The sequence below is a fragment of the Streptomyces sp. NRRL F-5650 genome (assembly GCF_000721365.1).
GTDB classification, from domain to species: Bacteria; Actinomycetota; Actinomycetes; order Streptomycetales; family Streptomycetaceae; genus Streptomyces; species Streptomyces ardesiacus.
This window is the reverse complement of record NZ_JOGV01000023.1, coordinates 1-57,671: the sequence shown is the minus strand read 5'-3', so window position 1 is coordinate 57,671 and position 57,671 is coordinate 1. Positions and strand designations below refer to the sequence as shown.

The window sequence follows — 57,671 nt, the reverse complement described above, 5'->3', positions numbered from 1 at the left end:
GGGACCGGCGATCGGCGTCTGCGGGGCAGCGGGCGTCGCCGTACGCGTCTTCGTACGGAAGGCCATTTTGCGCGCGCACCGGCCCGCCGGGCTACTCGGCCAGGTCCTCCAGCAGCCGCACGGTGGCCAGACCCGCCCGCAGGTAGGCCACGAACAGGTCGTTGTGCAGCGCCCACGGCGAGCGCCCGGCCCGGACCAGCCGTATCGCCTCCTCGGCACCGCGGCCCCGGCGCATCAGCGTGTGCGCGACGACGAGACCGGAGCGGTTGTAGCCGTGGTAGCAGCGGACGAGCACCGTCCGGCCCCCGTCCAGCGCCTCGTCCGCCGCCTCCGCCAGCCGGATCACCCCGGCGAGCTGCGTGCCGTCCAGGGGGCCGTCGGGGATGGGCCACACATGGTGCTCGACGCCCTCGCCGGGGCCGTGCCCGGGCAGCCGCAGCAGCGTCTGCACGAGGTCGAACTCGTCCCGCACTACGGCGGACTCCAGCCGTCCGGCCGCCCCACGGAACTGGTGCCCGCCCATCCACAGACCCGGCACGATCTCGTCCCACGGCCGGTCCGGAGCCGGCACGTCCGGACCTTCCCCACGGGTTCGCACAGGCACCTCCCGAGTCCTGCCCAGGGCTTGCCCGGTCCCACTCGAAGGTAACCGGGTCCTTGCCCCGGCAGCACCCCTCCTGGTCCCATGGACAGGGGTGTTGTGCGTGGACGGACTGCGCGTCGTACCGACCCGGCGGCACGGCCGGGAACGGCTCTACGTCTGCCTTCCCGGCGGCGGGAACGTCGCCTGGTACGACCGTGAGGCGGCCCGCGTCAACCTGCTGCGCGACGACCGCCGGGACGAGGTGCTGCGGGCCCTGGCCCCCTTCCTCACCGGCCCCGTGGCCGTCGGCCCGCCCCCGGTCCCGACCCCGGCCGAGCTGGCCCGGCTGGCCCTCCACCCGGACGACGACCTCGCCCCCAACCGGCCCGGCGAGGCTCTCCTGGTCGCCCTGGAGCGCGAGCCCGCACCGGCGCACCGGCTGCGTCCCGACCCGCGCCGCCGGGCGCTGGCCGCCGAGCGGGCGACGGGGGAGGCCCTCGACCTCCTCGACGGCGCCGGCTGGCACACCCTGCACTCCCTCCCGCTGCCCGGCGGCGACCGCGTCCACCACCTGCTGATCGGACCGGGCGGCCTCTTCGCCCTGCACGTGCTGCCCGCCCGCAGGCACCGGGTGCGGGTCGCCGACCCCATGGTGACGGTGGGCCGCGGCGCGCCGCTTCCCCTGCTGCGCCGGGTCCGTGCCGACGCCGACCGGGCCTCGTACGCCCTGACCGCCCAGGTGCGTCCCGTCCTCGTCCTCGTCGAACCCGCGCGCGTGAGCCTCACCGCCCCGCCGTGTTCCGTGCGCGTCCTCACGGACCGGGAGCTGCCGGAGCTGGGCCGGACGGGCGGCGTGCTGAAACCGGCGGAGGTGGAGTCGCTGCACGCCGTCGCCCGGGACCGCGCCACCTGGGCCCGCCTGTGACCGGCGTCCGCACTCAGGGCAGTGCCGCCGCCCGCCCCCGGTCGAAGAGCGGCGCCAGCAGGTCGCCGTAGTCCGCCACCCGGGGCCCCACGTCGCCGGTCCGGAAGACGAACTGCTCCGCCCGCCCGCACCCGGCGACCTCCTCCCACGTCACCGGGGTGGACACCGCCGGCACGTCGCGCGCCCGCACGGTGTAGGGGGCGGCCGTGGTCTTGCGGGCGGCGTTCTGGCTCCAGTCCACGAACACCTTCCCCGGCCGCAGGCTGCGCGTCATCCGGTGCACCACCAGCTTGGGCAGCGCCTTCTCCGCCTCCACCGCCAGCGCCTTCGCGTACTCCGACACCCGCTCCGACGAGGCCCCCCGCACGCCCGCCAGCAGGTGCAGGCCCTTGGCCCCCGACGTCTTGGCGTACGCCTCGACACCGTCGGCCGCCAGCCGCTCCCGCAGCCACAGCGCGACCTCGCAGCACTGCACCACGGTCGCGGGCGCCCCGGGGTCCAGGTCGAACACCAGCCGGTCGGCCTCGCCGGGGTCACCGGCGGTCCACTGGTGGGTGTGGAACTCGGTCACCAGGTTCGCCGCCCACATCAGGCTCGCCAGGTCCTGCACCAGGACCATCCGGGCCGGACCCGCCGAGCGCGGCACCTCGGCGGTGGTGACCCACTCGGGCGTACCCGGCGGCACGTTCTTGGTGAAGAACACCTGGCCGTCCGGGCCGTCCGGGTACCGCAGGAAGGAGACCGGACGGTCCCGCAGGTGCGGCAGCAGCACCCCGGCGGTCGTCGCGTAGTAGTGCAGCAGCTCGCCCTTGGTGAGGCCGGCCGCGGGATACAGCACCTTGTCCAGGTTGCTGAGGGCCACCCGCCGCCCCTCCACTTCCGTCATCGGCGCCATACCATGACAATCTCATGAAACAGTGACGAAACGCCCGAGAGGAACGGTGCTGCACGTGCGATCCATCTGGAACGGCGCCATCTCCTTCGGCCTGGTCAGCATCCCGATCAAGCTGGTGAACGCGACCGAGAGCCACGCGGTCTCCTTCCGCCAGATCCACACCGAGGACGGCGGCCGGATCCGCTACCGCAAGGTGTGCGAACTGGAGGACCGCGAGGTCACCCAGGCCGAGATCGGCAAGGCCTACGAGGACGCCGACGGCGCGATGATCCCGATCACCGACGAGGACCTCTCCCAACTGCCGATCCCGACGGCCCGCACGATCGAGATCGTGGCCTTCGTGCCCGAGGACCGCATCGACCCGCTCCAGATGGGCTCGGCCTACTACCTCGCGGCGAGCGGCGCCCCCGCCGCCAAGCCGTACACGCTGCTGCGCGAGGCGCTCAAGCGCAGCAACCGGGTCGCGATCGCCAAGTTCGCGCTGCGCGGCCGGGAACGCCTCGGCATGCTCCGGGTCGTCGGCGACGCCATCGCGATGCACGGCCTGCTGTGGCCGGACGAGGTCCGGGCCCCCGAGGGCGTCGCCCCGGAGGGCGGTGTCACCGTGCGCGACCAGGAACTGGATCTCGCGGACGCCCTCATGGACACCCTCGGCGAGATCGACCTGGACGACCTGCACGACGAGTACCGGGAGGCCGTCGAGGAGGTCGTCGCCGCCAAGGCCGCCGGGGAACGGCCCCCGGAGTCCCGCGAGGAGGCCGCCCCCGGCAAGGTGCTGGACCTGATGGCCGCCCTGGAGAACAGCGTGCGGGCGGCCCGGGAGTCCCGCGGGGGCGAGGGCGGCGGCCCCGACGAGGAGGCCGAGGTCAGGTCCCTGCCGCAGCGCGAGACCGCCTCCCGCCGGACGCCCAAGGAGACCGGCGGCAAGAAGTCCACCTCCACGGCCGCGAGGAAGACGGCGAAGAAGGCGGAGCCGAAGAAGTCGACGGCGAAGTCCGCCGCGTCCGCGCCCGCGAAGAAGACGGCGGCCAAGGGCACCGCCAAGAAGGCCGCGGGACGGAGCACGGCCAAGGAGAGTGCCAAGGGCACCGGCAGGAGCACCGCCAAGAAGACGGCGTCCCGCAGGCGCAGCGCCTGACGCGCGGACCCGCCGCCCCGGACGGCAGGTCGTCGAACGTCCCTTTCAGTTGACGGTCCACGACGGGGAGCCGGACGCCCCGGGTGCCGCGGACGGGGCGGGCCCGAAGACGGCGGGGCTCGCGTCGCCGGACGGCGTGGGCAGGGCGGCGTCCGGGGCCGGGCCCGCCGTGGGCAGGGCGGGACTCTCCTCCAGGCGCTGCCCGATCGTTTCGGCGGGTCCGCCGTCCGGGACGACCGGGCCGGCGGACAGGTGCGACCACGCGGTCAGGGCGAGGGCCGCCGCGGCGGCCGTGCCGAGCACCCGGCCGATCCGCCGCACCCGGGCCCGGCCGTCCAGTTCGCGCCAGGCAGGACCCGCCCACGTGTCCTCCGCCTGCCACGCCTCACCGACCGTGGGTGCGGGTGCGGGTGCGGGTGCGGGTGCGAGGGCCCGGCCCGGGTGACCCGCCGGGGGTTGCGGCGGGCGCCCGGGGAGCCGGTCCCGGGCGGCGGGCTCCCTGGGGGCGGAGGCGCGGATGGCACGCTCGTCGTCCTCCAGGAACAGCCGCCAGACGTACTCGGGCACGGACGGCGTGCCGCCCGGCCCCTGAGGGGCGTCGCCGCCCGGTCCGGAAGCTGTCATGGTCTGGCTCTTCCTGTGGTCGGCCCCGGGCGGGCGGGGGCGGGAAGCGAAGGGGAGGCCCGCCCACCACCGGTCCCGGCGCCGGATGGTCATGGCCAGGCGGACTCCGTCGGCCGCCAACCCCTAAGAACGCGCGGGGCCCGGGGCCCGTTCCGCCCGCCGCCGGTCGTGACGCGGTCGTAATGGTGCCCGCCCCCGGGCCGCCCCGGCTTCAGGGGGCCGCCGGCGACGGAGCGGGCGCCGGGGACGCCGTGTTCACGTCCAGGTCGGGCCGCGGCTTCAGCACCAGCACCCGCTCGCCCGGCTGCGGCGGGGGCGGGGTGACCTTCTCCCGGGGCAGCTTCGCCGGTCCGGTCTGCTGGAAGGTGACCCGGTCGTACTCGACCAGGCCGGTCTTCTCCAGCACCGTGATGTGGTCCAGGACGGTGTCGTTGGCCAGGTCCGCCAACTGCCGCACCAGCGTGTTCCTGGTGGCGGCCCGGACGTTGGCGATGGCGGGGAAGATCTGGCCGTGGGTCACCCGCATGATGTTGACCGCCGCCGAGTCGAACTCCTTGCCGCTCCTGGCGTCCACCGAGGCCACGAAGCCCTCCTGCTGCTCAGAGGCCCGGTTGGGCAGGGTGATGCCCAGCTCGGGGGCGATCTCGCGGCACTTCGCGTCGAGGCCCGCGTGCCCGACGACCAGGTGCTCCCCGGCCGTCTTCATCGCCTTCGTCGTCCCGCGCTCCATCACCATCTCGCCCAGCGGGTACTCCCACAGCCCGGCGGCACGGACCTTGACCACGAAATCGCGGTCCGCCTCGGTGAGCGGACCGAACCTCGTACTGGCCACCACCCGGCTCTGGTCGCCGGCGGGCTTGTCCAGACCGAGCACGGCCGGGAAGGCCAGCGCGGTGAGGGTCAGGATCATCGCACCGAACAGGACGAGGACTCCGACCCTGCTGCGGGACAGGCGCATGGTGCCTCCAGGCGACGCGGCGGACGCGGGGCGACGCGCACGGGTGCTCGCGCGCGTGCCGGTACACCAGGAGGTACGCAAACGCCGGACGGATCGATCACCGCCCGGCGCGGAACTTGCACGGAAACCGTGCGGACCCGGCAGCCGCCGGGCCGGTTCAGCCGAGGGAGGCGCCGTACACGCGCTCGACCGTGATGGTGAGCAGCACCCGGCGGTCGGACACCATCGCCGCCCGGTACTCGTCCCAGTCCGGGTGCTCCCCGGCTGCGGCGCGGTAGTACTCCACCAGCGCCTCGACCTCCGGTCCGTGCGGGTCGGTGCCCGGTCCGGTGAGGGTGGCGACGCCCTCGGCGGTGGCCCAGGACCTGCCGTCCGGGGCCGTCACCTCCAGCGTGGCGCGCGGGTCCCGGCGCAGGTTCGCCGTCTTGGCGAGCCCTTCGCGCGTCGACACCCGGACGACGCCGGCCTCCTCGTCGTAGGCGGGCATCACGGGGGAGAGCTGCGGGCGGCCGTCCGACTTGATCGTCGCCAGGACGCCGAGCCGGCTCGCCGCCAGCAGGGCTCGGGGATCGAAGCGCGGTGTGGTGGTCATGAGCCGATCATCGCCCCCGTGGCGCGTCCTGTCCTGCGAACCGCCCCCCGGACAGCGCCGCCGCGGTGGGCTCAGGGCACCGACGGGCCGCCCAGGTAGTCGCCGGACTCGTCGTAGGGCCAGGCGTTGGCCACGCACCCCTTGAGGCCCTTGATCTGCTGCATCATCGCCGGGGCGGGCCGCCCGGCGCCGGGGCAGGTCTCGTGGCCGTGGCCGATGCGGTGGCCGACCTCGTGGTTGACGATCAGCGCCCGGTACTCGTGGATGGGGCCGTCGAACTCCGGCGAACCCAGCACCCAGCGCTTGAGGTTCACCACGACGTCCGTGCCGACGCTGCAGTTGACCTCGCCCCCGGTGTCCAGGCCCGCGGCGCCGCAGATCCGGTCGACGGTGCCCGGCGTGGCGATCTTCACCACGAAGTCGTACGAACCGCTGCTGACCAGACGGAAGGAGTTGGTCCCGTCGCGGGTCCAGCCGCGCCGGTCGGCGAGCACCTCGGCTATCTCGTCGGCCGCCGCCCCGGGCCGGACGTCGAGGCCCTCCTCCACCAGGACCTTGTAGCGGCGTACGCGGCTGCCGGTGCCCACGGTCGTGCCGTCGGCCCGGGCGGTGACGAAGGTGCCGGGTCCGGTCGCCGGAATGGCGATGGTGGAGGGCGAGGCCGACGCCGAGGGGGAGGCCGAGGGCGACGGGGAGGTCTTCACGGACGGCGAGGGGGAGGGGGACGCGGAGGCCGAGGGGGTCCTGGTCGAGGCGTCCAGCGCGTCCGTGACGTCGGCCACCTGGTCGTCCGTCACCGGCGGCCTGGTCTCCCGCCAGTACGCCACGGCGGCACCCGCGGTGAGCAGGACGGCCCCGAGGGCGACGCAGGCCAGGACCGCGCGGGCGGGTCCGCGGCGTCTGCGTCTGCGGGAGCGGGATCTGTGCCCCGCACCGTCCGGTCCGGTTCTCCGGCTGGCCCGGCGGGCGGTGGATCGGCCCACGGCGTGCGTCCTCTCTGCTGGTCGTCGGGGCACGCACGGCGAATCGCTGTGCTGTTGTACCCCCAAGATCCAAGCGGACGGACGTACGAAAACATCACCGTTTCCGAAGTGTCCCTTCTCACGCGGACAATCGATTGCTGAAGGCAACCGATCGGCCTTCGTCAACGTCTTCGCCGGGGTCACCCGTTTCCGCGGGTGACCCCGGCGCGCGCGGGGAGGCGGTGCCGTCAGCCGACGGGGGTCCGCTCCCAGCGGTAGAAGCAGCGCGCCATCGCGTCCTTCGGACCGCGCCAGGTCGCCGGGTCGTACGCCGAGACGTACGGCTCCAGCCGCTCGCTGACCCGGCGGAACTCCGGGTGCCCGGTCAGCCTGCCGATGGTGGGTGCCGGGTCCTGGTCGCTCTCGATGAGGTGCAGGTACACGCCGTCGCCGAACTCGAAGAGGCTGCGACGGTTGACGCCGACCAGGTGCGGCAGTTCGCCGCTGTCGGACTCCGCGAACACCTTCGCGATGTCCGGTGCCGCGCCGGGTGCCATCCGGGCGACGATCAGTGTGTGGTGCATGGGGTGCTGCCCTTCGCGGGGTGGGTCGGTGCCGGGGCCGTTCTCAGTCGGCGAGCACCGACGCGGTGCGCCGCTCGCCCGCCGCCTGCTCGATCCGGTCCCGGATCAGTGCCATCTGCGTACGCGAGTTGCGGTTGATGTTGTCCGTCATCCAGGCGTCGTCCACGGGCGCGTCCGGCTTCATCGCGAAGTCCTGCGTCCAGCGCATGACGGTGCCCTCGGCGGTCTCGGCGTACTCCCAGACGATGTTCATGTACTGGAAGGGGCCGGTCTCGACCCGGTGGGCGCGGACGGTGCGGGTGACGGGGTCGGCGACCCGCTCGGAGACCCAGCTCCACACCTTGCCGTCGGCGTCCGGGTGCATGGTGAGCCGGAAGGTCACCTTGTCCTCGTCACGGCCGAGCACCTCCACGGAGGCGTACTCGCTGAACAGCCCGGGCCACTTCTCGATGTCGTTGGTCATGTTCCAGACCAGCTCCATCGGGGCGGCGATGGTGATCTCGTTGTCGGTGTGCCCTGCCATGTCACACTCCCGTCTTCAGGGCGCCGTTGACCAGCGCGAGGAAATCGGCGGGCGTCTTGCAGCGCTCGGCCTGCTCGGGCAGGCCCAGGCCGTACCGCTTCTCCAGCTCGGCCACGATGCCCAGCAGGCCGAGGGAGTCCAGGCCGAAGGTGTCGAAACCGTCGTCGGCCTGCTGCCGCAGGGTGACCGGGTCGACGTGCACGCCGGCGGTGCGCTTCATCAGCGCCGACAGCTCCTCGACGGTCACCTGGTAGTCCAGTTGGTCGGTCATGGTGTCCTCCTTGACTCGGATTGCCGGGCCACGGGCCTTTCTCCGCGGCCTTCGGCGGTCGGTGATCGGTGGGGGCCCGGGGGTCAGCGGCCCGCGGGCGGCACGGCGCCCCGGCGCAGGACGAGCGCCGAGTTGGACCCCATGAGGCCGCGCGCCAGGACCAGGGCCGTACGCGGCTCGGCGGGGCGGGCCCGGCCGGTCACCACGTCCAGGTCGTGGCACACGTCGGCCACGTGCGGGGTCGGCGGTACCAGCCCGTGCTCCATCGCGAGCACCGCCGTCGCCACGTCCAGCACCGGAGCCGCGCAGTACGCCCGCCCGGTCCCCGTCTTGGGCGCGGTCACCGGCACCCGCGCGGCGTGCGGGCCCAGCGCGTCGGCCAGGGCCAGGGCCTCCGCCCGGTCGGCCTCCGGGACCCCGAGGGCGTCCGCGAAGACCACGTCCACGTCCTCGGGCCGGCACCCCGCCTCGGCCAGCGCGCCCTCGATGGCGCGGGCCAGCCCCTGGCGGGAGAGCTCCCAGCGTCCGGGCCCGGTGAAGGTCGCCGCGTGCCCGGCCACCGTCGCCCGCACGTCCGCGCCGCGCCCGCGGGCCGCCGTCTCCTCCTCCACGAGCAGTACGGCCCCGCCCTCGGCCGGCGCGAACCCGCAGGCCGCGTCGGTGAACGGGCGGTAGGCGCGCTCGGGTTCGGCGGACCGGCTCAGCTCGGGGTAGCCGAGCTGGCAGACGATCGAGTACGGGGCCAACGGCGCCTCCGTCGCGCCGCAGACCACCGTGTCGGTGCCGCCCCGCACGGCCAGCGCCGCGTGCGCCAGGGCGTCCAGACCGCCCGCCTCGTCGGCGGCCACGACCCCGCAGGGCCCCTTGAAGTCGTTGCGTATCGAGACCTGGCCGGTGCTGGCCGCGTAGAACCAGGCGATCGACTGGTACGGGCCGACGTGCCGCGAGCCCTGGCCCCACAGGTTCTGCAGCTCCCGCTGCCCGAACTCGCCGCCGCCCGAACCGGCAGCGGTGACCACGCCGACCGAGAACGGCGAGTCGACGTCCGCCCGGCCGAACCGGGCGTCGGCCAGGGCGTGCTGGGTGGCGGCCAGCGCGAAGTGGGTGAACCGGTCGGTCTGCACGAGGAACCGGTCCTCGACCGTCTCGGCCGCGTCGAATCCGTGCACCTCGCCCGCGACCCGCAGCGGCAGGTGCGCGCAGCCCTCCCGGGTGACGGGCCCGAGGCTGCTGGTGCCGTCGGCGACCGCCTTCCAGTGCGCCTCGACGCCGGTGCCGTGCGGGGACACCACGCCCAGGCCGGTGACGACCGCCCGCCGGGGCCCGCCCTTGGTCTGTCCTGGTCCGCTCATCGCAGCCCTCCTTCACTGCCGCTCAGCACGACCGCGGACTGGAAGCCGCCGAAGCCGCTGCCCACCGACAGCACGTGCCGCAGCGTCCGCTCCCGTGCCTCGCGCGGCACGTAGTCCAGGTCGCACTCGGGGTCGGGGGTCGTGTAGTTGGCCGTGGGCGGCACCACCTGGTGGGCCATCGCCAGGACGCACGCGGCCAGTTCGATCGAGCCGATCGCGCCCAGCGAGTGGCCGACCATCGACTTGATGGAACTCATCGGCGTCGCGTAGGCGTGCTCGCCCAGCGAGCGCTTGACGGCCGCGGTCTCGTGCCGGTCGTTCTGCTGGGTGCCGGAGCCGTGCGCGTTGACGTAGTCGATCGCCGAGCCGTCGAGGCGGGCCATGTCCAGCGCCGTGTCGATGGCCCGCGCCATCTCCAGGCCCTCCTTGGTGAGCCCGGTCATGTGGTAGGCGTTGCCGAACGTGGCGTAGCCGGAGATCTCGCAGTACACGTCCGCACCCCGGGCCCGGGCGTGCTCCAGGTCCTCCAGGACCAGCACCGCCGCGCCCTCGCCCATCACGAAGCCGTTGCGGTCGGCGTCGAAGGGGCGGGAGGCGTGCGCCGGGTCGTCGTTGTTGGGCGAGGTCGCCTTGATGGCGTCGAAGCAGGCCATCGTGATCGGCGATATCGGCGAGTCCGACGCGCCCGCCAGGCACACGTCGACGCGCCCCTCGGCGACCGCGTGGAAGGCGTACCCGACCGCGTCGAGCCCGGACGTGCACCCGGTGGAGACGGTCTGCACCGGCCCGCGCACCCCGAACTCCTCGGCGACCGCGGAGGAGAGGGTGGCGGGCGTGAAAGCGCGCTCCAGGTGCGGCTCGGCCCGCCGGTCGTCGACGTCCCAGCGCGAGCCGCGCTCACTGACCAGCACGTAGTCGTGTTCCAGCCGGGTGGTGCCGCCGACCGCCGTGCCGAGGGTGGCACCGGTGCGCCAGGGGTCCTCGCGGTTCAGGTCGAGGTTCGCGTCCCGGACCGCCTCCGAGGCGGCCACCAGCGCGAACTGCACGTAACGGTCGCAGCGTTGGGCCGTGGCCAGGCCGAGCCCGTGGTCGGCGGGCTCGAAGTCGCACTCGGCGGCGATCTGCGAGCGCAGCCCCGCCGGGTCGAACAGGGAGATGCGGCGCGTCGCCGTACGGCCTTCGGACAGCAGCCCCCAGAACTGGGGCACGCCGATCCCGCCCGGGGCGACGACGCCTATGCCCGTGACGGCGACCCGTCGCCGGGTCATGACACCACCTCGGCCGCGGGGGCGGGCCGCTCGTGCGCGGCGTGGCCGTGGGCCCCGTCGCACGGGAGCGCGTTGCCCTCCGCGTCCTCCGTGTCGACGTGGCCCAGCTCCGGCCGCGGGGCCAGCGGCCCCAGGTGGAAGACGAGCCGCGCCTCGACGTCCCCCGTGTTGCGGAAACGGTGGCGCATGTCCTGCGGGATCAGCAGCCCCTGCCCGGTGGCGAGCGAGTGCGGCACCCCGTCCAGGTCCACTTCGAGGGCGCCCTCCGTGACGTACACGAACTCCTCGGAGTACGGGTGGTAGTGCTCGGCGATGCGGTCGCCGGGCTGCACGATGGCCACGCCCATGAAGCCGCTGGTCGAACCGGCGGTGGTCGGCGTGAGGAGAGCGCGGAGGTCTCCGCCGCGGCGGCGGTTCGGCGCGATGTCGCCGAGGGAGACGATGCGTACCTGCTGGTCTGTCATGTCGTTCACTCCGGGGAGACGGGAGGGCGTGGGGGAGAAGCGGGGAGAAAGTGGAGACGGGCCGGGGCGGGCGCGGAGCGCCGGGGACGGGTCCACGCGGACCGGCGGGCACACCACCGGAGGGGGCTCCTCAGGAACCGGCCGAACTCCGGTCGGTCAGAGGCGTCATACGGATGCGGTCCAGCAGCCGGGACAGCGTGGCGGCCTTTGCCGGCGCCCCCTCGACGCCGGCCGCGGCGACGTCCAGCAGCCGCTCGGCGGCCGCGGCGCCCTCGGCCCCGTGCAGGCCCAGCACGGCGGCGGGCGCGGAGCCGGGGTCACCGGCCACGTCGACGAGCCGTACGACGAGGTCGTCGCGGTGGAAGACGGTGGCCGCCAGTACCGGACCCGCCGGGTCCTGCGCGGCCGACGCGTCCTGCCGGGCCAGCAGCCGGGCCAGCTCCCCGCCCGCGCCGGCGCGCACCGGGTAGAGCAGCGCGAGCCGCTCGGTGCGCGCACCGGCCCGCAGCGCACCGGCCCGCTCGCCGGACGTCGCGTGGTGAACGGCCGGCATGGCGGCCCGGGTGAAGAACCGCCGGGCGGACTGCGGGTCGGCGAGGTCGCGGTCCTGCTCCAGATACGGGTTGAGGGCCTCCTCGACGGCCCGCACCCCGGGCTGCCGGGCCACGTGCCGCAGCGCGGTCTGCAGGTCGCCCCGCACCTCCACCGCGCGCACGATCCGGTTGCCCTGCATGAAAAGCGAGGTGCGCAGCAGCCGCGTGGAGCCGTCCACGTGGGCGTCGGGCGACACGTACTCGGACAGCAGCCGGGCGGTCTCCGCCTCGCTGCCGGGCCGTACGGTGAAGGTCAGGGCGTGCCGCACGACGTTGCCGCCGATGCGGGGCGCGGAGCGCGGCTCACCGGGCGCCGGGCGTCCGCCGTCGGTCTCCCGCAGGACGCTGTAGCGCAGCGAGTGGGTGTCCCGGACACAGGTCTGCAAGGGCTCGACGGTGTCCAGGTGCTCGTCGCTGTTGACCCAGGCCAGGAAGGGCGCGGCGCTCTCCCACTCGCTGGTCAGCAGCCACTGGGTCGGGTTCTCCAGGGACTGGCAGAGTTGGTCGCTGACGTGTCCCGGAACGGCGGCGACCCGGTCGCGGATGCGCTCGTAGGCGTCCAGGAACTCCTGCTGCATGCCGTCGTGGACGTCCAGCATCAGGACGACGCGTACGCGGGAACCGTCGAACGCGGATATCGACACGCCGCCCGCGTCCGCGGCGCGTGCGGCGTCGGCCGCGTCGGTGGTGCTCGCGGTGTTCGTCGCGTCCGTGGCGTTCGTGGTCGGGGCGTCCGTCGCTACGACGGGAGAGACCGTCATCCGGCCCACCTCTTCTCCGGGGAACTTCTCGTGGACTGGGGGCGATCGTCACTGGCGCGCGCCAGGCCGGCGGGGTGCGACGGTCGCATAAGCACGATCGTGAGCCGTGCCCGCGGGGTCCGCGAACCAGGAGGGTTAAGCGGGTGAAGCCTGCGCCGCCGCGGGCCTCGACGGGCCGTACGGGGCATGGATGAGAGCCCCGCACGTCTGTCACCCACGTCCGCCACCCACATCTGTCACCCACGTCTGCCACCCACGTCTGTCACTCACTTCTGCCACTCACTTCTGTCGCAACGGAGGACGAGCAACCATGAACGAAAGAGCCGACCGGTCCGGCGGTGCCGCCCCCGGGGGCGACCGGACCCACCGCGTGCCGGTCCTCGTCGTCGGCGGGTCCCTGGTGGGCCTGTCGATGTCGGTCTTCCTGGGCCGGCTGGGCGTCCGGCACACCCTGGTCGAGCGGCACGCCGGCACTTCCATCCACCCTCGCGGGCGCGGCAACAACGTCCGCACGATGGAGATCTTCCGGGTGGCCGGCACCGAGCCGGACATCCGCAGGGCCGCCGCCACCCTCGCCGACAACCACGGCATCCTCCAGACGCCCACCCTGGTCGGCGACGCGGGGGAGTGGCTGTTCAAGCAGATCGACCCCGGCAACGGACTGGCCCGCTTCAGCCCCAGCTCCTGGTGCCTGTGCAGCCAGAACGACCTGGAACCCGAACTCCTCACCCACGCCGTCAACCTCGGCGGCGACCTCCGCTTCGGGACCGAGCTGCTCTCCTTCGAGGCCGACGCCGACGGCGTGACGGCGGTCGTGAAGAGCCGGGAGACCGGCGAGCACACCACCATCCGCGCGGACTACCTGGTCGCCGCCGACGGCCCCCGCAGCCCCGTCCGCGAACAGCTCGGCATCGGCCAGAGCGGACCCGGCGACCTCTTCCACAACGTCAGCATCACCTTCCGCTCCCGCCGCCTCGCCGACGTCGTGGGCGACCGCCGTTTCATCGTCTGCTACCTCACGGACGAGAACGCCGACGGCGCCCTCCTGCCCGTGGACAACCGGGAGAAGTGGGTCTTCCACGCCCCCTGGCACCCCGAGCAGGGCGAAACGGTGGAGGACTTCACCGACGAGCGCTGCGCCGCCCACATCCGCCGCGCCGTCGGCGACCCCGGCCTCGACGTCGAGATCACCGGCAAGGCCCCCTGGCACGCCGCCCAGCGCGTCGCCCGCAGCTACCGCTCCGGTCGCGTCCTGCTGGCCGGCGACTCGGCCCACGAGATGTCCCCCACCGGCGCCTTCGGCTCCAACACCGGCATCCAGGACGCCCACAACCTCGCCTGGAAGCTGGCGGCGGTCCTGGAGGGCTGGGCGGGCGAGGCCCTCCTGGACACCTACGACACGGAACGCCGCCCGGTCGCCGAGGCCACCAGCGCCCGCGCCGCCCACCGCTCGGTCGAGCACAGCCACCCGGGCTTCGCACCGCCGCCGGTGATGGGGGGCGGGATGCCCGGTGGAGGGGGCGGCGCCTCCGACGGCCCGGGTGGGCCGGGTGGCCCCGGCGCCTCGGGTGGGCCTGGCGGCTCGGGTGGGCCTGGCGGCTCGGGTGGGCCTGGCGGCTCGGGTGGCCCGGGTGGCCCCGGGGCTGCGTCGGGTGCGGCTGGGGCGTCCGGGGGTGCCCCCGGCGGTGCGGGCGGTGGTCCCGGCGGTGCGGCGGCCGGTGCGTCTGCGTCGTCCGGCGGTGCTCCCGGTGGCCCCGGGGGTCCGGGGGGCGCACCCGGGGCCGGCGGCCCCGGCGGTGCCCGTGGCGGACCGCAGCGCGGCATCCTCAACGTCGCCCTCGGCTACCGCTACCCCAAGGGCGCGGTGGTCGGCGCCGACCCGGCGACGCCGGTGGTCCCGGAGGGGCTCGACCTCTCCGGCGCCCCCGGCAGCAGGGCCCCCCACCTCTGGCTCCGCCGGGGCGAGGAGCGCCTGTCCACGCTGGACCTCTACGAGGACTCCCTCGTCCTGCTCAGCGACGCCGCCCAGCCCACCGGCTGGCACGAGGCGGCGGCCGAGGTGGCCGCGGCGATGCGGGTCCCGCTGAAGCCGTACCGCGTGGGCGGGAGCGCCGGGGCCGACCTGGTCCCGGACGACGAGGAGACCGACTGGGCACGGGCCCACGGAGTGACCCGGGGCGGCGCCGTCCTGGTCCGCCCCGACGGCTTCGTGGCCTGGCGCTCCCCGGGCCCCGCCCCCGACCCGGCGGCGATGCTGCGCCAGGTGGTGGGCACGGTACTGGCCCGCGCCTGAGACCCGGGGAGCGAACCGGCGACGCACACCCCGCCGGCCGACGCCTCAGTCGGCCGGCGTCCCGCCCACACACCGCGCTGTCACCGCCGCGTCCTGCGGAAGGCGAGGTAGGCGAACCCCTCGCCCTCGCGGGGCGCCCGCGTCCAGGACCGGGTGGTGAAGGTGGGGAGCCTGCCCTCGGTGAGCGCGAAGCGGGGCAGTGACAGCCCGAGTTCACCGTGCAGTGCGTCGAGCGCCCGTACGTGCCCCTCGTTCCCGGAATCCCCCGGGCGGAACAACCGGTCCGGGTCCAGCGCCCCGGGTATCGCACCGGAGCGCTCGACGTCCGAGCCCCACAGGGTGAACGCGTACAACTCCTCACCCCCTTCGGCCACGGACAGGTGGAACGCGTCCGGGCGGCCCCCGGCGGCCGAGCCCCCCGGCTCGCACCACACCACCACGGCCCGTCCGGCCGAGGAGGCGTCCGTGACCGGCGACCGGAACAGATGACTCATGTGGTGCAGGCCGTACCCGTCGAAGGCGAAGGCCCACGCCCCCTCGGCCCGCCCGGCGGCGACCACCGCCCGGTCCTCCCACAACTCCACGCCCTCGTCCTCACGCTCGTGCGGCCTGCGCGCCGCCCGGGCCGCGTCGAACGGCCGTACGGGACCGCTCAGCACCGCGCCGTCCTCCCCGACCAGCCCGGGCAGCCTCTCGGGCCCGACCCCCTCGACCCAGACACAGCGGTACCCGCCACCGAACGACCTGTGGAACCGGGCGGGCTCCGCCAGCCACGCGAGCCCCGGCGGATCGAGATCCGGCACCGGCTCGGGAGCGGGCCCCGCCTGCCCGCCTCGCGGCGTCGCCAGCACCTCCCGCCCCCGCTCCGCGGTGACCAGCGGCCCCAGCACCGGATCGGCGAGCAGCCCGAGCGGAACGATCAGCAGCGGCCCGGGCTGCTCCCACCGCGGGAGCGCGCCCCGCAGCACCCGCCACGCCGCGTCGCACGCACCCCACCGGGCCGCCTCCCGTGCCTCGCCGACGGCCCGCCCCCAGGCACCGGCGGGCGCATACCGGTAGGTCCCGTTCCGCAGCTCGTCCAGCACTGCCCCGGCCGCCTCCCGCCCGGCGCCGCGGGCGGCCATCATCCCCAGCCAGTGCTCGTCACCGCCCGCCCGCCACTGCTCCCGCGCCGGCCCCACGGCCTCCACGGGCAGCACCTCCGGCAGGTAGCGCGCGTCGGCCACCAGACCGCCGTAGCCCCGGGAGTGCCCCGGAGCCAGGAAATGCCGTATCTGGTTCAACAGCACGGCACTGTGCGGCCGTCCGAACTCGGCCGCCTCCTCCAGCAGCGGCACGGCCTCCTCGTACCGCCCCCGCAGGGCCAGCGACCGCGCGCGCTCCACGCCCGCGTCCTGCTCACGCGTGGTCGCGTTCACGAAGTCGGACCGCTCGGCCCGGGTGGCGTGGAAGTGGCGGTACATGGCCTCCATGTACGCCCGGAACGACGGATACCGGTCCGGGAACTCGCCGCCCCAGCCCTTGTACACGTAGAGCGCCCACTCACCGTCCCCGTCGCGGTCCCCCGGGTCGAGCAGCGCGTACGACGCGTCGGAGTCCGTCTCCAGCCGCAACGCCCGCCGCCACATCCCGGCCAGCAGGACCGCCTCCGGCGACGGGTCGTCGTCCAGGAACCCCTCGTACACGGACGTCATGTCGTGCGGGTCCCCGAACCAGTCGATCTCCGCGACGCCGCCGAGCCGGTAGATTCCGGCCATCTGGTCCACGAACCACCCGTCGCTCACGGCCAGGAACTCCCGGTACGACGGCGGCAACCGCCGCCCCAGCCGCTCCTCCGCCGCGAGGATCGCCGCCTCACCGGCCCCGTCCCGCCCGAGGACGACGGACCGGGGCCCGCCGTCGACGTCCTCTTCGGGCCGGGGCATCCACTCCTGCTGCCAACGCCCGAGAAAGTCACGCCAGTTGAAGGACACACCGAAGGACCCATCGAAAGAGCCACCGAAAGACCCATCGCAAGGCCCGTCGGGAGCCCCGTCGAAAGACCGGTTGGAAGAATCACCACTCATGCCCGCATGCTGTCACCGGGCACCGACAACGGAGCCGTGACCTCATCCTCCGGGTTCCGACAGACCGGACACCTCGTCGACGAGGGGCTGCACGCGGTAGGGAACGACCGCACTCAGCGCGATGACCGTAGTACTGCGCCGCACCCCGGGCACCGCGAGCACGTGGTCGATCACCTCTTGGACATGCTGGTTGCTGGTCCCCGCGATACGGCACCAGATGTCGCCGGGCCCCGTCACGACGTGTGCTTCCAGGATCTGCGGCACGCCCCGCAGCCGCGCCGCGATGGCCGCCCGGGCCGGCTGGTCCACCTCGAACGTCGTGAACGCCTGCACCGTGTGCCCGAGCGCGGCGACGTCCACGTCCGGCCCGTACCCGGTCACCACACCGGCGCCGGCCAGCCGGTCGAGCCGCGCCTGCAACGTACCGCGGGCGACCCCGAGTTGCCGGGCGACCTCCAACAGCCCTTCCCGCGGACGCTCCCGTAGCAGCCGCAGCATCCGGCCGTCGAGCCGATCAAGCCCCCGCCGTGCCACCGTACGCACCTGCCGATCTGCCACCCAAAAGGCAGCCCAGAGCCACTGTTCCTGCCGAATAAGCAAGCAAGGACGGCTTCTGTTGCCTGTCCGGCACCCGCTGTCCCACTCTAAGGACTCCCGTCCACGAGGAGTCCCGTGAGGCAGCACACGCACCCGTTCGTCCCGTACCGCCCGGACCGCTACGACGAGGCCGAAATGATCCGCCGCGGACGGGACTTCGTGTCCTTCGTCGACCGCCGGCGCAGCGTGCGCTTCTTCAGCGACGAGCCGGTTCCGCGCGAGTGCATCGACCTCGCCGTCGCCGCGGCGAACACCGCGCCCTCCGGCGCCCACTTCCAGCCGTGGAAGTTCGCGGTGATCGGCGACGCCGAGACCAAACACCGCATCCGGGTCGCCGCGGAGGCGGAGGAACGGGTGAACTACGAGGGCGGCCGGATCCCGCCCGAGTGGCGCGCGGCGCTCGCCCCCCTCGAAACGGACTCCGACAAGAGCTTCCTCGAGGTCGTGCCGTGGCTCGTGGTCTGCTTCGCCGAGAAGAGCACCGCGATGCCGGACGGCTCGCTGCGCAAGAACTACTACGTGAACGAGAGCGTCGGCATCGCCTGCGGCCTCTTCATCACCGCCCTGCACACGATGGGCCTGAGCACGTTGACGCACACACCCAACCCCATGGCCTTCCTCACCAGGATCTGCGAACGCCCCGGCAACGAACGCCCCTACATCCTCTTCCCCGTCGGCCACGCGGCCCCCGACTGCGAGGTCCCGGACCTGACCCGAAAGCCCCTGACGGAGGCGATCACGACGCCGATGACTTCCGGCTCCGGCGGCGGTCTGCCTGTCGGGAGCCAAGGGAAGACACAAGGAGCACCATGATCATCATCGCCGGGAAGCTGTGGATGGACACCGCCGACCGTGACGCGTACCTGGCCGCATGCTCGGAGGCCGTCGAACGGGCCCGCGCCGCCGAGGGCTGCCTGGACTTCGCCCTCTCGGCCGACGCGATCGAACGGGACCGGATCAACGTCTACGAGCGCTGGGAGACGGACGAGGCCCTCGCCCGCTTCCGCGGCGCGGGTCCGGAACCCGAACAGGCGGCCCGGATCCGCGAGGCGGAGGTACACAAGTACCGGATCTCGGCAGTCGAGGCACCGTAGCCCGGACCTCTCTCCCGTCCACCACAAGCCGCCGGAGGCGCCGGCCGGTCAGCGCGACGCGCCGGAGCCCTCCAGCTCGCGCAGGCAGGCCGCCGCCTCGGAGACCTGGTCCTCGCTGAAGACCCGCACCCCCGCTCGCCTCAACAAGGCCGTGGTGACACCGTGCCCCGGCACCCGCGCCCCCGCGAACCGCCCGTCATAGACACGAAGCGAGCCACAGGACGGACTGGACTCCTTCAACAACGCCACACGGGCCCCGGCTCCCCGCGCGGCGTCCAGCGCAAGCCGGGCCCCGCGAACGAACTGCCGGGTGACGTCCTCCCCGCCCTCCGTGAGCACCCGGGCGACCCCGTCCAGCACATCGCCACCATCACCGCCCACGATCTCCGCCGGAGCCCGCGGCACGGGCAGCCCACCGGACACCTCCGGACAGAAGACGACGACCCGCCCCTCGCCCCGCCACCGCGCGACGACCTCGTCCCCGACAGGCTTCGCACCCCCGTCATAACGCACGGGCCTGCCCAGCAAACAGGCACTCACCAGAATCCGCTCCACCACCCCAGACTACGAGTCCCCCGCCGCCCTCCGGGCCGCGAAGTTCCCGCCCTGACCACCGCCGGCCTGCCGCCCCCGCCGAAGCGGTGGCCGCGCCCAAGGCTCCCCTGAACGAGAACGACCGGGAGCAGGAACGGACCGACAACCTCCGGAAAGAGGTGCAGGAAGAAATCTCGGCCAACCGCTCGGTGCCGCGCAGCCACGGCACGGGCACGACGGGCCCCCTGCGTCCGCGCTCCGATCACCAGCAGAGGCACGGGCCACGCCGTGAGAACCATCCGCCTGCCCATACGCGAAGACCCCGCTCTCAGCGAACTCGCTGATGACGGGGTCTTGCGTACATGTGCACAGTGTGCCCCGGCAGGAGCGACGGTTCACGGGAAGTCAGTCCACGGCTCCTCGGCGCCCGTGAGCACGGGCCGTTGCGCTGCTCGCCTATCCGGCTGCCACCGTGGGCAGAGCCGTGGATCACCGGCAGCCAATCAGCTTTCCCTGTACTGATTTGTGGCACGTTGTCGTGGCTCGGTGTTGAATTGTCAGTGCCTAATGCACATGAGGTCGGGTAGACGCATGCGCTTGACTTTCGTCTGCCATACCTTGTTGGCAGCGTACTGCTCGAGCTCGATAATGGAGTGCCCGTTATTGCGCTTGAGGTCTTGGATAATCGTGTCGGCGGAGTAGATTCCCACGCTCAGGAACCGAGCGAAATCAACGTCTTCCTTGAAGCCCGTCAAATACCTTCGAGCAGTTGCGCGGCATCGACTTTGAGTGCACGCGCGAGGGCTATGATGTTGTCAAGGCTTACGTTGCGCTGACCTCGTTCCAGCGAAGAGACGTAGGTCCGGTGGATCCCCGCCTTTTCCGCGAGCTCTTCCTGCGAAAGGCCTGCCGAGAGACGGTGCTCCCGCACGCGGTGGCCGAACGCCGCTCGTTGCCGCTGGATGCGGAGCTTGTCGGAGGCTTGCGTCATGATGTAGGGACGCTAGGACGGTGCAGACGATGGGTCTACAGACTATGAGTAACATTGGCGGCATGGCTGAGGAGATCGTGGTAGGCCGTGGTGACCCTGCCTACCTCGCGCACGCCTACCTGACGAAGGTCCCCGTGCCTGCGATTACGCCGTTCATCGAGGCATACTGTCCGCCCGGCGGCGTCGTGGCCGACCCGTTCGCTGGGTCTGGCATGACGGGGGTCGCGGCGCGGATCACCGGGCGCCGGGCGCGCCTGTCAGACATCTCCGTGCTGGGTCGGCACATCGGGTCCAACTACCTGAACATGGTGGAGGGGCACGAGTTCACAAGTACCGCGCAGGCCGTCATCAAGCGGGCCCAGGATGCTGTGGGCAAGATCTACGAGGTCGCCTGCAGTGGGTGTGGTGGGACCGGCCAGCTTGCAAAGACCGTCTGGAGCGTTCTGGTGAGGTGCGCGGGCTGCGAGAAGCCCGTCAACTACTACCACTCGCTCGAGGCCGCGGAGTGGTCGAAGACGAACATGGTCTGTCCCCACTGCTCGGCCCATATTTCGAGCAAGCTCGAGCGCGTGGATGAGCAGCCCGCGGTCGACTACGTCAACTGTGCGTGCTCCCCGAAGCAGCGTGAGCAGCCGGCGGTCGCGGCGCCGAGTATCGACGTCGACGGCCTGGACTTTCCCCACGTTGAGATTACCCCTGACCGGGAAATGTACCGGGCGTCTGCGCTGGGCAAGAGCGGCTACACGACCGTGGCTTCGTTCTATTCGCCGCGTAACCTGTGCACTCTGGTAGCCCTGCGCGATGAGATCCGCAGGATTGAGGATCGTGCTCTGAGTCAAAAGCTGCTGTTCGCGTTCACTGCAACGTTGACTCGGGCGAGCAAGCGGTATCAGTGGTCGCACAAACGCCCGCTGAACGCCGCGAACCAGAACTACTACATCGCGCCGGTCTTCTATGAGTGGAACGTCTTCGAACTCTTTGAGCGCAAGACGACCGCCGTGCTGAAGGCTGACGACTGGATCCGGGCACAGGCGTTCACGCACAACGTGGACGCGGACACGGTGCCCGCGGAGTACGTCACGGAGAGCGCTGCGGAGCTGTCCCTACCAGACGCGAGCGTGGATTACGTTTTCACGGACCCGCCGTTCGGTTCGAACCTCTTCTACGCGGATATGGCCCTGTTCCAAGAGGGCTGGCTGGATGGCTTCACGGATGTCGACAAGGAGGCGGTGATCGATCGCTCCACCGGTACTAAGCGCACGGCGGGCCGCTACGAGGCGCTGCTGACGGAGTCGCTCAAGCAGTGCCGCCGCATCCTGAAGCCTGGCGGGCGCATCTCCATGGTCTTCGGCAACTCCTCGGGCAGAATTTGGGCAGTGGTCCAGCGCGCAGTCGCGGCAGCCGGCCTGCGCATCGAGCCAGAGAAAATCGTCATCCTGAACAAGGGGCAGCGCTCTGTGAAGGGGCTGGCCTCGGGCTTTGAGCACGTCACTACGCTCGACCTTGTCCTGACAATGGTTCCGCAGGACGACGCCGAGGCTTCGTTCAAGGAGCCGACGGCTGAGGCCGTTGCTGCGGCGACGCGCGAGCTGGTTGGTGCTGCCGGCCCTGCCTCTCCGAGTCACCTATATCTGGAGCTGCTCCGCCGCGCGCTTCGGGAGGGATGGAGCGTCGCGGACCTCAACCTGCAGACGGCGACGGCAACGCTGCTGGATGACGGGTGGAGCATCGACCCGAAGACTGGCCTATTGGCCAGCCCGAGTAGGCGCTTCGAGTAGCCAGAAGGCGGCTGCCGTCTCAGCAACGCGTGGCCGCCCCTACTCGAAGAGCAGCCGACGGCCGCTCTTGTATCTGGGCACTCACTCAGACGCCAGGCCAGGGCCCGGATCAGGTGAAAGCCCGTACACCACTTCCAATGACGCAACCCTGCGCCCTCGAACGCCGGACTCTCACGTTCCGCGTTCATCGTGTTACTTATAGTCTGTAGACGTTGATCTAAGTACGGGCGACTGTTCCTTTGTGACTGATCATCAACTCGCCCCGAGCCAGAGAGACCCAGAAGGTCAGGGCGCTCTGCTCCGCCCGCAAGGTGACATCCGCAAGATCGTTGAACTGGGTCTACAGCTTCAGAGGAGCGCCTCTGAGCGGCATATCCATAATGTGTTCGACGATGGGGGATACAAGGAGCTATTGCTACTTGAATTGTTCAACCTTACCAAGGGAGGGGGGCGAGTCGGTAACGATGCAACGGATGCGCTGGGGCGTGAGTATGAAATCAAAACTGTCGCACGGTTGAACTTTAGGGGGGAGCGTAAAAAGAGTCTCAGCATCACTACGGAGCATACGCTCACTCTCGAAAATATTGATCGCTACAGGTCGGTTCATCTCTGGGTCATTGCGGTTTTCGACCAATCGACTCCGGAAGCAATCTACGAGATCCATCCGAGAGAGCTGGAGCCCTATTTTTCCCAGTGGGAAGCAGCGCTCCAGAAGCAGATCGAGATCGATGCTCGTCGGGGCGGAGGCGCGCGTCCCCACCTCAACAACCCTAAGATTCCCCTGAACTTCGTTGCTCGGCATGGTGTAAGGGTCTGGCCCCCAGATGGTCCCGCTCAGGACATGCTTCCGGACTACGTTCAGGAAGGACTCGAGGAAGCCCAAGAATTCACTGAGTGAGCCGCTTATTAAACTCCCTTTCGGTGAGTCGGAGTCTTGAAAACCACCGTGGCGCGAGCCGCCGTGGGTTCAAATTCCACACCCACCGCGCAGTTGAACGGCCCCTGACCAGGTGAGACGGTCGGGGGCTGTTGCGTTGCACTGTGCCCGCTCGTCCCCGTGGTTCCCTGTGGATTTCCGCTCGATCGAGCACGGGTGGGCGAGGGCCCCTCATTGCCTGTCGGGCGGTGATGATCACTAGCCGGTCTACTGATCACCGCTCTCGCTGACCTGCGAGGCTGAGGAAGCCCACGGCTCTGACCAGTTCAGATGCCGTGGGCTTCGGGAGAGCCGAACGAAACCCCGGCATTGCAGTCCGAAGAAGAGGCTGATCCGCGCAGTGCATTGGTTCGGGTCCTGAAGAGTGGCAAGAGGAAGGTCTACAGGAAGGATGTTGAGGCAAAATACGGTTCCACTAAGCCGGACGTGAGGCGAGAGACTCTGGAACGTCCGTCTGCCTACCATCACTACAAGGAGGTGAATACGCACGCTCCCGATGTAATTTCGCACGCGGAACTGGGCGAAGTCAATGGCACTTCAGCGCCGGACTATCGAAAGCTCCTTCGGGCTGTAGTCAATACTCCGGTCGGGAATGCAGAAGCGAACAACTATCATGCTCGCGTCGAGGCGTTGCTTACAGCCTTGTTCTATCCGTCGCTCATCATGCCGGAAATGGAGCATGAGATTCATGAGGGACGAAAAGGGATTGATTTCACCTACACCAACAATGCGAAAGATTGGTTCTTCGCCTTCCTCGCGCGACATAAAATTTCCGCCCAATATGTATTTGTCGAGTGTAAGAACTACGGGTGAGAGGTGGGGAATCCGGAACTCGATCAAATTTTGTCTCGCTTCTCTCCTCTGGGAGGGCGATTTGGGATTCTGGCCTGTCGGTCTTTCGAGGACAAGGATCGGTTCCTTAAGAGGTGTCGTGATACAGCCCTCGATCATCGCGGGTTCGTCGTCGCACTCGACGACGAGGACATGTCGGAAATCGTTGATTGTGTGGTGGCGGCCCTCAACTGGGTGCCACCTTTCCCGCCGCCTGACCAGCCGGTGATCCCCCTCGCGTTGAGACCTATCCTCTTTTGCATGAGTGCTAGTCAGATGAAGGTGCTGCAGACTGGCGCCAGGTCAGTGGAGCGGCTTTGGGCTGGAGCGGATTTGGCGCGAGTGATCATGGCCCATTCCGCTAGCCAGCGGATCGGGCAGGTCTGTGAGCCTGCCTCGGTGACGCCGCGATCGGCAGGGACGTCCTGGATTCGCTCAAGCTGAAGCTCGACGGGACGGCGGCAGCCGCGGAGACCGTCCGGCGCAAGCGTCGAACGCTCGCCAATGCGCTGCACTACGCGGTGGACCTCGGGGAGTTCAAAGAGAACCCGATCACGGGCATCCGTATGACCTCCGGCACTCGGCACTGTCGACCTGGCTCCACTCCGGGGTGGACCCGACGGAAATCGCCGAACGTGCGGGCAACAGTGTGGAGGTCCTGCTGAGCCGCTACGCCAAGTGCATCGACGGACGCCAGGAGATCGTCAACCGCAAGATCGAGGAGTTGTTGCGCGAGTACGAGTGATCACGCGGTAGGCCGTCAGCCCTCCAGCCCGCTCGGCCCGGAGGACTTCGCCATGTCTCGGCCGTGTGTAGTCGGCCGTTGGTTGCTGGCTGCGCTTGCCGCGTCGTGTTTCGCCCCGCTGGCGGACGGTTGCCCCAGGGGTTCCGTCCGGTTCGCGCTCTACGCCTGGACTGCCGGGCTGACGACCCTCGCAGTATGGGGGCCTTGGAGGAGAAGCCGCGGCGGCTGGGTGGTGGGCAGCCCCGCTGCCCGTACTGCGGGCTGCTGCAGGATCGGGTGGCGACGCTGGAGCAGGACTGGGTACTGCTGGAGCCGGACATGCGTCCGCTGGCTCACACGGTGCCGGCGGAGCATCGGTGGATCGAGCTGTCCGATGGACGGGTGACGGTCTACGGGGTGTGTCCGCCGGATCAGTTCCAGCGGTGCCGCATCGAGCACCGTCTTGCCTGCCCGGCACAGCCGCTGCCGGATCTGTGGCCGTGGTTGACGAGCCTGCGAGGGGAGAACACGCGGCGGGCAGAGCGGCAGAGCAATCCGGAACCGCCTGCCCCTCCGGAGGAGTGGCCCGACGCTGGCTGAGGGGCGCTTCGAAAGCCTCGGGGTTGACCAGGGAAGATGCCCCAAGATCCTTTCCACGAATAGTCCACGGACCGCCTCATAGGGCTGCTCCGGGCGGCACATGCCTGCACATACGCGAAGACCCCGCTCTCAGCGTTTCCGCTGGTGACGGGGTCTTTGGGCACCTGATTCACGGTGCCCCCGGCAGGATTCGAACCTGCGCACACGGCTCCGGAGGCCGTTGCTCTATCCCCTGAGCTACGGGGGCGTGTCCGCCGCAGTCGGTGTTGCTCGCGGCGACGGGTAGAACACTACCAGCTCACCCGGGGTGGTCATGAACGGGTTTCGGCGACCGTGGGGGCGGCCCCCGCAGGGGGTTGTCCCTCGCGTGGGGTGGAAGTGGGGAAAACCCGGACGCGGTGGCCGGTGTCGACCTACTCTCGAGTGGTGCCTAGGGCTTACGGCCGGATTCTTGTTGTGGATGACAACAAGGTCATCCGGCAGCTGATCAGGGTCAACCTCGAGCTGGAGGGCTTCGAGGTCGTGACCGCGGGCGATGGTGCCGAGTGTCTTGAAGTCGTCCATCAGGTGCGGCCCGACGTCGTCACGCTGGACGTGGTGATGCCTCGGCTGGACGGGATCGGGGCGGCTGCCCGGCTGCGCGCCGACCCGCGGACCCGGGACCTTCCGATCGCGATCGTCAGTGCCTGCACGCAGTACGAGATCGACGCCGGGTTCGCGACGGGGGTCGACGCCTTTCTGCCCAAGCCCTTCGAACCCGCCGAGCTCGTCCGTCTCGTACGGCAGTTGGCCGAGCGGGAGGCCCGCGGGCCGTCCGGAGCGCCTGCCCGGGGCAGCCTGCCGAGGGTCCGCCGGCTTGCCGGGGAGAGCGGGTCGCCCGCCCAGGCGTGAGCCCGGGGCGGCGGGGTCCGCGTCCACATCCCGGGACTCCCGGGAAACGGTTCGCCTGCCCACCCCCTCCCTCCCATACGCTTGTCACGTGACCCCCGTCGAACTCTCCCGCACCGTGCTGCACGCCGTGCGCCGTGCCGTCGACGCGGGGGAGCTGAGCGTGGCCGTGCCGACGCGGGCCGTGGTCGCGCCGCCGGGGCCCGGCGGGTGCGGGGACTACGCCACCGGCATCGCCCTCCAGCTTGCCCGCCCCGCCGGGCAGACGCCGTTGCGGGTCGCCGAGGTGCTGCGGCCCTACCTGGTCGGCACGGACGGGATCACCGACGTGGTCCTCACCGGGCCGGGATTCCTCAACATCAGTCTCGACCGGGAGGCCGCAGGCGCCGGACTCGTCGGTGAGATCCTGCGCCGCGGGGTCCGGTACGGGTACGCCGACCAGCCGGACGGGCGCGTCGTCCAGCTCCACTGCCCCCACGACCTGCGTGCCGTAGTCGTCGCCGAGGCCACCGCGCGGCTGCTCCGCTCCCAGGGCGCCCTCGTCCGCGTGACCGCCGAGGGGTTCGAGGAGGTCTGGTCCTCCGTCCTCGGGGTGACCGTCGACGCCGTCGGAACGGCCCCGGCCGAGCTGCCCGTCAACGTCCGTCCCGTGCCCGTACCCGCGCCCGCCTCCGCCGGTCTCCTCGCCCTCGGCCGCGACGCCGGGCGCTGGGCCCTGCTCCACCCCGCCCCCCACGACCGGCCCCGGGCCGGGGACGAGCACCTGGTCCAGCGGGAGAGCAACCCCCTCTTCCGTGTGCGCTACGCCCACGCCCGCGCCCGTGCCGCCGCACGCAACGCAGCCGACCTCGGGTTCACCGCCGCCCCCGGCCCGCTCACCGACGTGGAGCCGGGACTCCTCGCCGCCCTCGCCGACCACCCCCGCGTCCTCGCCGCCGCCGCGGACCACCGCGCCCCCGACCGGCTCGCCCGGCACCTCGTCACCGTCGCCGACGCCGCGCTGCCCTTCCTGCTCACCGTGCTGCCGCGCGGCGGGGAGAAACCCTCGGCCGCCCACCGCGCCCGGCTGGCCCTCGCCGAAGCCGTCGGGGCGGTGCTGGCCGGCGGCCTGGCCCTCCTCGGCATCGACGCACCCGACCACCTCTGAGAGAGCCCAGAAGACGTCATGAGCCGTTCCGCACACCCCGCCGGGCCCCGTCACGCCGATGTCCTGCCCGAGGGGCACTACACCGCCCCGGCGGAGGACCTGAACGCCCTCGACCCCAAGGTCTGGGCCCACACCGTCGGCCGGGACGCCGACGGAGTCGTCACCGTCGGCGGGATCTCCGTCACGCAGCTCGCCGAGGAGTACGGCACCCCCGCCTACGTCCTGGACGAGGCCGACTTCCGGGACCGGGCGCGGGCCTGGCGCACCGCCTTCGGCAACGACGCCGACGTCTTCTACGCCGGGAAGGCCTTCCTGTCCCGGGCCGTGGTGCGGTGGCTGCACGAAGAGGGGCTCAACCTCGACGTGTGTTCCGGGGGCGAGCTGGCCACCGCGCTCTCCGCCGGGATGCCCGCCGAGCGGATCGCCTTCCACGGCAACAACAAGTCGCCGGAGGAGATCGAGCGCGCCGTGCGCGCCGGGGTGGGGCGGATCGTGCTCGACTCGTTCCAGGAGATCGTGCGGGTCGCGCACATCGCGCAGTCGCTCGGCAAGCGGCAGCGGGTGCAGATCCGGATCACCGTCGGGGTCGAGGCGCACACGCACGAGTTCATCGCCACCGCCCACGAGGACCAGAAGTTCGGCATTCCGCTGGCCGGCGGGCAGGCCGCCGAGGCCGTGCGGCGGGCGCTGCAGCTCGACGGGCTCGAGGTCATCGGGATCCACTCGCACATCGGGTCGCAGATCTTCGACATGTCGGGGTTCGAGGTCGCCGCGCACCGGGTGGTGGGGCTGCTCAAGGACATCCGCGACGAGCACGGGGTCGAGCTGCCCGAGATCGACCTCGGGGGCGGGCTCGGGATCGCGTACACCAGCGACGACGACCCCCGCGAGCCCCACGAGATCGCCAAGGCGCTGACCGAGATCGTGACGAGGGAGTGCGAGGCCGCCCGGCTCGCCACCCCGCGGATCTCCGTCGAGCCCGGGCGGGCCATCGTCGGGCCGACCGCCTTCACGCTCTACGAGGTCGGCACGGTCAAGCCGCTCGACGGGCTGCGGACGTACGTCTCCGTCGACGGCGGGATGTCGGACAACATCCGTACCGCGCTGTACGACGCCGAGTACAGCGTCGCCCTCGCCTCCCGCACCTCCGACGCCGAGCCGATGCTCGTGCGCGTCGTCGGCAAGCACTGCGAGAGCGGGGACATCGTGGTCAAGGACGCCTTCCTGCCGGGGGACCTGGCACCCGGTGACCTCGTCGCCGTACCGGCGACGGGTGCCTACTGCCGGTCCATGGCCAGCAACTACAACCACGTGCTGCGTCCGCCGGTCGTCGCCGTGCGGGACGGCGCGGCGCGGGTCATCGTGCGGCGGGAGACCGAGGAGGACCTGCTCCGTCTCGACGTCGGCTGATCCCGGCCGCGGAGGGGACGGCCGGGGCGGCGAAGATCCTTCGGCGCCCACCCCTCCGAAAATGAAATAAACGTCTCACGATCCGGACGAATGGCAGAAAATCCCGTCCGGTGCGTGAGACTGGTCCAACCGTAGACGGTAAGAGGAAACGAGGTCGGATGATGCGTACGCGTCCGCTGAAGGTGGCGCTGCTGGGCTGTGGAGTGGTCGGCTCAGAGGTGGCGCGCATCATGACGACGCACGCCGCCGACCTCGCCGCCCGCATCGGGGCGCCGGTGGAGCTCGCGGGCGTCGCCGTACGGCGGCCCGACAAGGTGCGCGAGGGCATCGACCCGGCCCTGGTGACCACGGACGCCACCGCCCTCGTCAAGCGGGGGGACATCGACGTCGTCGTGGAGGTGATCGGGGGGATCGAGCCCGCCCGTACGCTCATCACCACCGCCTTCGCGCACGGCGCGTCCGTCGTTTCCGCCAACAAGGCGCTCATCGCCCAGGACGGCGCGGCCCTGCACGCCGCCGCCGACGAGCACGGCAAGGACCTGTACTACGAGGCCGCCGTCGCCGGTGCCATCCCGCTGATCCGGCCGCTGCGCGAGTCGCTGGCCGGCGACAAGGTCAACCGGGTGCTCGGCATCGTCAACGGGACGACCAACTTCATCCTCGACGCCATGGACTCGACCGGGGCCGGGTACCAGGAGGCGCTCGACGAGGCCACCGCCCTCGGGTACGCGGAGGCCGACCCGACCGCCGACGTCGAGGGCTTCGACGCCGCCGCCAAGGCCGCCATCCTCGCCGGAATCGCCTTCCACACGCGCGTGCGCCTCGACGACGTCTACCGCGAGGGCATGACCGAGGTCACCGCCGCCGACTTCGCCTCCGCCAAGGAGATGGGCTGCACCATCAAGCTGCTCGCCATCTGCGAGCGGGCGGCGGACGGGGGATCGGTCACCGCGCGCGTGCATCCCGCGATGATCCCGCTCAGCCACCCGCTGGCCAACGTGCGCGAGGCGTACAACGCCGTGTTCGTCGAGTCCGAGGCAGCCGGTCAGCTCATGTTCTACGGGCCCGGCGCCGGCGGCTCCCCGACCGCCTCCGCCGTCCTCGGCGACCTGGTCGCCGTCTGCCGCAACCGGATCGGCGGCGCCACCGGCCCCGGTGAGTCCGCGTACGCCGCGCTGCCCGTCTCCCCGATGGGCGACGTCGTCACGCGCTACCACATCAGCCTCGACGTGGCCGACAAACCGGGCGTGCTCGCCCAGGTGGCGACCGTGTTCGCGGAGCACGGTGTCTCCATCGACACCGTGCGGCAGTCCGGCAAGGACGGCGAGGCATCCCTCGTCGTCGTCACCCACCGCGCGTCCGACGCCGCCCTCGGCGGTACGGTCGAGGCGCTGCGCAAGCTCGACACCGTGCGGGGTGTCGCCAGCATCATGCGGGTTGAAGGAGAGTAACCAGCAATGACCCACCAGTGGCGCGGAATCATCGAGGAGTACCGGGACCGGCTGCCCGTCTCCGACAGCACGCCCGTCGTGACGCTCCGCGAGGGCGGCACCCCGCTCGTGCCCGCGCAGGTGCTCTCCGAGCGCACGGGCTGCGAGGTCCACCTCAAGGTCGAGGGGGCGAACCCGACCGGGTCCTTCAAGGACCGCGGCATGACCATGGCCATCAGCAAGGCCAAGGAGGAGGGCGCGCAGGCCGTCATCTGCGCCTCCACCGGGAACACGTCCGCCAGTGCCGCCGCCTACGGCGTGCGCGCCGGCATGGTCTCCGCCGTGCTCGTGCCGCAGGGCAAGATCGCGCTCGGCAAGATGGGCCAGGCCCTCGTGCACGGCGCGAAGATCCTCCAGGTCGACGGCAACTTCGACGACTGCCTGACGCTGGCCCGCGCGCTCAGCGACAACTACCCGGTGGCGCTGGTCAATTCGGTCAACCCGGTGCGTATCGAGGGGCAGAAGACGGCCGCCTTCGAGATCGTGGACATGCTCGGCGACGCGCCCGACATCCACGTCCTCCCGGTGGGCAACGCGGGCAACATCACCGCGTACTGGAAGGGGTACAAGGAGTACGCCGCCGACGGGGTCAGCACCAGGACGCCCCGCATGTGGGGGTTCCAGGCCTCCGGCAGCGCCCCGATCGTGCGCGGCGAGGTCGTCAAGGACCCCTCGACCATCGCCACCGCGATCCGGATCGGCAACCCCGCCTCCTGGGACTTCGCGCTCGCCGCGCGGGACGAGTCGGGCGGTGCCATCGACGAGGTGACGGACCGTGAGATCCTGCGCGCCTACCGGCTGTTGGCGTCCCAGGAGGGCGTCTTCGTGGAGCCCGCGTCCGCCGCGTCCGTGGCGGGACTGCTGAAGGCCGCGGAGCAGGGCAAGGTCGACCCGGGACAGCGCATCGTGTGCACCGTCACCGGCAACGGGCTCAAGGACCCGGACTGGGCGGTCGCGGGCGCCCCGCAGCCGGTCACCGTCCCGGTCGACGCGGCGGCGGCGGCGGAGCGGCTCGGCCTGGTCTGAGCGCCGCCGGGCGCACGCGACCGGCGTACGAGGGCGTAAGCGACGCCCGGCCGGGAAAGCCATGTACGGGGGGTGCACAGGGGGCTTACGACACGCATCGTGCGCCTCCTGTGCGCCCTATGTCGCCGCAGAACCTTCCTTCGATAGGCTGTACCTAACCCGCCTGCCGCATATGCCGCGGTGCCGCGCCGTCTCCGCGGTCGGTAAGGGCCGGCCGTTCGACAGGAAGCGGCGGGGCCCAGGGTCCCGTATGTCATCGAATGTCATTCGACGTCCCGACAGTCACGACAGATACGACAGTCACGCAGCTCAAGGAGAGTCATCGAGCGATGGCCGGTCCAGCGTTCCGCGCCGCCGCCGTCAGGGTGCGCGTCCCCGCCACCAGCGCCAATCTCGGTCCGGGCTTCGACGCCTTCGGCCTCGCGCTGGGTCTGTACGACGACGTGGTCGTCCGGGTGGCCGACTCCGGGCTGCACATCGACATCGCGGGTGAGGGCAGCGAGACCCTCCCGCGCGACGAGAAGCACCTCCTCGTCCGCTCCCTGCGCACCGCCTTCGACCTGCTCGGCGGGCAGCCGCGCGGCCTGGAGATCGTCTGCGCCAACCGCATCCCGCACGGCCGCGGCCTCGGCTCCTCCTCCGCCGCCATCTGCGCCGGCATCGTCGCCGCGCGCGCGGTGACCATAGGCGGCGAGGCGCGCCTCGACGACGCCGCACTGCTCGACCTCGCCACCGAGATCGAGGGCCACCCGGACAACGTGGCAGCCTGTCTGCTGGGTGGTTTCACCCTGTCCTGGATGGAGTCCGGCGCCGCCCGGGCGATCAGGATGGAGCCCTCCGATTCCATCGTTCCGGTGGTTTTCGTACCGGGGAAACCGGTTCTGACCCAGACGGCGCGCGGACTGCTCCCGCGCAGCGTCCCGCACGTCGACGCCGCCGCCAACGCGGGCCGCGCCGCGCTGCTCGTCGAGGCCCTCACCCGGCGCCCCGAGCTGCTGCTGCCGGCCACCGAGGACCGCCTCCACCAGGAGTACCGCGCCCCGGCCATGCCGGAGAGCGCGGCGCTGGTGGAACGGCTGCGCGGCGACGGCATCCCCGCGGTGATCTCGGGCGCGGGACCCACGGTGATGGCACTGGCCGACGCCGGCACGGCCGACAAGGTCGAGGCGCTGGCCGGCACGGACTGGGCGGCCAACCGGCTCGGCCTGGACGGGCGGGGCGCCGGCGTCCTGCCGCTGGCGACATCCGGCGACATCTAGACGCGCGAGCGGTTGCCGGATTGCGAAAGGGGGAATGTTTGTTGGATCCGGTAGTGTTAACCTCAAGTCTGCACCCGACCCCACCATGGCGAGGTGCCTTGTGTCCCCGTCCGGGACAGACATTCTTCCGGGAGCCCCCCAAGGCGCATCATGCAGTGGACGTCGTACGTGATCAGTACGGCAGGCACGGGCATTGAGCGGCCCTCCGGTGGGGGTCACCCCCTCTGGGGGAATCCCGGAACCGGTGCGACCACGCCGCATGACACAGACACCGGGTGCCACGGCTAGGGGAAGCGCCATCACCAGATATCTCTTCCGCCGTTCAGGCGGACCACCGCCCCGGCACGGTTCGCACAGCAAGGACCGAAGCCGGACAGCACAACCGGTCGCCGAGCCAGACAGGCCGACGCCCGCTCCAGGGAAGGACCCTTCGTGAGCGACACCACCGATCTGATGGGCGCACGTGTCGAGGAGACCGCTGCCGCGCCCGCCACGGACGCCTCCGCGCCTGCCACCGGTGCCGGCTCCCGGCGGCGCCGCGGTACCGGCCTCGAGGGCATGGTGCTGGCCGAGCTGCAGCAGGTCGCATCCGGCCTCGGCATCAGGGGCACCGCGCGTATGCGCAAGAGCCAGCTGATCGAGGTCATCAAGGAGGCGCAGGCCGCGGGCGGAGCCCCCGCCAAGGCCGCGCCCGCCGCCGCGGACACCGCCGGCGAGACCAAGCCGAAGCGCCGCAGCACCTCCCGGGCGCGTACGGGCGACGAGGCCCCCGCCGGGACGACGGAGCGGGCGGAGAAGGCCGGCAAGGCCGGCAAGAGGACCGACACGGCGGACGCCGACAACTCCGGCGCCCAGCAGCAGATCGAGATCCCCGGTCAGCCGTCCCCCAAGGTCGACGCCGCGGCCGAGCAGGCCGCCCCCGCGACCGACGCCCCCTCCGAGCGCCGTCGCCGCCGGGCCACCGCCGACGCGGGCAGCCCCTCCGGCGGCACCGAGACGGTGGCCGTCGAGACCCGCGGCGAGCAGAAGGCCGACGCGCCGGCCCAGCAGCAGGGCCAGGGCCACCAGCAGGGCCAGGGCGACGCCCGTTCCGACGGCGAGGGCGGCGAGGGCCGCCGTCGCGACCGCCGTGACCGGGGCGACCGCGGCGACCGCGGTGGCCGTGACCGGCGCAACAAGGGCGACGACCAGCAGCAGGGCGGCGGCCGGCAGGACCGCCAGCAGCAGGGCGGCGGCCGCCAGGACCGCCAGCAGCACGACGACGGCTACGACGACGACGGCGGCGGCCGCCGCGGGCGCCGGGGCCGTTACCGCGACCGCCGGGGCCGTCGCGGACGCGACGAGATCCAGGAGCCGCAGATCAACGAGGACGACGTCCTCATCCCGGTCGCCGGCATCCTCGACATCCTCGACAACTACGCGTTCATCCGGACCTCCGGCTACCTGCCCGGCCCCAACGACGTGTACGTCTCCCTGGCTCAGGTCCGCAAGAACGGCCTGCGCAAGGGCGACCACCTCACCGGTGCCGTGCGCCAGCCCAAGGAGGGCGAGCGCCGCGAGAAGTTCAACGCGCTCGTGCGCCTGGACTCGGTCAACGGCATGGCGCCCGAACACGGCCGCGGACGGCCGGAGTTCAACAAGCTGACGCCGCTGTACCCGCAGGACCGCCTGCGCCTGGAGACGGACCCCGGCGTCCTCACCACGCGCATCATCGACCTCGTCGCGCCCATCGGCAAGGGCCAGCGCGGTCTGATCGTGGCCCCGCCGAAGACCGGCAAGACCATGATCATGCAGGCGATCGCCAACGCCATCACGCACAACAACCCCGAGTGCCACCTGATGGTCGTCCTGGTCGACGAGCGTCCGGAAGAGGTCACCGACATGCAGCGGTCGGTGAAGGGCGAGGTCATCTCCTCGACCTTCGACCGCCCGGCCGAGGACCACACCACGGTCGCCGAGCTGGCCATCGAGCGCGCCAAGCGCCTGGTGGAGCTGGGTCACGACGTCGTCGTGCTGCTCGACTCCATCACGCGTCTGGGCCGTGCGTACAACCTCGCCGCCCCGGCCTCCGGCCGCATCCTGTCCGGTGGTGTCGACTCGACCGCCCTGTACCCGCCGAAGCGCTTCTTCGGTGCGGCCCGCAACATCGAGGACGGCGGTTCGCTGACCATCCTCGCCACCGCCCTGGTGGACACCGGGTCCCGCATGGACGAGGTCATCTTCGAGGAGTTCAAGGGCACCGGCAACGCCGAGCTGAAGCTGGACCGCAAGCTCGCCGACAAGCGCATCTTCCCCGCGGTGGACGTCGACGCGTCCGGCACCCGCAAGGAGGAGATCCTGCTCGGCAGCGAGGAGCTGGCGGTCACCTGGAAGCTGCGCCGGGTGCTGCACGCCCTCGACCAGCAGCAGGCGATCGAGCTGCTTCTCGACAAGATGAAGCAGACCAAGTCGAACGTCGAGTTCCTGATGCAGATCCAGAAGACGACGCCGACGCCCGGCAACGGCGACTGAGCCACCGCCGGACGGCCCGCCGTACCGAAGAAGTCCCGCCTCGTCACTCGTGTGACGGGGCGGGACTTCTGGCGTACAGGGCTTGTAGGATCAGCGCACCGCAGTGGGGGGGAACGTGTTTTCGGATACGCCCACAGGGTGATCAGTGCTGCCTTCACCGGCCCGCGCCCGGGGGCGGTTCTCTCCTGCCTGCGTCTACAGCGACAGGAGATCTGAGTGACATCTACTCCTCGAAGAGCCCGGCTGGCTCTTCCCGCGGCCACCGCCGCACTCGCCCTGTCGGGCGCGGTCCTCGCGGCCGCCCCCGCCCAGGCCTCCGGCGGGGCGCCCGTCCCGCCCCAGCCGGCCGCCGTCACCGAGCGGCCCGCCACCGCCTCCCCCGCCGAGCTGGCCCAGCGGATCCAGGACTCCGCGGCCGCTCTCAAGGGGCACACCGCCACCGCCTCCGGAACGCAGCCGGAGGCCACACCGAGCGCCGGGGCCCCGGCCGGCAGGATCGACCCGAAGATCATCGGCGGCAAGGACGCGTCGATCTCCGAGGCGCCGTGGATGGTGCAGCTGCACTACTACGACGACAAGGGCACCAGCGACCCGGGCGACGACGAGGGCTACTTCTGCGGGGGCACCCTGGTCGCCCCGGCGAAGGTCCTGACCGCCGCGCACTGCGTGTACGGCCTGGACTGGTCGGAGAACGGGGTCGTCCTCGGCGGCACCGCCCAGCTCCCCGACGGGGAAACCGGCGACCTGCACGGCGGCCGGGTGGCCGGCGTGTGGAGCCAGTGGGTCAACCCCACGTACCGGCCGAGCACCACCTCGGGCGGCGACCTCGCGGTCCTCACGCTGAGCGAGGCGCTGCCGTACAAGACGCTGCGGCCCACGACCAGCGACGACACCGCCTCCTACACCAACGGCGCCCCGGCGACGGTCTACGGCTGGGGGCGCACCAGCTCCACCAGCCAGGAGATCTCGCCGACGCTGAAGAAGGCGACCGTGCCGATGCGCTCGGACGCCTCCTGCACGTCGTACTGGGGCTCCGACTTCGTGCCGGGGCAGATGGCCTGCGCGGGCAACCCGGCCTCCGGCCAGGACGCCGGGACGGTCTCCCCGTGCAACGGCGACTCCGGCGGTCCGCTCGTGGTCAACGGCCGGATCGCCGGCGTGGTGTCCTGGGGCGTCGAGGACTGCGTCGCCTCGGGCGCCTACGGCGTCTACGCCAAGGTCAGCTCCTACGTCGCCGACGTCAACTCCCGCGTCGACGACACCGACCTCGACTTCGACGGGCTCGCGGACCTCTTCGCCCGCACGCCCGGCGGTGCGGCGTACGAGTACTACTCGCTCGGGGACCAGTGGCCCTACCTGGGCAACCGCGTCGAGCTCGACGGCTGGGGCAACCTGAGCCTGGTGCGCCAGGGCGACCTGGACCGCGACTCCTGGCAGGACTACGTCTTCCGCGCCCCGGACGGGGTGCTGTACACGTTCGCGTTCAACGGCGCCGACCGCTACGAGACGATCCGCGTCGGCGGCGGCTGGAACGCGATGAGCGACCTGCGCATCCCGGGCGACCTCTCCGGCGACGCCCTGGCCGACCTGGTCGCCAAGGACAAGGACGGCATCCTGTGGCTCTACCCCGGCAAGGGCGACGGCACCTTCGGCAGCCGCGTCCGCATCGGCGGCGGCTGGGCCAAGTACACGATCACCGGCAAGGGCGACTACAACCGCGACGGCAGGCCCGACCTGCTGGCGCGGGACGGCTCGGGCGTCCTGTGGCTCTACCCGGGCACCGGGAAGGCCTCCCCGGCGTTCGGCAGCCCGGTCAGGGTCGGCGGCGGCTGGTCCGTCTACACCGCCCTCGCCACCGCCGGTGACACCACCGGCGACGGCAGGCCCGACCTGCTGGCCCGCGACGCCTCCGGTGTGCTGTGGCTGTACAAGGGCACCGGCAAGTCCGGCACCGCGACGTTCCAGACCCGCGTCCGGGTCGGGGCCGGGTGGAACGCGTTCAACCTCTTCGGCTGAGTGCACCGTCCCGGCGGGGCCGCCTCCCTCCAAGGGGGGGGCGGCCCCTTCGCCGTGAGCGGGCCCGCGGCTGCGACCTTCGCCACACGGGGCGCCCCGGACGGCGTTCGCGCGGATCTGCGGCGGGACTCGCGGATGCCCAGGTCACAGGCGCGGGCCGGGGCGCGGTGAACACGCTCCGTCACCGTTTCCGCACCGGGTCGCCACAGTCCGTTGTGCAACCCTGTCCCGAGTTCCGCCGTCCGAGCTACGGGGGGACCATGGTGAGGAACCGGTGCCATTCCACCGGAACCGACCGACCCGACCCCGACCGCAGGGGGCAAGCGACCGGACGAACACCGAGGAGCCCATGTCAGCCGAGAACACGCCGGACCCCGCGATACCCGGCCCCGGCCCGTCCCGCCCCGCCGGCCCCGGCCACCGGGGCAAGGGGCGCCGCCGCAGGCCCAGAACCGGACGGCGCAAGGCGCTGCTCGTCGCCGCCTGGAGCGCCGCCGGCATCGTGCTCCTCGGCGGCACCGGGGCGGGAGTCCTCTACCTCAAGCTCAACGGCAACCTGAGCAGCGTCGACATCAACCAGGCCCTCGGCGGCGACCGCCCCGCGAAGGCCGACAACGGCTCCGAGAACATCCTGGTCCTCGGCTCCGACACCCGCGCCGGCGGCAACAAGAAGCTCGGCGGCGGCACCGACGACGGCACCGCCCGCTCGGACACCGCGATGATCGTGCACGTCTACAAGGGCCACAAGAAGGCCAGCGTGGTCTCCATCCCGCGCGACACCCTCGTCGACCGCCCCGAGTGCACCGACACCGGCGGCGGCGACCACCCCGCCGCCGACGGCGTGATGTTCAACTCCGCCTACTCCACCGGCGGCGCCGCCTGCGCCGTGAAGACCGTCGAGTCGCTCAGCGGCCTGCGCATGGACCACTACCTGGAGGTCGACTTCAACGGCTTCCAGCACCTCGTCGACGACCTCGGCGGCGTCCGGGTCACCACCAACGAGGACATCAAGGACCCCGACAGCCACCTCGACCTGCGGGCCGGCACCCACCGGCTCGACGGCGAGCAGGCCCTCGGCCTGGTCCGCACCCGGCACGGCGTCGGCGACGGCTCCGACCTCGGCCGCATCCAGCTCCAGCAGGCCTTCGTCAAGGCCCTGGTCCACCAGGTCAAGGACATCGGCCTGCTCGGCAACCCCAAGAAGCTGTACGACATCGCCGACACCGCCACCAAGACCGTCACCACCGACTCCGACCTGGGCTCGGTGAACTCCCTGATGTCCTTCGCGAGCGGCCTGAAGGGCATCGGCCCGGACAGGATGCAGATGGTCACCATGCCGGTGGTCTACGACCCCGCCGACGGCAACCGCGTCCTGGTCGAGAAGGACAAGGCCCAGCAGCTCTGGACGGCCCTGAAGAACGACCGCCCGGTCCCGGAGCCGGTGACGGAGGGCACGGCCACGGGCGAGGCGCAGGGCGTCGTGAACGCCGGGGAATAGATCCCGCCGACCCCCGGTTTGGGGAGATGGCACCAGTCCTGGCAGACTGGTTCGTCGGCTCCGGTTCACGCTCCCGCATCCCGCGGCGGCGACCCGGCGCCCTCCAGGAACAGTAGGAGACACCTTGAAGCGCGACATCCACCCCGAGTACGTCGAGACGCAGGTGAGCTGCACCTGTGGCGCGTCGTTCACCACCCGCAGCACCATCGAGTCCGGCACCATCCGGGCCGAGGTCTGCTCCGAGTGCCACCCGTTCTACACGGGCAAGCAGAAGATCCTCGACACCGGTGGCCGCGTGGCCCGCTTCGAGGCCCGCTTCGGCAAGGCTGCCGCCGGCTCCAAGAAGTAGCGAGCCCCCAACCGCCGGTCCACGGCCGCATCCCCTGCCCGGGGAGCGCCGGGACCGGCGTTTTTGGTCGCCCGCCTTCCCTTCCCACGCAGTAGCAGGAGCCCAAGATGTTCGAGGCCGTCGAGGAACTCGTCGCCGAGCACGCCGACCTGGAGAAGAAGCTCGCCGACCCGTCGGTCTTCGCCGACCAGGCGAACGCGCGCAAGCTGAACAAGCGGTACGCCGAGCTGACCCCGATCGTCGCCACGTTCCGCTCCTGGAAGCAGACCGGCGACGACATCGAGACCGCACGCGAACTGGCCGCCGACGACCCGGACTTCGCCGCCGAGGTCAAGGAGCTGGACAAGCAGCGCGAGGAACTCACCGAGAAGCTGCGCCTGCTGCTCGTCCCGCGCGACCCCAGCGACGACAAGGACGTCATCCTCGAGATCAAGGCCGGCGCCGGCGGCGACGAGTCGGCCCTCTTCGCCGGCGACCTGCTGCGCATGTACCTGCGCTACGCCGAGCGGGTCGGCTGGAAGACCGAGATCATCGACTCCACCGAGTCCGAGCTGGGCGGCTACAAGGACGTCCAGGTCGCCGTGAAGACCAAGGGCGGCCAGGGCGCCACCGAGCCGGGGCAGGGCGTGTGGGCGCGGCTCAAGTACGAGGGCGGCGTGCACCGCGTGCAGCGGGTGCCCGCCACCGAGTCCCAGGGCCGGATCCACACCTCCGCGGCGGGCGTCCTCGTGACCCCCGAGGCCGAGGAGATCGACGTCGAGATCAACCCCAACGACCTGCGCATCGACGTCTACCGGTCCTCCGGGCCCGGCGGCCAGTCCGTCAACACCACCGACTCCGCCGTGCGCATCACCCACCTCCCCACCGGGGTCGTCGCCTCCTGCCAGAACGAGAAGAGCCAGCTCCAGAACAAGGAGCAGGCGATGCGTATCCTGCGCTCCAGGCTGCTCGCGGCGGCACAGGAGGAGGCGGAGAAGGAGGCCGCGGACGCCCGGCGCAGCCAGGTCCGCACCGTCGACCGCTCCGAGAAGATCCGCACCTACAACTTCCCGGAGAACCGCATCTCGGACCACCGCGTCGGCTTCAAGGCGTACAACCTGGACCAGGTCCTGGACGGCGACCTCGACTCGGTGATCCAGGCCTGCGTCGACGCGGACTCGGCGGCCAAGCTCGCCGCCGCGTAGGCACCGCAGCCGCACCCGTACGCCCGTACCGGACGAACAGCTCAGCCCCGGAGGACCAGCGTGAACCTGCTGCTCATGGAGGTGGCCCAGGCCACCCAGCGGCTGGCCGACGCCGGCGTGCCCTCGCCGCGCACCGACGCGGAGGAGCTCGCGGCGTACCTGCACGGCGTCAAGCGGGGCGAGCTGCACACCGTGCCGGACGCGGACTTCGACGCCCGGTACTGGGAGGTCGTCGCCCGCCGGGAGGCGCGCGAGCCGCTCCAGCACATCACCGGCCGCGCCTACTTCCGCTACCTGGAGCTCCAGGTCGGCCCCGGCGTCTTCGTGCCCCGTCCCGAGACCGAGTCGGTCGTCGGGTGGGCCATAGACGCGGTCCGGGCCATGGACGTCGTCGAGCCCTGCATCGTCGACCTGTGCACCGGCTCGGGCGCCATCGCGCTCGCGCTCGCCCAGGAGGTGCCCCGCTCGCGCGTGTACGCCGTGGAACTGTCCGAGGACGCCCTGAAGTGGACGCGCCGGAACATGGAGGGGTCCAGGGTCGAACTGCGCCAGGGCGACGCCCTGACCGCCTTCCCCGACCTCGACGGCCAGGTCGACCTGGTGGTCTCCAACCCGCCGTACATCCCGCTCACCGAGTGGGAGTACGTCGCCCCCGAGGCCCGCGACCACGATCCCGAGCTGGCCCTGTTCTCCGGCGAGGACGGCCTCGACCTCATCCGCGGCCTGGAGCGCACCGCGCACCGCCTGCTGCGCCCCGGCGGCGTGGTCGTCGTCGAGCACGCCGACACCCAGGGCGGGCAGGTGCCGTGGATCTTCGCCGAGGAACGGGGCTGGGCCGACGCGGCCGACCACCCCGACCTCAACAACCGGCCCAGGTTCGCGACCGCCCGCAAGGCGCTGCCGTGAACACCCCGACGACCATCTACCCGCAGTACGTGTACGAGGAGGCCCGCTAAATGGCACGGCGTTACGACACCAACGACGCGACCGACCGAGTGACCGGTCTGCGCGAGGCAGCGTCCGCCGTCCGCCGTGGCGAGCTCGTGGTGCTGCCGACGGACACCGTGTACGGCATCGGCGCCGACGCCTTCACCGCGGAGGCCGTCGGCGACCTGCTGGAGGCCAAGGGACGGGGCCGCACCATGCCCTCCCCGGTCCTCATCGGCTCGCCCAACACCCTGCACGGCCTGGTCACGGACTTCTCCGAGATGGCCTGGGAACTCGTCGACGCCTTCTGGCCCGGCGCGCTGACCCTGGTCGCCAAGCACCAGCCGTCCCTGCAGTGGGACCTCGGCGAGACCCGCGGCACGGTCGCCGTCCGGATGCCGCTGCACCCCGTCGCCATCGAGCTGCTCACCGAGGTCGGCCCGATGGCCGTCTCCTCGGCCAACCTGACCGGCCACCCGGCCCCCGAGGACTGCGACGCCGCCCAGCGGATGCTCGGCGACTCCGTCTCCGTCTACCTCGACGGCGGCCCCACCCCCGGCAACGTCCCGTCGTCCATCGTCGACGTCACCCGCGAGGTGCCGGTGCTGCTGCGGGCGGGCGCGTTGTCGGCGGAGGAGCTGCGCAAGGTGGTACCCGACCTCGAGGTGGCGAATTGACGGCCCCTGAGACGGGGCGTGGCATAGGCAACGGGGAACGCGCCGCGGAGATCACGACCACGTTCGTCGGACTTCCGCGCGACAGCTTCCGCATCCTCCACGTCAGCACCGGAAACGTCTGCCGCTCGCCCATCACCGAGCGGCTGACCCGGCACGCGGTGCAGGAGCGGCTCGGCGTGCTCGGCGGCGGCCTGATCGTGGAGAGCGCCGGCACCTGGGGCCACGAGGGCGCCCCCATGGAGGCGAACGCCGAGACCGTCCTCACGGACTTCGGCGCGGACCCGGCCGGGTTCACCGGCCGCGAGCTGCTCGACGAGCACGTGATCCGCGCGGACCTGGTCCTCACCGCGACCCGGGACCACCGCGCCCAGGTCATCTCCATGGGCCACTCGGCGGGCCTGCGCACCTTCACCCTCAAGGAGTTCACCCGCCTGGTGAACGCCATCGACCCCGCGACGCTCCCTCCCCTGGAGGACGGCGTGGTCACCCGCGCCCGCGCCCTGGTCCGCGCGGCCGCCGCCCTGCGCGGATGGCTGCTGGCCCCCACGGCGGAGGCGGACGAGGTGTACGACCCGTACGGCGCCCCGCTGACGTTCTTCCGCTCGATCGGCGACGAGATACACCAGGCGCTGGACCCGGTGGTGACGGCGCTGACGGGGGTACCGGCCCGGGCGTGAGACGGCGCGCCGCGCGGCCCCGGCGCGGGCGGCGCCGACGGGCCCCGAGCCGGTGCGGAAGCCGTGTGCGCACGCCGGGCGGCTTCGCCGGGCCGGGCCTACATTGGTCGTACGTCACCGTCGACGCACGTGCGGAGCGCACCATGCCGGTCACCCACGACCTCATCGAGGCCGATGACGGCTCGCTCGGAGTCCTGTCGCGCCAGGATCCCGAGCTGGCCGAGATCCTCTACGCCGAGGGCCGCCGCCAGTCGACGACCCTGCAGCTGATCGCCGCCGAGAACTTCACGTCGCCCGCCGTGCTGGCCGCCCTCGGCTCCCCGCTCGCCAACAAGTACGCCGAGGGCTACCCGGCCGCCCGTCACCACGGCGGCTGCGAGATCGTCGACGCCGCCGAGCGGCTGGCCGTCGAACGCGCCCGGGGCCTCTTCGGTGCCGAGCACGCCAACGTACAGCCCCACTCCGGCTCCTCCGCCGTGCTGGCCGCCTACGCCGCCCTCCTGCGCCCCGGCGACACCGTCCTCGCCCTCGGCCTGCCCTACGGCGGACACCTCACCCACGGTTCGCCCGCCAACTTCTCCGGCCGCTGGTTCGACTTCGTCGGCTACGGCGTGGACGCGGAGACCGGGCTGATCGACTACGACCAGGTGCGCACCCTGGCCCGCGCCCGCCGGCCCAAGGCGATCGTCTGCGGCTCCATCGCCTACCCCCGCCACCTCGACCACGCCGCCTTCCGCGACATCGCCGACGAGGTGGGCGCCTACCTCATCGCGGACGCCGCGCACCCCATCGGGCTCGTCGCCGGGGGAGCGGCGCCGAGCCCCGTGCCGTACGCCGACATCGTCTGCGCCACCACGCACAAGGTGCTGCGCGGACCCCGCGGCGGCATGATCCTGTGCGGGAGCGAACTGGCGGAACGCGTCGACCGGGCCGTCTTCCCGTTCACGCAGGGCGGTGCGCAGATGCACACCATCGCCGCCAAGGCCGTCGCCTTCGGCGAGGCGGCCACCCCCGGGTACGCGGCCTACGCCCGTCAGGTGGTCGCCAACGCCCGGACCCTCGCCGCCCACCTGGCCGCCGAGGGACTCGTCGTCACCACCGGCGGCACCGACACCCACCTGATCACCGCCGACCCCGCCCCGCTGGGCGTCGACGGGAAGACCGCGCGGGGGCGGCTCGCGGCGGCCGGGATCGTCCTGGACTGCTGCGCGCTGCCGCACGGCGACGCCCGCGGCCTGCGCCTGGGCACGGCCGCGGTCACCACGCAGGGCATGGGGGAGCGGGAGATGCGGGCGGTGGCCACGCTGCTCACCGGGGTGCTGCGCGGGGCGACGGACCCGGCCGCGGCGCGGGCGGACGTACGGGACCTGACCGCGCAATTCCCGCCGTACCCGGACTGAGGACGGGTGGGAGTACGGGCGTGCCCGGCCGTACGTGCAACCATCGTCGCTACCCGTAAGTCCTCCACCGTATGCGTCGCACCGCCTTGCGCATCGCTAGGGTGTGAGGTCGAGGATGGCCAGCGAGACCTGTGGGGAAGCCCGTGCGTGAATACCTGCTGACGCTCTGCATCACGGCCGCGGTGACGTATCTGCTGACAGGGCCGGTACGCAAGTTCGCGATCGTGGCGGGAGCGATGCCGGAGATCCGGGCACGTGACGTGCACCGGGAGCCCACTCCGCGGCTCGGCGGTATCGCCATGTTCTTCGGACTCTGCGCCGGCCTGCTGGTCGCCGACCACCTCACCAACCTCAACGAGGTCTTCGAGAAGTCCAACGAGCCCCGCGCCCTGCTCTCGGGGGCCGCCCTGATCTGGCTGATCGGCGTCCTGGACGACAAGTTCGAGATCGACGCCCTGATCAAGCTCGGCGGCCAGATGATCGCCGCCGGCGTGATGGTGGTCCAGGGCCTGACCATCCTGTGGATCCCGGTACCGGGCGTCGGCACGGTCGCGCTCACGCAGTGGCAGGGCACGCTGCTGACGGTGGCCCTCGTCGTCATCACCATCAACGCGGTCAACTTCGTGGACGGCCTGGACGGACTCGCGGCCGGCATGGTGTGCATCGCGGCGGCGGCGTTCTTCATGTACGCCTACCGGATCTGGTACTCGTACGGCATCGAGGCGGCGGCACCCGCGTCGCTCTTCGCGGCCATCCTCATGGGCATGTGCCTCGGCTTCCTCCCGCACAACATGCACCCGGCCCGGATCTTCATGGGCGACTCCGGTTCCATGCTGATCGGGCTCGTGCTGGCGGCCGGCGCGATCTCGGTCACCGGGCAGGTCGACCCGGACGTGATGAAGCTGTTCTCCGGTTCCGAGCGCAACGCCGTGCACCAGATGGTGCCCGTGTACATCCCGCTGCTGATGCCGCTGACCATCATCGCCATCCCGGCCGCCGACCTGATCCTGGCGATCGTGCGCCGCACCTGGCGCGGCCAGTCGCCGTTCGCCGCGGACCGGGGGCACCTGCACCACCGCCTGCTGGAGATCGGGCACTCGCACAGCCGCGCGGTGCTGATCATGTACTTCTTCTCGGCGTTGATCGCCTTCGGCGCGCTCGCCTACTCCGTGAACGCGGCCTCGATGTGGATCGTGCTGAGCGTCGTCTTCCTCAGCGCGATCGGGCTGGTGCTGCTCCTGCTGCCGCGCTTCACCCCGCGCGCTCCCCGCTGGGCCGAGGGCTTCGTGCCGCCCCGCTACCGGCGCCGGGCGAGGACGTCCCCCGCGCCCGCGGAGCAGCACGCCCGCGGCACCGTCCCCGCGGTCTCCGGCGAGGCGGGCAGGACGCCCCACGGCAGCACCGCCCTGTCGGACCTGGCGGAGAGCACCGCGGGGCCGGCGCGTTCCTTCCGGGAGCATCAGAAGGAACGAGCGTAGGGGCACGCACCGGCGGCGGGGCGTTGGCGGGGTCGCCCCGCGGAGCAGTCCGTCAGCCGGGGGAGAGCGGCGGGCCCGGGGCCCAGGTCCGGCGCAGCGCGGTGCAGACCTCGCCGAGGGTGGCCCGGGAGGCCAGGGCGGTGCGCAGGGGGCCGAGGAGGTTGTCGTCGCCCCGCGCGGCCTCGCAGAGGTGCCGGAGCGCGTCGTCCACCTCCCGCTGGACCCGCCAGGCGCGGAGCTTGTCCAGCCGTTCGCTCTGCCGGACCCGAACGGTGTCCGACGCCGCCCAGGGGCGGGCCAGGCGGGGCAGGGGCGCGGGCGGTCCCGGGTGGTGGACGCCGAACAGTTCGGGGCCCCGCCGCTGCTCCAGGACCGTGAGCAGGCCGCCGAGCCGTGCGACGCGGTGCAGCACGGCGGACGCCGCCGCCTCGAGACCGCCGGGCGCCGACGGGCCCGGCAACCCGGCCGCCGCTCCCGGCCCAGCCCACAGACGGGGGACCGGCGCCGTCCCGAAGCGGGCCCGCACCGTACGGCACCACAGCCGGCGCAGGGCGCGCAGCTTGGCCCGGGTGCCGCGCTCGGTGCCCGCCCCTGCGACGCAGAGGGTGGTACGGGCGGCGACGGCGGCCGCGTCGAGGCCGGCCGAGGCCGCCGCCAGCAGGTACTCGGCCCCGGCGGCGACCGTGTAGGCGACCTCGTGGGCGGGGTCCGCGCCCGCGTGCGGGAGCCGGTCGCCGCGGACGGTGACGCACCGCCAGCGCGGCAGTTCGGCCAGGCCGTGGGCGAGTACGTCCCGGGCGAGGCGCAGGGACGCGCGGGGCGGGAAGGGTGCGGAGCCGGACAGCAGCAGGCCGGTCAGCGCGTCGTTGCCGACGGCACCGGACAGCCGGCCGGCCGGGGTGCCGTGTTCCTCGGCGACGAGCCGGTACAGGGCGAGCAGCGGCGCGGCGCAGTCGTCGGCCGCCAGGGACACGGCGATCCGGTGCAGCGGCAGGCCCCCGAGCAGCACCCGCATGTCGTCGATCGAGTCGATGGGGACGCCCCGGTGGCCGACCAGTCCCCAGGCGCCCGGCGAGGAGGAGTCGAGACCGGTGCGGGTGGGCGGGTCGAAGGAGACCGTCAGCTCCCGGGCACCCGCGCCGACCAGCCGTCGCATCCGCACGTTGGCCTGGGCGGCACTCACGCATCCCGTCACGGCCCGCCGCACCCGCCGGTCCCGGCCGCCGTGCGGAGCGGGCGCCCGCTGCCCTCGCCCGCCGTGCGGAACGGGCCGGCGGCGCCTCCGCGCCCGCCCTCATGGCCCCGGGCGGGCGCCGCGTGTGCGCCGGTGGTGGGTACGCCGTGCTCCTCGCTCACCGCTTCACCTTCCTGGGGCGGACGGGGCGCCGCTCGTGCGGTCGCACGGACCGCAGCCTGGGCCACTCGGCGGGCCGGCGGGAACCCCTAATCCGCGGGGCGAAGCGGCGGGGCGGCGACCGGTACGCGTATCGGGGTGGCGGGTACGGGTGCCGGGGCGGTGGTGCGGACGGCAGGACGGACCGGAGGGGCGACCGGAGGGCATACCGACTCCCCCTCACGGGGCGGGGGCCGCAGAGTGCGGGTGAGACATCCGTCACCCTCCGGCCGAGGAAGCCCGGCGGCTGCCCGGGCGGTCGGCCGTGCCTGGTCTGCCCGGGCGCGCCCGCGTCGCCCGCTCCCCGGCCGGGAGGTAGGGGGGTGCGCCTCCGGTTAGGGGTTGTGGGGGCCCTTGTGCCGACGAAGATGGTGGTGCCGGTCGACGGCCGGGAGTGCGAGTCAGCAAGCCACGGACGGAAGGTTCCTATCGTGAGTGCCCCCCACGCCGGCGAAAACCTGTGGATGCGTCAGTTCCACCCGGCTCCCGCGGCGGCGACCCGACTCGTCTGCTTTCCCCACGCGGGGGGCTCCGCTCCCTACTTCCTCCCGGTGTCCAAGGCGCTGAGCCCCGGGGTCGACGTGGTGGCCGTCCAGTATCCGGGGCGACAGGACCGCAGGCACGAGAAGTGCCTCGACGACATCGGGGACCTGGCGGACGCCGTACTGCCCGAACTGCTGCCGCTGGCCGACCGGCCGCTGGTGCTGTTCGGGCACAGCATGGGCGCCACCCTCGCCTTCGAAGTGGCCCTGCGGCTGGAGCGCCGGGGCATCGTCCCGCTGGCCCTGTTCGCCTCGGGGCGGCGGGCACCCTCGCGGTTCCGCGACGAGCGGGTGCACACCCGCGGCGACGACGAGATCATCAAGGAGCTGAGACTGCTGAGCGGAACCAGCTCCGAGGTGCTCGGCAACGAGGAGATCCTGCGCATGGCCCTGCCGGCCATCCGGGGCGACTACAAGGCGGCCGAAACCTACCGGCACACCGACGGGGCGCGGCTGGCCGCCCCCATCCACGTGCACTACGGCACCGAGGACCCGAGGGTCGACCGCGAGGAGGCGGGGGCCTGGGCGGAGCACACCAGCGGGCGGTGCGAAATCCACCCGCACCCGGGCGGGCACTTCTACCTCAACGACGAGGCTCCGCACGTGATCAAGGCGGTCGCCCGCGTCTGTTCGTCCGTCACCACCTGAGCCGCGCGGGCCCCCGAAAGGGCCGGCATGAAAGGGAACGGGCGAACCGGGGGACGCAGAGTAGAAATGCGTGAGGCATTTCTCTATTTCTCCCGCCCGGTCCACCTGTTCCCGGCCAGAAAAAGATTCCCGCCCGGCACCCCCCTGCGGTGGTCAGCGGGCCGGGGGCGGCCGATTCCCTGCCATTGCCTGCAAGATCGTTCCTGCTTGACATGCGTTGTGCGCAAGTGTTCTAATCGTACGGGATGCGGGGTCTGAAAGTCTTGTGCTGGCGAGGGGCGAGCGACTAGGGGAGGCTTTCCGGCCCTCCATTTCAGTCGTCGCCGTCCGTCTGTGATCCCGGTTTGACTTGGTCGATACGGGGTGTTTAGCGATACATGCTGCTGACTGGGCGACGTCTTGAAACGACTCTATTGCGCGAAGCCTATTCTTCGGTCCAGGCCACCGGTAGGTCCCAAACCGTGGTCGTCGAGGCCGCCGCGGGATGCGGCAAGACTGAACTGCTGGAAGAGTTCGTGCGGGGCGTGGAGCCACTCGGCCCGAGTCTGCTGCAGGTCACCGCCATCCCCGAGGAGCGCGGCACCCCGCTGAGTGTCCTGCGGGGACTCGTCAACGGCGCTCCCTTTCCGGACGCGGTGGTGCGCCGGTTCCAGACGATGAGCGACGCCGCCGTCCGCAAGATTTCGGCCAACGGCAGAGAGCGGGCCCGCCGGGACGCCGCCTGGTACGACCTCACCCGCACCTTCTGCGGCGGCGTCCGCGCCCTGGCCCGGCGCGCGCCCGTGGTGGTGGCCGTCGACGACCTGCACCACGCGGACCCCGACTCGCTGCGGCAGTTGGTCCATCTGACCCGGCACTGCCGCGGCATCCCGCTGCTGCTGCTCCTCACCTACTCACCCGTCGGCGGCACCGCCGACCGGGCGGCCGGTGCCGAACTGCTCAGACAGTCCGGCCTCCGCCGCGTCCGGCTGCCCCGGCTCGGTCTGGAGGACATCACCGGCATCCTGGAGGGCCTCGGGCTGCCGTCCGCCGCCGGGGAGGACTGCCTCGCGGTCACCGGCGGCAACCCGCTGCTCCTGGGGGCGCTGCTGGAGGACGCCTCCGCCGAGGGCGACGACGGCTCGCCGGGCGCGGCGCCCCGGCCGGGGCAGGCGTACGGCAAGGCGGTCCTGGCCTGCCTGGACAGCGGCGGCGCGCGCACCCGCGAGGTGGCCGCCGGGCTGGCCGTGCTCGGCGAGGCGTGCACCGAGGAACTGCTGTCGCGGCTGCTGGACATCTCCCTGGTCGAACTCGCCGAGAACCTGGGCGCCCTGCGCGGCTGCGGCCTGGTCACCGGCACGTCCTTCCAGCACCCCGCGGTGAAGGCCGCGGTACTGGACTCGCTGGAGCCGTCCTCGCGCCTGGACCTGCACGGCCGCTCCGCGCACCTGCTGCACGTCTGCGGCGCCCCGGTCGCCCTGGCCGCCGAGCACCTGCGGCAGGCCGGCCGGGCCGAGGGCGCCTGGGCGGTGGAGGTGCTGCGCGAGGCGACCGGCCAGGCACTGTCCGCCGACGAGGTGCCCCGGGCCGTCTCCTACCTGGAACTGGCCCACGGCGCGGCCGGCGACCTGCTGGCCCGCACCGAGATCAAGTTGCGGCTCGGCACGGTCACCCGCCGGACCAGCGTCGGCGAGGCCGAACGCCACGTCGACGAGGCCCTGCGTTCCCTGCGCGCCGGCCGGCTCGACCCGGCGGACGCGCGCGGCGTCGGTGCCGCGCTGCTCTCCCACGGCCGGCTGGAGCAGGCCCGCGCGCTGCTCGGCCCGGGGGCGCCGGCCGCCGGGGAGGAGGGCACCCGGGCGGCGGCCGGATGGCGGATCGCCGAGCCGAGGGAGGGCACGCCGGGCTGCCGGCCGTACGGCGTGACGGCGGGGCGGACCGACACGGCCGCCGGGACGGGTGGCCCCGGCGGAGCCCTCGGGCCGACCCCGGTGCTCACCCGGCGCGCCGGGCCCCCGCCCGACCGGCTCGCCCGGCGCGTCACCGACACCGACGGCCTGCTGGAGACCACCCGCCTGACCGACGACACCTTCGACCTGGTCCGCGACGCCGTCCGCACCCTCCTGGCGCTCGGCGCGGTGGAGCGCTCCCGGCACTGGTGCGACCGCTTCGTCCACGAGTCGGCGTCGCGCGGGGCGCCCGGGTGGGAGGCCGGCTTCCGGGCCGTACGGGCCGAAGGTGCCCTGCACGGTGGGCGGCTGACCGAGGCGGAGCAGGACGCCCAGCGCTGCCTGGCGCTGCTGTCCGGGCCGTACCCGGCGCCCCTGGAGGCCGGTGCCGTCTCGCAGCTCGTGACGGTCCTGGTGGCGAGGGGCAAGGGCAAGGAGGCCGCCCGGCAGCTCAGCCGGCCGCTGGCCGACTCCCTGTCGGGGACCATCCACTGGCTGGACTACCTGCGCGCCCGGGGCCTGTACAGCCTCGCCACGCACCAGCACCACGCGGCACTGCGGGACTTCCACGAGGTGGGCCGGATCGCCGAACGCTGGGGCGCCGACCGGCCCGCGCTGCTGCCCTGGCGCACCGACGCCGCCCAGGCCCTGCTGCTGCTCGGCGAGCGGGAGCAGGGCCTGCGGCTGGCCGTGGAGCAACTGGACATCGTCGAGGACGACGCCCCCCGCATCCGCGGCATCTCCCTGCGCCTGCAGGGGCTGGCCGCCGAACCCGGTCAGCGCCTGGACCTGCTGAACCGGGCCGTCGCCGAGCTGGAGCGGGCCGGCGACCGGCTGGAGCTGGCCCGTGCCCTGTTCGACCTGGCGGACGCGCACCAGCAGGCCCGGCAGACCCGGCAGGCGGGGACGGTGCTGCGCCGGGCCCGGCAGGCGGCCGAACGCTGCGGGATGCGCCCCGCCGATCGGCCCGGCCCGGCCGACGGCGCGGTGCGCGGCGCCCGCGTCATCATGGCGGCGCCCGAGGAGCGCACCGACTGGGGCCGCCTGAGCGAGTCGGAGCGCAAGGTCGCCGGTCTGGCGGCCGGCGGATACACCAACCGGGAGATCTCGGTGCGTCTTTACATCACCATAAGCACGGTGGAACAGCACCTTACTCGTGTGTACCGGAAGCTGAAGATAAGGGGGCGGGAAGAATTACTCCAGCGGGCCTCCGTCTCGCGGGTGTGCTAATTCCGGGGTGAAGGCGGCGAATAGGGGGCGAGGAGATAGGGGTGCCCCTCCGAACCGGTGCTCGATAATATGCGTGTGCAAGACCGGCGCAGATGAATTCAAGTTCGATTCGGACTCGGGGGCGCACGCGTGGTACTGGAATACTCCGGTGAATTTTCGGACATCGTCGAACGTGGCGAGGAAATGTCCGTCCTCACTCGGGCACTGACCCACGCCGCACACGGCGAAGGCGGCGTCGTCCTGGTCGATTCGGGACCGGGGGTCGGCCGTACGGCGCTGCTCACCGCGTTCCTGCGGCGGGCCGCCGCCTCCGGAGCCGTGGTGTGCGCCGCCACCGGTGCCTCCGCGGAGACCGGCAGCGACTTCGGGATCGCCGGCCAGCTCTTCCCCTCCGGGGGGCCGCTCGCCGCCGGTCTCCGGCTGGCCCACGCGACCGGCCATTCCGGCGGCGTCCGGCCCGAGTCCGGGGCGCACTGGGAGGAACTGTGCCGGGAGCTGCGGTGGGCGCCGGTGGTGCTCGCGGTCGACGACGTCCAGCTCGCCGACACCGCGTCCCTGCGGTTCCTGCTGTACCTCGTACGCCGGCTGCGCGCCGCCCCGGTCCTGATGGTGCTCACCGAACCCACCGGCCCGGGTGCCTTGCCGCCGACCGTCCAGGCGGAACTGCTGCGCCAGCCGCACTGCCGGCGCCTCGGACTGCGCCCGCTGTCCGCCGAGGGCGTCGCCCGGATGATCGCGCCGCACCTGGGCCACGGCGAGGCCGCGCAACTGGCGACCGGCTTCCACGCCGTCACCGGCGGCAACCCACTCCTGCTCACCGGCCTCCTGACGGACCACCGGACCACGGGGGGAGGGCAGCGGTACGACGCCGCCGACGGGACCGCCGGGGAGGGACACCGGCACGGCGCCGGCGAGTGGGCTGCCGGAGACGAGGAAGGACAGCGGTACCACGATGCCGAGCGGGCCGCCGGGGATCGGCAGCGGTACCACGCCGGCAGGGACGGGGCCGTCGGCGGCGGGCAGCGGTACGAGGTCGCCGGTCCGGCCGCCGGGGAGCGGTGCCGGGGCGGCGGGGTCGGGCTGCCGGTCGCCGGGGCGGCCTTCGCGCATGCCGTGCTGGTGTGGGCCTACCGTGGCCAGCCGGTGCTCGCCGACGTCGCCTGCGGCTTGGCCGTGCTCGGGTCCGGCGCCACCCCCGCCCTGGTGGCCTGCCTGGTCGACCGGGGGGCCGACGAGGTCGCCCGCGTCATGACCGCGCTGGACACCGCGGGCCTGCTGGACGGCACCGCACTGCGCGGCGAGCTGGTCGGCCGGGCCCTGCTGGAGCACGTGGACGCCCCGACCCGCGGGCACCTGCACCAGCGCGCCGCCCGGCTGCTCCACGACGACGGCGCCCGCCCCGCCGACATCGCCCGCCATCTGCTCGCCGCCCCGGTCGACGCGCCCTGGGCGCTGCGCACCCTGCTCGCCGCGGCGGAGCAGGCCGTGCGGGAGGGCAGGCGGGAGTTCGGACTCGACTGCCTGCGGCTGGCCGGGCGGTACGCCAACACCGGTACGGACCGCGCCGCCGTCCTCACCGCCCGGGTGCGGACCGGCTGGGAGATCGACCCCCGGCTGATCGGCCCCTGGCTCGACGAACTGCGCGCCGCCGCCACACAGGGCCGGCTCGACGACGCGGACGCCGCCGCGGCCGTCAGGCACCTCGCCTGGCAGGACCGGTTCACGGAGGCCGCCGACTGCCTGACCGCGCTGGCCGGACGCACCGGCGACACCGCCGCACAGCCCGAACTCCACGTCGTACGACAGTGGTTGCGGCACACCTGCCCCACCGTGGCCCCGGCGGCCGAGGGCACCGGCCCCCACACCCCCGCGGCCCCGGGCGCCGCCCCGCGGCTGCGCCGGCTGAGCCCGGCCTCGTACGCCGTCGAACTGCTCGGGCGGACCCTCGGCGACGGGCCCGCCGACCACACCGTCGCGACGGCCGAGGAGATCCTGCGCGGCTGCCGTTTCGAGGAGACGGCCGTCGAGGTCCTCGAAGCGGCCCTGCTGGCCCTCGCCTACGGTGAACGCCCGGACAGGGCGCTCCACCACTGCGACGCCCTGCTGGCCCGGGCGGGCGGCCGGCCGGCCGGCACCGCCACGGCGATCCTCAGCGGCGTCCGCGCCGAAGTCGCCCTGCGGCAGGGCGCAGTGTCCGACGCCGAGCGATACGCCACCCGGGCGCTCGGCGCCATCTCGCGCGCCGGCTGGGGCGTGGCCGTCGGCTCGCCGCTGGCAGCCCTGGTACGCGCCGCGACCGTGTCGGGACCCACGGACGTGGCCGGGGCCCACCTCAACCAGGACGTCCCCGAAGGGATGTTCCGCACCCGGCACGGCCTGCTCTACCTGCACGCGCGCGGCCACTACCACCTCGCCGTCGACCGTCCGGCCGCCGCCCTGGACGACTTCCTCACCTGCGGCGCACTCGCCCGGGACTGGGGCATGGACGTCCCCACCTTCCTGCCCTGGCGCACCTCGGCGGCCCAGGCCCACCTGGCCCTCGGCAACGTCGGCCAGGCCCGGCCCCTGGCCCGTGAGCAGCTCGCCCGGCCCGGCGGCGGCACGCCCAGGTGCCGGGGCGTGTCCCTGCGCGTGCTCGCCGCCACCAGCGACCTCACCCGCCGCTCCGCGCTGCTGCACGAATCGGTCAACCTGCTGGAGAGCTGCGGCGACCACGTGGAACTGCTGCACTCGCTGGCCGCCCACTCCCAGGCCCTGCACGAGCTGGGGGCGCCCGCCAAGGCCCGGATGGCCGCCCGGCACGCCCGGACCGTCACCGACGACTGCGGCGCGGACGGGCTGTTCCGCCGGCTGTTCAAGGACGAGGTGCCCGAGGCGGCCGACGAACCGGCCGGTCTGCCCGACGACCCGCCGGGCCCGGCCAGCCTGACGGCCGCCGAGCGGCGGGTCACCGCCCTGGCCGCCCTCGGCCACTCCAACCGGGAGATCGGCCGCAAGCTGTTCATCACCAAGAGCACCGTCGAACAGCACCTCACCCGCGTCTACCGCAAGCTCGGCGTGCGCAGCCGCGCCGATCTGGGCGACCTCCTCGCCGGTGTCAACCTCACCGGCCAGAACCAGGGGACGGGGCGCGGCCCCCTGGCCGCGACCGGCTGACCCCGGCCCCGGAAAGTGCCGGTCAGCAGGGGTGGCAGGCCCCGCGGCGGCCCCGGCTAAGGGGTCGCCTAGTGGTTGAGGCTAGGGGCCGGACGACCGGATATTCGGGTGTGTCCCGCGGCCCACGCGCCGCAGTGAGTGCGCTCCGTAGATCTCCAGCGACGTGAGGGAAACACATGGCGGGTGGATCCGAGAAAGACTTCGCCGCGTTCACGGCGCGCTCCGCCCAGCCGGTCGCGGTGGTGGGAATGGCGTGCCGGCTGCCCGGCGCGGCGGGACCGGAGGAATTCCGCGCACTTCTCCACCGGGGCACCGAAGCCGTCGGCGCCGCCGCCCCCGACCGCCCGTACGCCCCGCCCCGGGGCGGCTTCCTGGAGTCGGTCGACCGTTTCGACGCCGCCTTCTTCGGCATCTCGCCACGCGAGGCCGCGGTCATGGACCCGCAGCAGCGGCTGATGCTGGAGCTGTGCTGGGAGGCGCTGGAGAACGCCGGGGTCGTCCCCGCCCGGCTCGACGGCGCCGACACCGGTGTCTTCGTGGGCGCCATCGCCGACGACTACGCCGTACTCTCCCGGTCCGCAGGTCCCGGGGCCGCCACACCGGAGACGACCACCGGTCTGAGCCGGGGCATGATCGCCAACCGGGTCTCCTACACGCTGGGCCTGCACGGACCCAGCTTCACGGTCGACTCCGGCCAGTCGTCGTCCCTGGTCGCGGTGCACCTGGCCGCCGAGAGCCTGCGCCGGGGCGACTGCTCCCTGGCCCTGGCCGGCGGCGTGAACCTGATCCTCGCGGAGGACAGCACGGCCGCCGTGGAACGCTTCGGAGCGCTCTCTCCGGACGGCCGCTGCTACACCTTCGACGCCCGTGCCAACGGCTACGTGCGCGGCGAGGGCGGCGGCGTCGTCGTCCTGAAGCCGCTCGCCGACGCGGTCGCGGCCGGCGACGACATCCTGTGCGTCCTCGCCGGCGGCGCGGTCAACAACGACGGCGGCGGCGAGGGCCTGACCGTTCCCGACCGCGAGGGCCAGCAGGCGGTGCTGACCGCCGCGTACGAGCAGGCCGGGATCAGCCCGGACAGCGTCGGCTACGTCGAACTGCACGGCACCGGCACCCCGGCCGGCGACCCCGTCGAGGCCGCCGCCGTCGGCACCGTGCTCGGCGCCGGCCGAGGTGCCGACCGGCCGCTGCTGGTCGGCTCGGTGAAGACCAACATCGGCCACCTCGAAGGCGCCGCCGGCATCGCGGGCCTCCTCAAGGCCGTCCTGACCGTCCGCCACCGCGAGATACCCGCCAGTCTCAACCACACCACCCCGAACCCCCGCATCCCCCTGACGGAACTCGGCCTGCGCGTCAACACCACGACGCGGCCCTGGCCCCGCCGGGACGGCCCCCTGGTCGTCGGCGTCAGCTCCTTCGGCATGGGCGGCACCAACTGCCACCTCGTCCTCACCGAATGGGACGGCGCCCCGCCCGCGCCCGCCGCCGCCCCCGGCACCCGGCCCGCCGGAACCCCGCTGCCCCTGCTGCTGACCGGCCGCGACGAGCAGGCGCTGCGCGACCAGGCGCACCGCCTGCGCCGGCACCTCGACGCGCACGGCCCGCTGAGCGTCCGGGACGTGGCCCACACCCTCGCCACCGCCCGCACCGCCTTCCCGCACCGGGCCGTGCTCCTGGCCCGCGCACCGGAGGACATGGCGGACGGCCTGGCCCGGCTGGCCGAGGGCGCGACCGCCCCCGGCCTCGTGCGCGGCACCGCGAGCGACGGCTCCGTCGCCTTCCTCTTCACCGGCCAGGGCAGCCAGCGCCCCGGCATGACCGCCGAGCTGTACCGGTCCTCACCGCGGTACGCGGCCGCCCTCGACGAGGTCTGCGCCCACCTGGACCCCCTGCTGCCGCGGCCCCTGCGGGACGTGCTGTTCGCCCCCGACGGGTCGGCCGAGGCCGCGCTGCTGGACCGGACCGAGTTCACCCAGCCCGCGCTCTTCGCCGTCGAGGTCGCCCTGTTCCGGCTCGCGGAGCACTACGGGCTCATCCCGCGGCTGCTGCTCGGCCACTCCGTCGGCGAACTGGCCGCGGCCCATGTCGCCGGGGTCCTGTCGCTCCCCGACGCCTGCGTCCTGGTCGCGGCCCGCGGCCGGCTGATGCAGGCCCGCCCCGCCACCGGTGCGATGGTGGCCGTCCAGGCCACCGAGGACGAACTCGCTCCGTTCCTGGACGAGTCGGTGACCGCGGCGGCCCTCAACGGCCCCGCCGCCACCGTCCTCGCGGGCGACGAGGACGCCGTGCTGGCCGTGGCCGCCCACTGGGCCGGGCGCGGCCGCAGGACCAAACGCCTGCGGGTGTCCCACGCCTTCCACTCGCCGCACATGGACGGCATGCTCGACGAGTTCCGCGAGATCGCCGGCCGGCTCGCCTTCGCCGCCCCTCGCGTCCCGATCATCTCCAACGAGACGGGCGCCCTGCTCACCGACGCCGAGGCGTGCTCCCCCGAGTACTGGGTGCGGCACGCCCGCGCCACCGTGCGCTTCCTGGACGGCGTACGCCTGCTGGAGGAGCGGGGCGCCACCACCCTGATCGAACTCGGCCCCGACGGCACGCTGTCGTCCATGGCCCGGGACTGCCTGCGCGAGGCCGGGACCACCGCCGTTCCCCTGCTGCGGGGCCGGGACCGCGCGGAACCGGACGCGGTGGTCGCCGCCCTGGCGGCGCTCCAGGTCCGCGGCGTGCCGATGGACTGGGAACGCCTGGCCACCGAGGAGGGCGCCCGCCGGGTGCCACTGCCCACCTACGCCTTCCAGCGCCGCCGCCACTGGCTGCCCGGCCGCGCCCCCTCCACGGCCGCCCCGCGCCGGGACACCGGCCGCCCCGTCCCTCGGGCCGGCGAGCCGGAGGCGCCGGCGCGCGCGCCACGGGGCGACCGTACGGTGCTGGAAACCGTCCGGGCCGCTGTCGCCGACGTCCTCGGCCACGGCTCCCCGGACGACATCGCGGCCCACGCGCCGTTCAAGGAGCTGGGGTTCAGCTCCCTGATGCTGGCCGAACTCGGCGAGCGGCTCACCGGGACGACCGGTCACCGAGTCCCCACCACCCTCCTCTTCGACCATCCGACGCCGTACGGCCTCGCGCGGCGCCTCGCGGGGGACGGCACCGAGGACACCGCCGCGACCGCCGTCGCGGCGGCTGCGGCGGCGCACGACGACGATCCGGTCGTGATCGTCGGTATGGCCTGCCGGCTGCCCGGGGGAATCCGGTCGCCCGAGGACTTCTGGCGGTTCGTGACCTCGGACGGCGACGCCGTCTCCCCGCTGCCCGTGGACCGGGGCTGGGCACTCTCCCCGGGCTTCCCGAGCGAAGGCGGATTCCTCGCGGACGCCGCCGACTTCGACGCGGCGTTCTTCGGGATCTCGCCGCGAGAGGCGCTGGCGATGGACCCGCAGCAGCGGCTGCTGCTGGAGACGTCGTGGCAGGCGCTGGAGCGGGCCGGGGTCGACGCCGGTTCCCTGCGCGGCAGCCGCACCGGCGTCTTCGTCGGCGCGAGCCCCTCCGAGTACGGCCCGAGGCTCCACGAGTCCTCCCCGGCCGACGGACATGTGCTGACCGGCACGGCACCCAGTGTCCTGTCGGGGCGGATCGCCTATGCACTGGGTCTGGAGGGGCCCGCGCTGACGGTGGACACGGCGTGCTCGTCCTCCCTGGTGGCGCTGCACCTGGCGGCGCAGTCCCTGCGCAACGGCGAATGCGACCTGGCCCTCGCCGGGGGCGTCGCCGTGATGGCGACCGCCGGCATGTTCGCCGAGTTCGCCCGTCAAGGGGGGCTGGCTCCGGACGGGCGCTGCAAGGCGTTCGCCGACGGCGCCGACGGTACGGGGTGGGGTGAGGGTGTTGGTGTGCTGGTG

General features: G+C 72.5%; 48 protein-coding genes and 1 tRNA gene. 30 read left to right on the top strand and 19 right to left on the bottom strand.

Annotation, left to right across the window (positions count from 1 at the left end):
* Positions 1–91: 91 nt before the first annotated feature.
* Positions 92–598, bottom strand: coding sequence for a protein-tyrosine phosphatase family protein (locus tag IG88_RS0120955; protein ID WP_037836330.1), 507 nt, complete (start codon positions 596–598; stop codon positions 92–94).
* 106 nt (positions 599–704) lie between these two features.
* Here IG88_RS0120955 and IG88_RS0120950 point away from each other — a divergent pair, with 106 nt between their 5' ends.
* The gene (locus tag IG88_RS0120950) at positions 705–1,508 is read left to right on the top strand and encodes a hypothetical protein (RefSeq protein ID WP_031043291.1); all 804 of its coding nucleotides are present in this window, start codon (positions 705–707) and stop codon (positions 1,506–1,508) included.
* 13 nt (positions 1,509–1,521) lie between these two features.
* On the opposite strand, the gene ligD is transcribed toward IG88_RS0120950, so the two are convergent.
* Positions 1,522–2,403, bottom strand: coding sequence for a non-homologous end-joining DNA ligase (gene ligD / locus IG88_RS0120945; protein WP_031043289.1), 882 nt, complete (start codon positions 2,401–2,403; stop codon positions 1,522–1,524).
* 55 nt (positions 2,404–2,458) lie between these two features.
* Between ligD and IG88_RS0120940 the strand changes: the two genes are divergently transcribed.
* Positions 2,459–3,541, top strand: a complete 1,083-nt coding sequence (locus tag IG88_RS0120940) for a Ku protein (RefSeq protein WP_031043287.1) — start codon at positions 2,459–2,461, stop codon at positions 3,539–3,541.
* A gap of 45 nt (positions 3,542–3,586) precedes the next feature.
* Here the strand turns inward: IG88_RS0120940 and IG88_RS0120935 are convergent, their stop codons facing one another.
* The 11 genes from IG88_RS0120935 to IG88_RS0120885 form a co-directional block, all read right to left on the bottom strand.
* Positions 3,587–4,165 carry a hypothetical protein gene (locus IG88_RS0120935; protein WP_031043285.1) on the bottom strand — a complete coding sequence of 193 codons (579 nt, stop codon included), beginning with the start codon at positions 4,163–4,165 and terminating at the stop codon, positions 3,587–3,589.
* A 211-nt stretch (positions 4,166–4,376) separates the two neighbouring features.
* Positions 4,377–5,123, bottom strand: a complete 747-nt coding sequence (locus IG88_RS0120930; RefSeq protein ID WP_031043283.1) for a DUF4142 domain-containing protein — start codon at positions 5,121–5,123, stop codon at positions 4,377–4,379.
* A gap of 157 nt (positions 5,124–5,280) precedes the next feature.
* Positions 5,281–5,715, bottom strand: a complete 435-nt coding sequence (locus tag IG88_RS0120925) for a PPOX class F420-dependent oxidoreductase (protein WP_031043282.1) — start codon at positions 5,713–5,715, stop codon at positions 5,281–5,283.
* A gap of 71 nt (positions 5,716–5,786) precedes the next feature.
* Positions 5,787–6,698 (bottom strand): DUF3152 domain-containing protein, encoded by a 912-nt coding sequence (locus tag IG88_RS0120920; protein ID WP_031043280.1) that lies wholly within the window; start codon positions 6,696–6,698, stop codon positions 5,787–5,789.
* Between the two features lie 227 nt (positions 6,699–6,925).
* Positions 6,926–7,261, bottom strand: a complete 336-nt coding sequence (locus tag IG88_RS0120915) for a TcmI family type II polyketide cyclase (RefSeq protein WP_031043277.1) — start codon at positions 7,259–7,261, stop codon at positions 6,926–6,928.
* Positions 7,262–7,304: 43 nt separating this feature from the next.
* Positions 7,305–7,784, bottom strand: coding sequence for an SRPBCC family protein (locus IG88_RS0120910; RefSeq protein WP_031043275.1), 480 nt, complete (start codon positions 7,782–7,784; stop codon positions 7,305–7,307).
* Position 7,785: 1 nt separating this feature from the next.
* Entirely contained in the window at positions 7,786–8,055 is a 270-nt protein-coding gene (locus IG88_RS0120905) for an acyl carrier protein (protein ID WP_019326889.1), read from the bottom strand.
* A gap of 83 nt (positions 8,056–8,138) precedes the next feature.
* Positions 8,139–9,407 carry a ketosynthase chain-length factor gene (locus tag IG88_RS0120900; protein ID WP_031043271.1) on the bottom strand — a complete coding sequence of 423 codons (1,269 nt, stop codon included), beginning with the start codon at positions 9,405–9,407 and terminating at the stop codon, positions 8,139–8,141.
* A complete protein-coding gene (locus IG88_RS0120895; RefSeq protein WP_031043269.1) occupies positions 9,404–10,675 on the bottom strand; it encodes a beta-ketoacyl-[acyl-carrier-protein] synthase family protein in 1,272 nt (423 codons plus the stop codon). The genes IG88_RS0120900 and IG88_RS0120895 overlap by 4 nt, the downstream gene beginning before the upstream one ends.
* The gene (locus IG88_RS0120890) at positions 10,672–11,139 is read right to left on the bottom strand and encodes a cupin domain-containing protein (protein ID WP_030402763.1); all 468 of its coding nucleotides are present in this window, start codon (positions 11,137–11,139) and stop codon (positions 10,672–10,674) included. The genes IG88_RS0120895 and IG88_RS0120890 overlap by 4 nt, the downstream gene beginning before the upstream one ends.
* Before the next feature lie 130 nt (positions 11,140–11,269).
* Positions 11,270–12,493 (bottom strand): SchA/CurD-like domain-containing protein, encoded by a 1,224-nt coding sequence (locus tag IG88_RS0120885; protein WP_031043266.1) that lies wholly within the window; start codon positions 12,491–12,493, stop codon positions 11,270–11,272.
* Positions 12,494–12,803: 310 nt separating this feature from the next.
* Here IG88_RS0120885 and IG88_RS0120880 point away from each other — a divergent pair, with 310 nt between their 5' ends.
* A complete protein-coding gene (locus IG88_RS0120880) occupies positions 12,804–14,786 on the top strand; it encodes an FAD-dependent oxidoreductase (RefSeq protein ID WP_031043263.1) in 1,983 nt (660 codons plus the stop codon).
* A gap of 80 nt (positions 14,787–14,866) precedes the next feature.
* On the opposite strand, the gene IG88_RS0120875 is transcribed toward IG88_RS0120880, so the two are convergent.
* Together IG88_RS0120875 and IG88_RS0120870 are read right to left on the bottom strand one after the other, a co-directional pair.
* Positions 14,867–16,711: an SMI1/KNR4 family protein gene (locus IG88_RS0120875; protein ID WP_051851993.1), complete on the bottom strand. Its 1,845-nt coding sequence runs from the start codon at positions 16,709–16,711 to the stop codon at positions 14,867–14,869.
* Between the two features lie 183 nt (positions 16,712–16,894).
* Positions 16,895–17,386 carry an Lrp/AsnC family transcriptional regulator gene (locus IG88_RS0120870; RefSeq protein WP_031043257.1) on the bottom strand — a complete coding sequence of 164 codons (492 nt, stop codon included), beginning with the start codon at positions 17,384–17,386 and terminating at the stop codon, positions 16,895–16,897.
* 138 nt (positions 17,387–17,524) lie between these two features.
* Here IG88_RS0120870 and IG88_RS0120865 point away from each other — a divergent pair, with 138 nt between their 5' ends.
* A complete protein-coding gene (locus IG88_RS0120865) occupies positions 17,525–18,262 on the top strand; it encodes a nitroreductase family protein (RefSeq protein WP_234332237.1) in 738 nt (245 codons plus the stop codon).
* Positions 18,259–18,543, top strand: coding sequence for a putative quinol monooxygenase (locus tag IG88_RS0120860; RefSeq protein WP_031043253.1), 285 nt, complete (start codon positions 18,259–18,261; stop codon positions 18,541–18,543). Before IG88_RS0120865 ends, IG88_RS0120860 begins: the two co-directional genes overlap by 4 nt.
* Before the next feature lie 48 nt (positions 18,544–18,591).
* Here IG88_RS0120860 and IG88_RS0120855 read toward each other — a convergent pair whose 3' ends face one another.
* Both IG88_RS0120855 and IG88_RS41455 read right to left on the bottom strand, forming a co-directional pair.
* Positions 18,592–19,098, bottom strand: a complete 507-nt coding sequence (locus tag IG88_RS0120855; RefSeq protein ID WP_031043252.1) for a DUF523 domain-containing protein — start codon at positions 19,096–19,098, stop codon at positions 18,592–18,594.
* A gap of 730 nt (positions 19,099–19,828) precedes the next feature.
* Positions 19,829–20,068: a helix-turn-helix domain-containing protein gene (locus tag IG88_RS41455; RefSeq protein WP_078861554.1), complete on the bottom strand. Its 240-nt coding sequence runs from the start codon at positions 20,066–20,068 to the stop codon at positions 19,829–19,831.
* Positions 20,069–20,130: 62 nt separating this feature from the next.
* On the opposite strand from IG88_RS41455, the gene IG88_RS0120845 reads away from it, so the two are divergent.
* The 5 genes from IG88_RS0120845 (at position 20,131) to IG88_RS0120835 (ending at position 24,938) form a co-directional block, all read left to right on the top strand.
* Complete coding sequence (locus IG88_RS0120845) at positions 20,131–21,846, top strand: DNA methyltransferase (protein ID WP_234332236.1); 1,716 nt, start codon at positions 20,131–20,133, stop codon at positions 21,844–21,846.
* A 241-nt stretch (positions 21,847–22,087) separates the two neighbouring features.
* Complete coding sequence (locus IG88_RS42695; protein ID WP_107452242.1) at positions 22,088–22,744, top strand: hypothetical protein; 657 nt, start codon at positions 22,088–22,090, stop codon at positions 22,742–22,744.
* Between the two features lie 309 nt (positions 22,745–23,053).
* Positions 23,054–23,596, top strand: a complete 543-nt coding sequence (locus IG88_RS43425) for a hypothetical protein (protein ID WP_158853993.1) — start codon at positions 23,054–23,056, stop codon at positions 23,594–23,596.
* Positions 23,597–24,224: 628 nt separating this feature from the next.
* Positions 24,225–24,359, top strand: coding sequence for a hypothetical protein (locus tag IG88_RS43795; protein ID WP_420712093.1), 135 nt, complete (start codon positions 24,225–24,227; stop codon positions 24,357–24,359).
* 195 nt (positions 24,360–24,554) lie between these two features.
* Positions 24,555–24,938 carry a DUF6083 domain-containing protein gene (locus tag IG88_RS0120835; RefSeq protein WP_031043244.1) on the top strand — a complete coding sequence of 128 codons (384 nt, stop codon included), beginning with the start codon at positions 24,555–24,557 and terminating at the stop codon, positions 24,936–24,938.
* 175 nt (positions 24,939–25,113) lie between these two features.
* Here IG88_RS0120835 and IG88_RS0120830 read toward each other — a convergent pair.
* Positions 25,114–25,185 (bottom strand) — tRNA-Arg (locus tag IG88_RS0120830).
* Positions 25,186–25,364: 179 nt separating this feature from the next.
* Between IG88_RS0120830 and IG88_RS0120825 the strand changes: the two genes are divergently transcribed.
* The 16 genes from IG88_RS0120825 (at position 25,365) to IG88_RS0120750 (ending at position 44,875) form a co-directional block, all read left to right on the top strand.
* Complete coding sequence (locus IG88_RS0120825; protein WP_031043241.1) at positions 25,365–25,829, top strand: response regulator; 465 nt, start codon at positions 25,365–25,367, stop codon at positions 25,827–25,829.
* 88 nt (positions 25,830–25,917) lie between these two features.
* Entirely contained in the window at positions 25,918–26,973 is a 1,056-nt protein-coding gene (nrtL, locus tag IG88_RS0120820; protein WP_031043238.1) for an ArgS-related anticodon-binding protein NrtL, read from the top strand.
* A gap of 18 nt (positions 26,974–26,991) precedes the next feature.
* Positions 26,992–28,383 carry a diaminopimelate decarboxylase gene (gene lysA / locus IG88_RS0120815; RefSeq protein WP_031043236.1) on the top strand — a complete coding sequence of 464 codons (1,392 nt, stop codon included), beginning with the start codon at positions 26,992–26,994 and terminating at the stop codon, positions 28,381–28,383.
* Between the two features lie 158 nt (positions 28,384–28,541).
* Positions 28,542–29,834 carry a homoserine dehydrogenase gene (locus IG88_RS0120810; RefSeq protein ID WP_031043233.1) on the top strand — a complete coding sequence of 431 codons (1,293 nt, stop codon included), beginning with the start codon at positions 28,542–28,544 and terminating at the stop codon, positions 29,832–29,834.
* A 6-nt stretch (positions 29,835–29,840) separates the two neighbouring features.
* On the top strand, positions 29,841–30,899 hold the full coding sequence (thrC, locus tag IG88_RS0120805) for a threonine synthase (RefSeq protein WP_031043230.1): 1,059 nt from the start codon (positions 29,841–29,843) through the stop codon (positions 30,897–30,899).
* A gap of 329 nt (positions 30,900–31,228) precedes the next feature.
* Complete coding sequence (thrB, locus tag IG88_RS0120800; RefSeq protein ID WP_031043228.1) at positions 31,229–32,158, top strand: homoserine kinase; 930 nt, start codon at positions 31,229–31,231, stop codon at positions 32,156–32,158.
* A 432-nt stretch (positions 32,159–32,590) separates the two neighbouring features.
* Complete coding sequence (rho, locus tag IG88_RS0120795; RefSeq protein WP_031043225.1) at positions 32,591–34,669, top strand: transcription termination factor Rho; 2,079 nt, start codon at positions 32,591–32,593, stop codon at positions 34,667–34,669.
* 216 nt (positions 34,670–34,885) lie between these two features.
* Complete coding sequence (locus IG88_RS0120790) at positions 34,886–36,685, top strand: trypsin-like serine protease (RefSeq protein WP_031043222.1); 1,800 nt, start codon at positions 34,886–34,888, stop codon at positions 36,683–36,685.
* 349 nt (positions 36,686–37,034) lie between these two features.
* On the top strand, positions 37,035–38,183 hold the full coding sequence (locus IG88_RS0120785) for an LCP family protein (RefSeq protein ID WP_031043218.1): 1,149 nt from the start codon (positions 37,035–37,037) through the stop codon (positions 38,181–38,183).
* A gap of 124 nt (positions 38,184–38,307) precedes the next feature.
* Positions 38,308–38,532, top strand: a complete 225-nt coding sequence (rpmE, locus tag IG88_RS0120780) for a 50S ribosomal protein L31 (RefSeq protein ID WP_019326867.1) — start codon at positions 38,308–38,310, stop codon at positions 38,530–38,532.
* Positions 38,533–38,639: 107 nt separating this feature from the next.
* Positions 38,640–39,716 carry a peptide chain release factor 1 gene (gene prfA / locus IG88_RS0120775; RefSeq protein ID WP_031043213.1) on the top strand — a complete coding sequence of 359 codons (1,077 nt, stop codon included), beginning with the start codon at positions 38,640–38,642 and terminating at the stop codon, positions 39,714–39,716.
* A 60-nt stretch (positions 39,717–39,776) separates the two neighbouring features.
* On the top strand, positions 39,777–40,622 hold the full coding sequence (gene prmC, locus IG88_RS0120770; RefSeq protein ID WP_031043211.1) for a peptide chain release factor N(5)-glutamine methyltransferase: 846 nt from the start codon (positions 39,777–39,779) through the stop codon (positions 40,620–40,622).
* 50 nt (positions 40,623–40,672) lie between these two features.
* Positions 40,673–41,320, top strand: a complete 648-nt coding sequence (locus IG88_RS0120765; protein ID WP_031043209.1) for an L-threonylcarbamoyladenylate synthase — start codon at positions 40,673–40,675, stop codon at positions 41,318–41,320.
* A complete protein-coding gene (locus IG88_RS0120760; RefSeq protein ID WP_030402740.1) occupies positions 41,317–41,997 on the top strand; it encodes a low molecular weight phosphatase family protein in 681 nt (226 codons plus the stop codon). The genes IG88_RS0120765 and IG88_RS0120760 overlap by 4 nt, the downstream gene beginning before the upstream one ends.
* Before the next feature lie 143 nt (positions 41,998–42,140).
* The gene (gene glyA, locus IG88_RS0120755) at positions 42,141–43,397 is read left to right on the top strand and encodes a serine hydroxymethyltransferase (RefSeq protein WP_031043207.1); all 1,257 of its coding nucleotides are present in this window, start codon (positions 42,141–42,143) and stop codon (positions 43,395–43,397) included.
* 143 nt (positions 43,398–43,540) lie between these two features.
* Positions 43,541–44,875 (top strand): MraY family glycosyltransferase, encoded by a 1,335-nt coding sequence (locus tag IG88_RS0120750; protein ID WP_051851992.1) that lies wholly within the window; start codon positions 43,541–43,543, stop codon positions 44,873–44,875.
* Between the two features lie 52 nt (positions 44,876–44,927).
* Here IG88_RS0120750 and IG88_RS44345 read toward each other — a convergent pair whose 3' ends face one another.
* A complete protein-coding gene (locus IG88_RS44345; RefSeq protein WP_267884664.1) occupies positions 44,928–46,070 on the bottom strand; it encodes a methylmalonyl-CoA mutase family protein in 1,143 nt (380 codons plus the stop codon).
* Positions 46,071–46,699: 629 nt separating this feature from the next.
* On the opposite strand from IG88_RS44345, the gene IG88_RS0120735 reads away from it, so the two are divergent.
* The 4 genes from IG88_RS0120735 to IG88_RS0120720 form a co-directional block, all read left to right on the top strand.
* On the top strand, positions 46,700–47,458 hold the full coding sequence (locus tag IG88_RS0120735; protein WP_037836325.1) for an alpha/beta fold hydrolase: 759 nt from the start codon (positions 46,700–46,702) through the stop codon (positions 47,456–47,458).
* 377 nt (positions 47,459–47,835) lie between these two features.
* Complete coding sequence (locus IG88_RS0120730; protein WP_078861552.1) at positions 47,836–50,616, top strand: helix-turn-helix transcriptional regulator; 2,781 nt, start codon at positions 47,836–47,838, stop codon at positions 50,614–50,616.
* 129 nt (positions 50,617–50,745) lie between these two features.
* On the top strand, positions 50,746–53,772 hold the full coding sequence (locus IG88_RS0120725) for a helix-turn-helix transcriptional regulator (RefSeq protein WP_267884663.1): 3,027 nt from the start codon (positions 50,746–50,748) through the stop codon (positions 53,770–53,772).
* A gap of 176 nt (positions 53,773–53,948) precedes the next feature.
* A partial coding sequence (locus IG88_RS0120720) for a type I polyketide synthase (RefSeq protein WP_158853986.1) occupies positions 53,949–57,671 on the top strand: 3,723 nt, incomplete at its 3' end.

Excerpts from the sequence above, each read along its gene's own strand:
- IG88_RS0120900 (WP_031043271.1), bottom strand. The coding sequence starts at position 9,407 with ATGAGCGGACCAGGACAGACCAAGGGCGGGCCCCGGCGGGCGGTCGTC.
- IG88_RS0120930 (WP_031043283.1), bottom strand. The coding sequence starts at position 5,123 with ATGCGCCTGTCCCGCAGCAGGGTCGGAGTCCTCGTCCTGTTCGGTGCG.
- IG88_RS0120880 (WP_031043263.1), top strand. The coding sequence starts at position 12,804 with ATGAACGAAAGAGCCGACCGGTCCGGCGGTGCCGCCCCCGGGGGCGAC.
- IG88_RS0120845 (WP_234332236.1), top strand. The coding sequence starts at position 20,131 with ATGGCTGAGGAGATCGTGGTAGGCCGTGGTGACCCTGCCTACCTCGCG.
- IG88_RS0120765 (WP_031043209.1), top strand. The coding sequence starts at position 40,673 with ATGGCACGGCGTTACGACACCAACGACGCGACCGACCGAGTGACCGGT.
- thrC (WP_031043230.1), top strand. The coding sequence starts at position 29,841 with ATGACCCACCAGTGGCGCGGAATCATCGAGGAGTACCGGGACCGGCTG.
- prfA (WP_031043213.1), top strand. The coding sequence starts at position 38,640 with ATGTTCGAGGCCGTCGAGGAACTCGTCGCCGAGCACGCCGACCTGGAG.
- glyA (WP_031043207.1), top strand. The coding sequence starts at position 42,141 with ATGCCGGTCACCCACGACCTCATCGAGGCCGATGACGGCTCGCTCGGA.
- IG88_RS0120895 (WP_031043269.1), bottom strand. The coding sequence starts at position 10,675 with ATGACCCGGCGACGGGTCGCCGTCACGGGCATAGGCGTCGTCGCCCCG.
- IG88_RS0120785 (WP_031043218.1), top strand. The coding sequence starts at position 37,035 with ATGTCAGCCGAGAACACGCCGGACCCCGCGATACCCGGCCCCGGCCCG.
- IG88_RS0120885 (WP_031043266.1), bottom strand. The coding sequence starts at position 12,493 with ATGACGGTCTCTCCCGTCGTAGCGACGGACGCCCCGACCACGAACGCC.
- ligD (WP_031043289.1), bottom strand. The coding sequence starts at position 2,403 with ATGGCGCCGATGACGGAAGTGGAGGGGCGGCGGGTGGCCCTCAGCAAC.
- IG88_RS0120915 (WP_031043277.1), bottom strand. The coding sequence starts at position 7,261 with ATGCACCACACACTGATCGTCGCCCGGATGGCACCCGGCGCGGCACCG.
- IG88_RS43425 (WP_158853993.1), top strand. The coding sequence starts at position 23,054 with ATGCCGTGGGCTTCGGGAGAGCCGAACGAAACCCCGGCATTGCAGTCC.
- thrB (WP_031043228.1), top strand. The coding sequence starts at position 31,229 with ATGGCCGGTCCAGCGTTCCGCGCCGCCGCCGTCAGGGTGCGCGTCCCC.
- IG88_RS41455 (WP_078861554.1), bottom strand. The coding sequence starts at position 20,068 with ATGACGCAAGCCTCCGACAAGCTCCGCATCCAGCGGCAACGAGCGGCG.
- IG88_RS0120935 (WP_031043285.1), bottom strand. The coding sequence starts at position 4,165 with ATGACAGCTTCCGGACCGGGCGGCGACGCCCCTCAGGGGCCGGGCGGC.
- IG88_RS0120905 (WP_019326889.1), bottom strand. The coding sequence starts at position 8,055 with ATGACCGACCAACTGGACTACCAGGTGACCGTCGAGGAGCTGTCGGCG.
- IG88_RS0120875 (WP_051851993.1), bottom strand. The coding sequence starts at position 16,711 with ATGCCCCGGCCCGAAGAGGACGTCGACGGCGGGCCCCGGTCCGTCGTC.
- IG88_RS0120910 (WP_031043275.1), bottom strand. The coding sequence starts at position 7,784 with ATGGCAGGGCACACCGACAACGAGATCACCATCGCCGCCCCGATGGAG.
- IG88_RS0120860 (WP_031043253.1), top strand. The coding sequence starts at position 18,259 with ATGATCATCATCGCCGGGAAGCTGTGGATGGACACCGCCGACCGTGAC.
- lysA (WP_031043236.1), top strand. The coding sequence starts at position 26,992 with ATGAGCCGTTCCGCACACCCCGCCGGGCCCCGTCACGCCGATGTCCTG.
- IG88_RS0120835 (WP_031043244.1), top strand. The coding sequence starts at position 24,555 with ATGGGGGCCTTGGAGGAGAAGCCGCGGCGGCTGGGTGGTGGGCAGCCC.
- IG88_RS0120730 (WP_078861552.1), top strand. The coding sequence starts at position 47,836 with ATGCTGCTGACTGGGCGACGTCTTGAAACGACTCTATTGCGCGAAGCC.
- IG88_RS0120890 (WP_030402763.1), bottom strand. The coding sequence starts at position 11,139 with ATGACAGACCAGCAGGTACGCATCGTCTCCCTCGGCGACATCGCGCCG.
- IG88_RS0120925 (WP_031043282.1), bottom strand. The coding sequence starts at position 5,715 with ATGACCACCACACCGCGCTTCGATCCCCGAGCCCTGCTGGCGGCGAGC.
- IG88_RS0120810 (WP_031043233.1), top strand. The coding sequence starts at position 28,542 with ATGATGCGTACGCGTCCGCTGAAGGTGGCGCTGCTGGGCTGTGGAGTG.